General features: G+C 58.8%; 57 protein-coding genes and 2 pseudogenes (1 of these 59 running past the window's edge). 38 read left to right on the top strand and 21 right to left on the bottom strand.

Annotated elements, in window-relative coordinates; genetic code table 11:
- The 8 genes and pseudogenes from R6X40_RS30935 to R6X40_RS30900 all read left to right on the top strand — a co-directional run.
- Positions 1 to 389 carry the end of a thiamine pyrophosphate-dependent dehydrogenase E1 component subunit alpha gene (locus R6X40_RS30935; RefSeq protein ID WP_318418956.1) on the top strand. It extends 679 nt beyond the left edge of the window, so only the last 389 of its 1,068 coding nucleotides appear in the window; its start codon lies off the left edge, out of view; it ends in the stop codon at positions 387 to 389.
- Positions 389 to 1,363, top strand: coding sequence for a pyruvate dehydrogenase complex E1 component subunit beta (locus R6X40_RS30930; protein ID WP_318418955.1), 975 nt, complete (start codon positions 389 to 391; stop codon positions 1,361 to 1,363). Before R6X40_RS30935 ends, R6X40_RS30930 begins: the two co-directional genes overlap by 1 nt.
- 8 nt (positions 1,364 to 1,371) lie before the next feature.
- Positions 1,372 to 2,964 (top strand): acetoin dehydrogenase dihydrolipoyllysine-residue acetyltransferase subunit, encoded by a 1,593-nt coding sequence (locus R6X40_RS30925; RefSeq protein WP_318418953.1) that lies wholly within the window; start codon positions 1,372 to 1,374, stop codon positions 2,962 to 2,964.
- Between the two features lie 9 nt (positions 2,965 to 2,973).
- Positions 2,974 to 3,309, top strand: coding sequence for a carboxymuconolactone decarboxylase family protein (locus tag R6X40_RS30920; protein WP_318418952.1), 336 nt, complete (start codon positions 2,974 to 2,976; stop codon positions 3,307 to 3,309).
- Between the two features lie 49 nt (positions 3,310 to 3,358).
- On the top strand, positions 3,359 to 4,867 hold the full coding sequence (locus R6X40_RS30915) for an FGGY-family carbohydrate kinase (protein ID WP_318418950.1): 1,509 nt from the start codon (positions 3,359 to 3,361) through the stop codon (positions 4,865 to 4,867).
- Complete coding sequence (locus tag R6X40_RS30910; protein WP_318418949.1) at positions 4,864 to 5,637, top strand: 3-oxoacyl-ACP reductase FabG; 774 nt, start codon at positions 4,864 to 4,866, stop codon at positions 5,635 to 5,637. The genes R6X40_RS30915 and R6X40_RS30910 overlap by 4 nt, the downstream gene beginning before the upstream one ends.
- A gap of 17 nt (positions 5,638 to 5,654) precedes the next feature.
- Positions 5,655 to 6,410, top strand: coding sequence for an SDR family NAD(P)-dependent oxidoreductase (locus R6X40_RS30905; protein ID WP_318418948.1), 756 nt, complete (start codon positions 5,655 to 5,657; stop codon positions 6,408 to 6,410).
- 114 nt (positions 6,411 to 6,524) lie between these two features.
- A pseudogene (locus tag R6X40_RS30900) lies at positions 6,525 to 6,758 on the top strand (SDR family oxidoreductase); the annotation flags it as partial.
- A gap of 317 nt (positions 6,759 to 7,075) precedes the next feature.
- Here R6X40_RS30900 and R6X40_RS30895 read toward each other — a convergent pair.
- Positions 7,076 to 7,300: a helix-turn-helix transcriptional regulator gene (locus R6X40_RS30895; protein ID WP_318418974.1), complete on the bottom strand. Its 225-nt coding sequence runs from the start codon at positions 7,298 to 7,300 to the stop codon at positions 7,076 to 7,078.
- Positions 7,301 to 7,421: 121 nt separating this feature from the next.
- Here R6X40_RS30895 and R6X40_RS30890 point away from each other — a divergent pair.
- From R6X40_RS30890 to R6X40_RS30845, 10 genes and pseudogenes are all read left to right on the top strand, one after another.
- Positions 7,422 to 8,340: pseudogene (locus R6X40_RS30890) on the top strand (LysR substrate-binding domain-containing protein).
- A gap of 77 nt (positions 8,341 to 8,417) precedes the next feature.
- Positions 8,418 to 8,639 carry a hypothetical protein gene (locus tag R6X40_RS30885; RefSeq protein WP_318418946.1) on the top strand — a complete coding sequence of 74 codons (222 nt, stop codon included), beginning with the start codon at positions 8,418 to 8,420 and terminating at the stop codon, positions 8,637 to 8,639.
- A gap of 53 nt (positions 8,640 to 8,692) precedes the next feature.
- Positions 8,693 to 9,661 carry a DUF1403 family protein gene (locus R6X40_RS30880; RefSeq protein ID WP_318418944.1) on the top strand — a complete coding sequence of 323 codons (969 nt, stop codon included), beginning with the start codon at positions 8,693 to 8,695 and terminating at the stop codon, positions 9,659 to 9,661.
- A 2-nt stretch (positions 9,662 to 9,663) separates the two neighbouring features.
- A complete protein-coding gene (scpB, locus tag R6X40_RS30875; protein WP_318418942.1) occupies positions 9,664 to 10,362 on the top strand; it encodes an SMC-Scp complex subunit ScpB in 699 nt (232 codons plus the stop codon).
- Between the two features lie 100 nt (positions 10,363 to 10,462).
- Entirely contained in the window at positions 10,463 to 11,089 is a 627-nt protein-coding gene (locus tag R6X40_RS30870; protein WP_318418973.1) for a DUF922 domain-containing Zn-dependent protease, read from the top strand.
- 330 nt (positions 11,090 to 11,419) lie between these two features.
- On the top strand, positions 11,420 to 12,577 hold the full coding sequence (locus R6X40_RS30865) for a Gfo/Idh/MocA family oxidoreductase (protein WP_318418941.1): 1,158 nt from the start codon (positions 11,420 to 11,422) through the stop codon (positions 12,575 to 12,577).
- 10 nt (positions 12,578 to 12,587) lie between these two features.
- Entirely contained in the window at positions 12,588 to 13,475 is an 888-nt protein-coding gene (locus R6X40_RS30860) for a sugar ABC transporter permease (RefSeq protein WP_318418939.1), read from the top strand.
- Complete coding sequence (locus R6X40_RS30855; protein WP_318418938.1) at positions 13,472 to 14,332, top strand: carbohydrate ABC transporter permease; 861 nt, start codon at positions 13,472 to 13,474, stop codon at positions 14,330 to 14,332. Before R6X40_RS30860 ends, R6X40_RS30855 begins: the two co-directional genes overlap by 4 nt.
- A gap of 75 nt (positions 14,333 to 14,407) precedes the next feature.
- Positions 14,408 to 15,598 (top strand): ABC transporter substrate-binding protein, encoded by a 1,191-nt coding sequence (locus R6X40_RS30850; RefSeq protein WP_318418971.1) that lies wholly within the window; start codon positions 14,408 to 14,410, stop codon positions 15,596 to 15,598.
- A 111-nt stretch (positions 15,599 to 15,709) separates the two neighbouring features.
- Positions 15,710 to 16,843, top strand: a complete 1,134-nt coding sequence (locus R6X40_RS30845) for a sn-glycerol-3-phosphate ABC transporter ATP-binding protein UgpC (RefSeq protein WP_318418936.1) — start codon at positions 15,710 to 15,712, stop codon at positions 16,841 to 16,843.
- Between the two features lie 109 nt (positions 16,844 to 16,952).
- Here the strand turns inward: R6X40_RS30845 and R6X40_RS30840 are convergent, their stop codons facing one another.
- Together R6X40_RS30840 and R6X40_RS30835 are read right to left on the bottom strand one after the other, a co-directional pair.
- The gene (locus R6X40_RS30840; protein ID WP_318418934.1) at positions 16,953 to 18,428 is read right to left on the bottom strand and encodes a M81 family metallopeptidase; all 1,476 of its coding nucleotides are present in this window, start codon (positions 18,426 to 18,428) and stop codon (positions 16,953 to 16,955) included.
- 23 nt (positions 18,429 to 18,451) lie between these two features.
- Positions 18,452 to 18,943 carry a hypothetical protein gene (locus tag R6X40_RS30835; RefSeq protein WP_318418932.1) on the bottom strand — a complete coding sequence of 164 codons (492 nt, stop codon included), beginning with the start codon at positions 18,941 to 18,943 and terminating at the stop codon, positions 18,452 to 18,454.
- A gap of 114 nt (positions 18,944 to 19,057) precedes the next feature.
- Between R6X40_RS30835 and R6X40_RS30830 the strand changes: the two genes are divergently transcribed.
- From R6X40_RS30830 to R6X40_RS30805, 6 genes are all read left to right on the top strand, one after another.
- Entirely contained in the window at positions 19,058 to 19,447 is a 390-nt protein-coding gene (locus R6X40_RS30830; protein WP_318418931.1) for a RidA family protein, read from the top strand.
- Positions 19,448 to 19,569: 122 nt separating this feature from the next.
- Positions 19,570 to 20,433: a MurR/RpiR family transcriptional regulator gene (locus R6X40_RS30825; protein ID WP_318418929.1), complete on the top strand. Its 864-nt coding sequence runs from the start codon at positions 19,570 to 19,572 to the stop codon at positions 20,431 to 20,433.
- 27 nt (positions 20,434 to 20,460) lie between these two features.
- Positions 20,461 to 21,237, top strand: coding sequence for an SDR family oxidoreductase (locus R6X40_RS30820; protein WP_318418928.1), 777 nt, complete (start codon positions 20,461 to 20,463; stop codon positions 21,235 to 21,237).
- A 17-nt stretch (positions 21,238 to 21,254) separates the two neighbouring features.
- Positions 21,255 to 23,174 (top strand): beta-N-acetylhexosaminidase, encoded by a 1,920-nt coding sequence (locus R6X40_RS30815; RefSeq protein WP_318418926.1) that lies wholly within the window; start codon positions 21,255 to 21,257, stop codon positions 23,172 to 23,174.
- 23 nt (positions 23,175 to 23,197) lie between these two features.
- The gene (locus R6X40_RS30810; protein WP_318418924.1) at positions 23,198 to 24,634 is read left to right on the top strand and encodes a M81 family metallopeptidase; all 1,437 of its coding nucleotides are present in this window, start codon (positions 23,198 to 23,200) and stop codon (positions 24,632 to 24,634) included.
- A gap of 81 nt (positions 24,635 to 24,715) precedes the next feature.
- Entirely contained in the window at positions 24,716 to 25,924 is a 1,209-nt protein-coding gene (locus R6X40_RS30805) for an MFS transporter (protein WP_318418922.1), read from the top strand.
- 47 nt (positions 25,925 to 25,971) lie between these two features.
- Here the strand turns inward: R6X40_RS30805 and R6X40_RS30800 are convergent, their stop codons facing one another.
- The 3 genes from R6X40_RS30800 to R6X40_RS31740 form a co-directional block, all read right to left on the bottom strand.
- The gene (locus R6X40_RS30800; RefSeq protein ID WP_318418921.1) at positions 25,972 to 26,124 is read right to left on the bottom strand and encodes a hypothetical protein; all 153 of its coding nucleotides are present in this window, start codon (positions 26,122 to 26,124) and stop codon (positions 25,972 to 25,974) included.
- Between the two features lie 209 nt (positions 26,125 to 26,333).
- The gene (locus tag R6X40_RS30795; RefSeq protein WP_318418920.1) at positions 26,334 to 26,483 is read right to left on the bottom strand and encodes a hypothetical protein; all 150 of its coding nucleotides are present in this window, start codon (positions 26,481 to 26,483) and stop codon (positions 26,334 to 26,336) included.
- Between the two features lie 260 nt (positions 26,484 to 26,743).
- A complete protein-coding gene (locus R6X40_RS31740; protein ID WP_412178503.1) occupies positions 26,744 to 26,866 on the bottom strand; it encodes a Vps62-related protein in 123 nt (40 codons plus the stop codon).
- Between the two features lie 638 nt (positions 26,867 to 27,504).
- Here R6X40_RS31740 and R6X40_RS30790 point away from each other — a divergent pair.
- From R6X40_RS30790 to R6X40_RS30760, 7 genes are all read left to right on the top strand, one after another.
- Complete coding sequence (locus R6X40_RS30790; protein WP_318418969.1) at positions 27,505 to 28,410, top strand: LysR family transcriptional regulator; 906 nt, start codon at positions 27,505 to 27,507, stop codon at positions 28,408 to 28,410.
- A gap of 178 nt (positions 28,411 to 28,588) precedes the next feature.
- Positions 28,589 to 29,533 carry an ABC transporter permease gene (locus R6X40_RS30785; RefSeq protein WP_318418919.1) on the top strand — a complete coding sequence of 315 codons (945 nt, stop codon included), beginning with the start codon at positions 28,589 to 28,591 and terminating at the stop codon, positions 29,531 to 29,533.
- Positions 29,530 to 30,348 carry an ABC transporter permease gene (locus R6X40_RS30780; RefSeq protein WP_318418917.1) on the top strand — a complete coding sequence of 273 codons (819 nt, stop codon included), beginning with the start codon at positions 29,530 to 29,532 and terminating at the stop codon, positions 30,346 to 30,348. Before R6X40_RS30785 ends, R6X40_RS30780 begins: the two co-directional genes overlap by 4 nt.
- Positions 30,345 to 31,973: an ABC transporter ATP-binding protein gene (locus tag R6X40_RS30775; protein WP_318418915.1), complete on the top strand. Its 1,629-nt coding sequence runs from the start codon at positions 30,345 to 30,347 to the stop codon at positions 31,971 to 31,973. The genes R6X40_RS30780 and R6X40_RS30775 overlap by 4 nt, the downstream gene beginning before the upstream one ends.
- A gap of 1 nt (position 31,974) precedes the next feature.
- Complete coding sequence (locus tag R6X40_RS30770) at positions 31,975 to 32,838, top strand: serine hydrolase (protein ID WP_318418913.1); 864 nt, start codon at positions 31,975 to 31,977, stop codon at positions 32,836 to 32,838.
- Positions 32,839 to 32,862: 24 nt separating this feature from the next.
- The gene (locus R6X40_RS30765) at positions 32,863 to 34,407 is read left to right on the top strand and encodes an ABC transporter substrate-binding protein (protein WP_318418911.1); all 1,545 of its coding nucleotides are present in this window, start codon (positions 32,863 to 32,865) and stop codon (positions 34,405 to 34,407) included.
- Positions 34,408 to 34,575: 168 nt separating this feature from the next.
- The gene (locus R6X40_RS30760) at positions 34,576 to 35,970 is read left to right on the top strand and encodes a M20 family metallopeptidase (RefSeq protein ID WP_412178502.1); all 1,395 of its coding nucleotides are present in this window, start codon (positions 34,576 to 34,578) and stop codon (positions 35,968 to 35,970) included.
- Positions 35,971 to 35,991: 21 nt separating this feature from the next.
- Here R6X40_RS30760 and R6X40_RS30755 read toward each other — a convergent pair whose 3' ends face one another.
- Positions 35,992 to 36,540 (bottom strand): cupin domain-containing protein, encoded by a 549-nt coding sequence (locus tag R6X40_RS30755; RefSeq protein ID WP_318418907.1) that lies wholly within the window; start codon positions 36,538 to 36,540, stop codon positions 35,992 to 35,994.
- 144 nt (positions 36,541 to 36,684) lie between these two features.
- Between R6X40_RS30755 and R6X40_RS30750 the strand changes: the two genes are divergently transcribed.
- Both R6X40_RS30750 and R6X40_RS30745 read left to right on the top strand, forming a co-directional pair.
- A complete protein-coding gene (locus R6X40_RS30750) occupies positions 36,685 to 38,022 on the top strand; it encodes an aspartate aminotransferase family protein (RefSeq protein ID WP_318418905.1) in 1,338 nt (445 codons plus the stop codon).
- 70 nt (positions 38,023 to 38,092) lie between these two features.
- Positions 38,093 to 38,485 carry a GFA family protein gene (locus tag R6X40_RS30745; RefSeq protein ID WP_318418904.1) on the top strand — a complete coding sequence of 131 codons (393 nt, stop codon included), beginning with the start codon at positions 38,093 to 38,095 and terminating at the stop codon, positions 38,483 to 38,485.
- Positions 38,486 to 38,826: 341 nt separating this feature from the next.
- Here the strand turns inward: R6X40_RS30745 and R6X40_RS30740 are convergent, their stop codons facing one another.
- The 11 genes from R6X40_RS30740 to R6X40_RS30690 form a co-directional block, all read right to left on the bottom strand.
- Positions 38,827 to 40,101, bottom strand: coding sequence for a pilus assembly protein TadG-related protein (locus R6X40_RS30740; RefSeq protein WP_318418902.1), 1,275 nt, complete (start codon positions 40,099 to 40,101; stop codon positions 38,827 to 38,829).
- A 506-nt stretch (positions 40,102 to 40,607) separates the two neighbouring features.
- Positions 40,608 to 41,144: an OmpA family protein gene (locus tag R6X40_RS30735; RefSeq protein WP_318418901.1), complete on the bottom strand. Its 537-nt coding sequence runs from the start codon at positions 41,142 to 41,144 to the stop codon at positions 40,608 to 40,610.
- Positions 41,145 to 41,157: 13 nt separating this feature from the next.
- Positions 41,158 to 41,823: a L,D-transpeptidase gene (locus tag R6X40_RS30730; protein WP_318418900.1), complete on the bottom strand. Its 666-nt coding sequence runs from the start codon at positions 41,821 to 41,823 to the stop codon at positions 41,158 to 41,160.
- Positions 41,824 to 42,232: 409 nt separating this feature from the next.
- Complete coding sequence (locus tag R6X40_RS30725) at positions 42,233 to 42,496, bottom strand: hypothetical protein (protein ID WP_318418899.1); 264 nt, start codon at positions 42,494 to 42,496, stop codon at positions 42,233 to 42,235.
- 9 nt (positions 42,497 to 42,505) lie between these two features.
- Positions 42,506 to 43,201 carry a hypothetical protein gene (locus tag R6X40_RS30720; RefSeq protein WP_318418897.1) on the bottom strand — a complete coding sequence of 232 codons (696 nt, stop codon included), beginning with the start codon at positions 43,199 to 43,201 and terminating at the stop codon, positions 42,506 to 42,508.
- A 60-nt stretch (positions 43,202 to 43,261) separates the two neighbouring features.
- Positions 43,262 to 44,659 carry an APC family permease gene (locus tag R6X40_RS30715; RefSeq protein WP_318418896.1) on the bottom strand — a complete coding sequence of 466 codons (1,398 nt, stop codon included), beginning with the start codon at positions 44,657 to 44,659 and terminating at the stop codon, positions 43,262 to 43,264.
- A 10-nt stretch (positions 44,660 to 44,669) separates the two neighbouring features.
- Positions 44,670 to 44,837, bottom strand: coding sequence for a hypothetical protein (locus R6X40_RS30710; protein WP_318418976.1), 168 nt, complete (start codon positions 44,835 to 44,837; stop codon positions 44,670 to 44,672).
- An 11-nt stretch (positions 44,838 to 44,848) separates the two neighbouring features.
- Positions 44,849 to 45,232, bottom strand: coding sequence for a hypothetical protein (locus R6X40_RS30705; protein WP_318418895.1), 384 nt, complete (start codon positions 45,230 to 45,232; stop codon positions 44,849 to 44,851).
- Between the two features lie 9 nt (positions 45,233 to 45,241).
- Positions 45,242 to 45,553: a hypothetical protein gene (locus R6X40_RS30700; protein WP_318418893.1), complete on the bottom strand. Its 312-nt coding sequence runs from the start codon at positions 45,551 to 45,553 to the stop codon at positions 45,242 to 45,244.
- Between the two features lie 231 nt (positions 45,554 to 45,784).
- Positions 45,785 to 47,137 carry a glutamine synthetase family protein gene (locus R6X40_RS30695; protein ID WP_318418892.1) on the bottom strand — a complete coding sequence of 451 codons (1,353 nt, stop codon included), beginning with the start codon at positions 47,135 to 47,137 and terminating at the stop codon, positions 45,785 to 45,787.
- A gap of 152 nt (positions 47,138 to 47,289) precedes the next feature.
- Complete coding sequence (locus R6X40_RS30690; RefSeq protein WP_318418891.1) at positions 47,290 to 47,475, bottom strand: hypothetical protein; 186 nt, start codon at positions 47,473 to 47,475, stop codon at positions 47,290 to 47,292.
- A gap of 518 nt (positions 47,476 to 47,993) precedes the next feature.
- Between R6X40_RS30690 and R6X40_RS30685 the strand changes: the two genes are divergently transcribed.
- From R6X40_RS30685 to R6X40_RS30675, 3 genes are all read left to right on the top strand, one after another.
- Complete coding sequence (locus R6X40_RS30685; RefSeq protein WP_412178501.1) at positions 47,994 to 48,779, top strand: pseudouridine synthase; 786 nt, start codon at positions 47,994 to 47,996, stop codon at positions 48,777 to 48,779.
- Between the two features lie 571 nt (positions 48,780 to 49,350).
- Positions 49,351 to 49,539 carry a hypothetical protein gene (locus R6X40_RS30680; protein WP_318418889.1) on the top strand — a complete coding sequence of 63 codons (189 nt, stop codon included), beginning with the start codon at positions 49,351 to 49,353 and terminating at the stop codon, positions 49,537 to 49,539.
- 27 nt (positions 49,540 to 49,566) lie between these two features.
- The gene (locus tag R6X40_RS30675) at positions 49,567 to 50,187 is read left to right on the top strand and encodes an RBBP9/YdeN family alpha/beta hydrolase (protein WP_318418887.1); all 621 of its coding nucleotides are present in this window, start codon (positions 49,567 to 49,569) and stop codon (positions 50,185 to 50,187) included.
- A 670-nt stretch (positions 50,188 to 50,857) separates the two neighbouring features.
- Here R6X40_RS30675 and R6X40_RS30670 read toward each other — a convergent pair.
- On the bottom strand, positions 50,858 to 51,610 hold the full coding sequence (locus R6X40_RS30670) for a DUF6118 family protein (RefSeq protein WP_318418886.1): 753 nt from the start codon (positions 51,608 to 51,610) through the stop codon (positions 50,858 to 50,860).
- Positions 51,611 to 51,618: 8 nt separating this feature from the next.
- Positions 51,619 to 55,131, bottom strand: coding sequence for a Ti-type conjugative transfer relaxase TraA (gene traA / locus R6X40_RS30665; protein ID WP_318418885.1), 3,513 nt, complete (start codon positions 55,129 to 55,131; stop codon positions 51,619 to 51,621).
- Between the two features lie 288 nt (positions 55,132 to 55,419).
- On the opposite strand from traA, the gene R6X40_RS30660 reads away from it, so the two are divergent.
- Together R6X40_RS30660 and R6X40_RS30655 are read left to right on the top strand one after the other, a co-directional pair.
- Entirely contained in the window at positions 55,420 to 56,175 is a 756-nt protein-coding gene (locus tag R6X40_RS30660; RefSeq protein WP_318418884.1) for a YoaK family protein, read from the top strand.
- A 72-nt stretch (positions 56,176 to 56,247) separates the two neighbouring features.
- On the top strand, positions 56,248 to 56,565 hold the full coding sequence (locus R6X40_RS30655; RefSeq protein ID WP_318418882.1) for a mobilization protein: 318 nt from the start codon (positions 56,248 to 56,250) through the stop codon (positions 56,563 to 56,565).
- Positions 56,566 to 56,641: 76 nt separating this feature from the next.
- Here R6X40_RS30655 and R6X40_RS30650 read toward each other — a convergent pair.
- A partial coding sequence (locus R6X40_RS30650; protein WP_318418881.1) for a hypothetical protein occupies positions 56,642 to 57,104 on the bottom strand: 463 nt, incomplete at its 5' end.

The following is a 57,104-nucleotide window of genomic DNA, read 5'->3' as shown; positions in this document are numbered from 1 at the left end:
CCGTGCAATCTGCCGCCCGCTGGCTGGTGGACGACGCGCGCGGGGGCAAGCCCGGCTTTCTTTCCATCGACGTCTACCGTTTCTTCGGCCATGCTCGCATGGACAAAAGCCCCTACCGCCAGGAAGAGGAAGAGCTGGAGGGCCGGAAGAAGGATCCAGTGCGCTTTGCCCGCGACCGCCTGATCGAGACCGGTCTGGAAAAGGAAGCGTTTCTCGACGATCTCGACAAAGCCATCGCAGCCGAAATGGATGCCACCATCGACTTTTCCGTCGACTCCAAGGCGCCCCCGCTCAGCTCGATGTTCCGCGACGTCTATGCCGTCGGCGAGCCGGAACCGGAGCCCGTCAGAACCCGAATCGACCGCGTACTTGCCAGGGATGAAGCATAATGACCGCGATGACCTATAGAGACGCGCTGCGCAAGGCGCTGGACGATGCAATGATGGAAGACAAGTCCATTGTCGTTATCGGCGAGGAAGTCGGCCGGTATGGCGGCGCATATGGCGTGACCAAGGATCTCATCAAGATCCATGGAGCGGACCGGCTGATCGACACGCCTATTTCGGAGCCTGCCATCATCGGAGCAGCCGTCGGCGCGGCCATGACGGGCCTGCGTCCAGTGGCTGAGCTGATGTACATCGACTTTCTCGGCATGACCATGGACCAACTCGCAAACCAAGCGGCGAAAATCCGCTATATGTTCGGCGGCCAGACCGGAGTGCCGATGGTGCTGCGCACGCAGGGTGGCACGGGCCGGTCCGCCGGCGCTCAGCATTCCCAGAGCCTTGAGGCCTGGGTCATGCACACGCCGGGCCTGCGGCTCGCCATGCCGGCGACAGTGGCTGATGCCTATCATCTGCTGCGCCAGAGCCTGACCAAGCCCGATCCGGTCGTCTTCATCGAGCACAAGGCGCTCTACACCCGCAAGGAAGTCGTGGATCTCGACGCCGAGCCTCTGCCGTGGGGCAAGGCCGCAGTGCGCCGCGAAGGCAAGGATCTCGTCATCGTCACGTATTCGCGTCAGGTGCATTACGCGATGGAGGCAGCCGAATCTCTGTCAAAGAAAGGCATAGAGTTGACCGTGATTGACCTTCGCACGCTCAACCCGCTCGATTTCGACACTGTGCGCGAGCATGTCGAACGGGTAGGCAAGGCGATGGTAGTAACGGAAGCCGTCATGACATCCGGGGTTGCCGCGGAATTGTCAGCCCGCATCACGGAAGAATGCTTCGATTTCCTCGAACAGCCGGTCGTGCGCGTGGCGGGTGAGGATATCCCGATCTCCGTATCGCAGGACCTTGAAACCAACAGCGTTCCCACCGCCGCCCTGATCGCCAGCATTGCCGAGAGAATGGTGAGATGACTGAACGAATGCTAAAGATGCCTCGCCTCGGCGAGACCATGGATGAAGGAAAAGTCGTAGGCTGGCTCATCCAGCCCGGCGATGCCTTCAAACGTGGCGACCCGATCATCGAAATTGAGACCGACAAGACCATCGCCGAATTTCCAGCGCTTGGCGACGGCACGTTGCATGACATCATCGCCGTTGTCGGCGACACGGTGGAAGTCGGTCAGCCGCTCGCCCGCATCGATATTGGTATCGGCCCAGACTGGACCGCCGAAGATGGCGACATGCCTGCGGAAGAGCCAGCCGTTCCGGCTCAGGTCACGCTGACAGCTATGGTGGAAACCGATCTCGACATGCCGCGTCTCGGCGAGACGATGGAAGAGGGCCGCGTTTCCAAGTGGCTAAAAGCGCCGGGTGACAGCTTCGCACGCGGTGAAGCCATTATCGAGATCGAAACGGACAAAACCATTGCCGAATTCCCCGCATTGATGGAAGGAACGCTTGTCTCCATCCTGCGGGGCGACGGAGAAATGGTGGCGGTTGGCCAACCCATTGCCCGCATCGCAATTTCGGCATCGGATGCTCTGGACGTGAAAACTGCCGAGGCGGAAGCGCCTACTAAACCCTACTCCGCGCCACACGTGCAAACAGAAATCCAGGATCGCGCCGCCGCTACAGACGGACCTGTTCGCGCGACCCCCGTGGCTCGCCGTCTGGCGCGCCTGCATGGTGTGGATCTCCAGAGCGTTTCGGGCACCGGGCGTCGGGCGCGGGTGGAAAAGGCCGATGTGCTTGCCGCCCTTTCCGGCACGCCGCAAGCGAACGGCAAGGCGCCGGACGATGTGTTGTTTGCGGACCTGCCTCGCGGCCGCATGGCCTATCTGGACACGGGCAATTCGGCAGGCCGCACCGTTCTTCTGCTTCATGGATTTGCGGGCGACCGCACCACATGGGCAGCGGTTGCCTCCGGGCTGAAGCGCGCCGGACATCGCGTTCTCATTCCCGACCTGCCTGGTCATGGGCTGACGCAGATTGCGGCATCCGCCGCGGCCGATCTGTCAGCAGATCTCGCCGCATTTCTCCAGCGCGTCGCCCCGGCCGGGTCGTTCGATATCGTCGCGCATTCGCTCGGATGCGTGGCGGCCGTGGATTTCGCCGTGATGGTTCCGGATCGGGTGGACTCGCTGACGCTTCTCGCTCCGGCGGGTCTTGGACCAGAGATCGATGGCGACTTCGTCCGTGGCATGGCGCAGGCAACAGTGGCTGCGGAAGTGTCGCATCTCCTGCGGCGGCTGTCGGTCAATCCCGTCCAGCTATCGGATGGCGCGCTAACCGCCCTTGCAGCGGATCTGGCGAAGGGGGGCCTGGCAGCACTTGCCTCCGCTATTGCTGGTCCATCAGGACAAAAGGTTGACTGCATCTCCAAGCTTGAAAAGCTGGCGGCTAGCGTGGGAACACGCGTCATCTTCGGTCTGGAAGATCGCATCATCCCGTGGCGGCACGTGACATCCGTTTCGCCGCGTGTCGCCATCCATCTCCTGTCCCGCTCCGGCCACATGCCGCAATGGGACCAGCCGAAGGATGTTCTCGATATCCTTCTTTCTGAAAGAGCATGAGGTTAACAGATGAGCGCTGCAACGGACACTCTGAAAGAAACCCAGCGCCGCATTGGCACCTTTGCCAAGATCAGCCCAGAGCTGTTCGGCGGTTTTGCTCGCATCAGCAAGGTGGCTACGACGGCAGGTGCATTCTCTTCGGCGCAGCGAGAACTGATCGCAGTCGCCATTGCCGTGTCGAAAGGATGCGACGATTGCATCGTCTATCACGTTGATGCCGCCATGAAGCACGGGGCAACCGAGGCGGAGCTGGTGGAAGCGCTTGAGGTCGCTGTCGAAATGGGTGGTGGTCCGGCGGTGATGTATGGCGCAAAGGCGCTGGAAATCCTGCGGGGACTGCAATAACGGAGGAGGTCTGCTGCTCTGGAGGGATCGGCAGAGGAGGAGAACATAAATGGCCTACTTTCTGACGGCGGATGGCGGTACCGAGAGCCTTCGCGCCCGCATTTACGATCTGTCGGGCACCTGCCTCGGCAGCGTCGCCGTTCCCTATGAGACGAAGTTTTCAAGCGGCGCGCGCGCCGAGCAGAACCCCGAGGACTGGTGGAACGCTTTTGTGACCGCATCCTGTCAGGCTATCACCGAGAGCCGGGTGGATCCCAAAGCGATTGAATCGATCTGCCTTGCGACCACCAGCTGCACGGTGGTTGCGCTTGACCGCGACGGACGCGCGCTTCGCCCCGCCATCATCTGGATGGATGTGCGCGCCAATGCGGAGGCCGACGCGGTGCTGGCAACCGGCGATGGTGCCCTAATAACCAATGGCGGCGGCAAAGGGCCGGTTTCGGCCGAATGGATGATCCCGAAGGCCTTGTGGATTGCCCGCAACGAGCCGGAGATCTTCAAGGCGGCGCATACGATCTGCGAATATCAGGACTTCATGACGCTGCGGCTGACCGGCGAGCGTGCCGCCAGCCTTAACAACGTCGCGCTTCGCTGGCATTACCAGACGGATCGAGGCGGATGGGCGACATCGCTGGTCGAGGCGCTCGGCATACCCGAACTGATGCAGAAATGGCCACAGCGCGTGGTGGCTCCCGGCGAAGTGGTTGGCACGCTCACCGCCAGGGCGTCCGAAGCGCTGGGGCTTCGCGCGACGGTCAAGCTCGTGCAGGGCGGCGCGGATGCGCTGATCGGCATGATCGGTCTTGGCGTGGCGCGGCCGGGGCAGCTCGCGCTGATCACCGGCTCCTCTCATCTGCAATTCGGTGTTTCGGAGACTCCGCTCAACGCCCCCGGCATTTGGGGTAGCTATCCCGATTGCGTCTATCCAAAGCGATACATCGTCGAGGGCGGACAGACCTCCACGGGTTCGATAATCGCCTGGCTCGGGCGACTGATGAACGGCACGATGAATCTCGACGAACTGAACCGCAAAGCGGTGGCGCTGGAACCGGGCTGCGACGGGTTGATCGTGCAAGATCATTTCCAGGGCAATCGTACCCCCTATACCGATCCGCTGTCCCGCGGCGCCATTATCGGCCTGACGCTTGCGCATGAGCCGGCTCACATTTTCAGGGCCATCATGGAAGGGATCGGTTTCGGCACCCGCGCGATCCTCGACGCCATGGCGGAGGCGGGCTATAGCGGCCAGGAGATTACCGTCGGCGGCGGAGCTGGGGCATCGGATCTCTGGCTGCAGATCCATGCCGACACGGCGGGCCTGCCGGTTTGCGTGCCCGCATCCCGCGATGCGCCGTCTGTGGGTTCTGCCGTGCTGGCGGCCCATGGCGCCGGCCATTTCGCCACGATCGATGACGGGATCGCTTCGATGGTCAAACCCGGAAAGCGCATCGAGCCCCGCCCGCGCGAGACAGCGCTCTATAACGAGATCTACCAACAGTACCGGGCGCTCTATCCCGCCCTGAAATCCATTCGCGAGTTGAGGGGAACCACGGTATGACGGGAGACGCGGATTTCAGGCTGGACAGCAAAGTCGCGGTGGTAACGGGTGCTGCCCGTGGAATAGGCCGGGCGGTCGCCGAACGGTTGGCGGCCGCCGGTGCGCATGTGGTGATTGCCGACCGCGACGCGGCCGAAGCGGCTGTCGCAACGTCCGCAATCGAACAAGCGGGCGGCAAGGCGAGCGCCGTTTCGCTTGATGTCACGGATCGCGACCAGATCGCCGAGGTGGTCAAGCGTCTCTATGCGGCGCATGGCGGGATCGATATTCTCGTCAACAATGCGGGCATCGTTCGCAATGCGCCGGCCGCCGAGATGAGCCTCGACGACTGGAAATCCGTGATCGATATCGATTTGGGCGGGGTCTTTAATTGTTCGCAGGCCTTCGGCCGGCGCATGATTGCGGATGGAAGAGGCGCAATAGTCAATATTTCGTCCATCTGCGGCGAGGTGACGGTCTATCCGCAGCCACAGGTCTCTTACAATGCGGCGAAGGCGGGGGTGAACCTGCTGACCAAATCGCTGGCGGTGGAATGGGCCAAGCTGGGCGTGCGCGTGAACGCTGTCGCGCCCGGCTATGTCGGCACCGAACTGACGTTGCGGGGGCGCAGCAACGAGGAATGGTTTGGCACTTGGATGAGCATGACGCCGATGGGTCGCCTCGGCGAGCCGCGAGAAATCGCCAATGCCGTTCTATTTCTCGCTGCCGATGCATCAAGCTACATCACCGGCACGGTGCTGACGGTCGATGGCGGCTATACGGCCATGTAACCTGGAGGAATTGAAAAATGAGCGAACAGACGAGAACGGTGCTGGTCACCGGTGCAAGCCGCGGAATCGGCAAGGCCATCGCAGTGGGCATGGCCAAGCGTGGCTATGATGTGGCAATCAACGACATAGAGCGTCAGAAAGACGTACTTTCAGACGTCGCGCTGGAGATCGAGGCGCTAGGCCGCAAAGCGCTTGTGGTGTTCGCCGATGTCAGCAGCAAGGCTGATGTCAGCCGGATGGCGGATGAGATCGCTGCCGCCTTCGGCCATCTCGATGCCGTGGTCAACAATGCCGGCATTCTGATTTCCGGCGATGTCGAAGGCCTGAAAGAAGAATACTGGGACAGCGTCATGGACGTGAATGCCAAGGGCACCTTCCTTGTCATCCAGTCGGTCCTGCCGATGATGAAGGCCCGCAAATATGGCCGCATCGTCAACATCGCGTCTATCGGCGGCAAGCATGGTGCGCCGGAACAGGCGCATTACTCCGCCTCCAAGGCAGCAGTCATGGGGTTCACACGGGTTCTGGCGCAGGAGGTCGGTGGCGATGGCATTACAGCCAATTGTGTCTGCCCCGGCATCATCCTGACCGATATGGGGCGCGTCAATCTCGACGATCCGACTGTCCGGAAGGCTTGGCAGGACAAAACCGCCATGCGCCGGATAGGTGATCCGGAGGATGTGGTGGGCGCAGTCGCTTTCTTGGCATCAGATGATGCGGCGTTCATTACCGGACAAACACTTAATGTAGATGGTGGTATTGTGTTGAGTTAGTTGCGATGTCCTGATCCAAGTCGGCGAGTTAATACTCGTCCTGTCGATCGGTCTCAGTACTGAGTTTCAGCAAGATTTCCACCGCGTTTTCATTTCGCCTAGTACCCCCCACTCTACAGCGCAATCAAGGCAGCGGTCCGAAACTTGGTGCGTAGCGAGGCACCGGACCTACGAGGCACCGACATCCGCGCCAATGTGATGTCGCCTGGCCCGATTATGACGGAGCTGGCACTGGAAGTTCTCGGTGACGAAGGAATGAACACAATCGGAGCTACAACGGTACTCGCACGCATGGACGAGCCATCAGAGACTGGGGCCGTTGCTGCGGTCCTGGCATCTTCGGATTGAAGCTTTAAACTGGCGGCGAAGCCTTTCGATACAGGCCTGGCACAGGTCTGATAGCGAGCCGCAGGAAATCGTAAGGCTGTGCTCTACGTCGCGAGCCTCTTGCCAGAGGTGAGGGACAGCGTTCAGATGACACGGTCACGTACGCGCGACCTTGAAAGAGGTCGAGATCGCAGGGGGTTAGCTAGTCAGACGCCCTGCCGTTGGTTCAAATCCCATGAAGGCGTAGGAATTGGAGCAGCGGCTTTTAGGGATATCAATCTTTCGCAACAGCGATCGCTCCTCGATTATTTCACAAGCGCATTGCACTCTGTGCGATGTCAGTCTGCGGACAAATCGGACTTCACGATTAGCTCGTAGACCTCGACGCCGAGAGCAAGTGAAAGCTTGCCAACGACGTCAAGGCTTGGACTGTACACCGAACGCTCAAGCGAGCTGATATATGTGCGATCGAGCTCAGAACGATGCGCAAGCTCCTCTTGAGACATTCCCTTCGCTTGGCGAAGGCGCCTCAGATTTTTTGCAAATGTTTTGCGTAACTCCATTGATATAGGAAAAGTCGGTTGTAGAGTATTCCACCACGGAGTATTCTCTACATTCGGTTGTGCTGCCGACCATAACTTGGCCCAGGACCGACCCCTTTCGATAGGCAGGTGGACCGCGACCATGGAACTGCGCCAACTCACCTATTTCGTTGCGGTCGCCGAAGTGCTCCATTTTGGTCGGGCGGCAGCTCGGGTGCATATTGCCCAGCCGGCCCTCTCGACGCGGATCCAGGCGTTGGAGCGTGAACTAGGCGTGCAACTGTTCGTCCGAACGACCAGGCGGGTTGAGCTGACGGTGGCAGGCGAGACCTTTTATAACCGGCGTGTCCGGATCCTAAGCGAAATCGGCCTGAGCGCCGAGGCGACACGCTCCGTTGCCGGCAAGACGGCGCGGAAGATCAGGATTGGTACCATCTATCCGGCCACGATCGGCGTCCTGCCTGCATTCCTGTCAAAGATCGCCCGGAGGTATCCTGACGTTCAGCTGCAGATCCAGAGCGGCTCAACCAGCGATATCATTCGCAAACTGGAATCTGGCCAGATCAATCTCGGCTTCATCCGGCCGGTGGAAAATATCGGTAGCCTGCGCTTCTTCTCGATGGCCAGCGATGAGTACCTGCTGGCAGTCGCCAAGGACAGCCGGTTGGCCGATTTGGAGGAGATCGGCATCGAGGATCTTCGTGATCAGAAGATCATGTCGTTCTCGCGTCAGAACCTGTCCTATACCGAGCGCTATTTCGCCGAGATATTTGACGAGCCCGATCTTACCCGCAAAAGCGCCTACAGCTACGATGATACGTTTTCACTGATCTCCCTGGTATCGGCGGCTTTGGCATCGGCTTTGCGCCGCAATGGACCAGGGATTTCCCCAATCGCAATTTCGAGATTGGAAAGGTGGGGGTGCCGATTTCAGGATCGGCATGGGGGTTGCCTGGAATATGGAGGACCCGACCGCTACCCGGGACGACATTATCGATATTGCACGACCCTTGGTCAGGCCGCCCAGACCGTTGGCAACAGTGCATGCCGTAAGGGTTTGAAGCCCTGTGCCGCGGCGATACGTGTCAGGCAACATCCGGGGATCATCCAATAGCAATTCAGACACAAGGAGACATTGATGTCGCGCAATTCATTCCGGCGCAAGACACCGCAGTATATTAGGCCTCGATGCGCTGACACAGGTGATGCGGCCGATGGCGCAATCATTGACCAGGCGCTCGCCCTCTATGGCAGTGAAGCGGCGACCGCGATTGCCTATTGCGCGCTCGACGCCTGGTTCGAGGATGAGGAGGTCGAGTTTCATCGCTTCGCCGGATTGTTTCGCAGGCTTAGAAACTAGATCGCTCCAAACCGCCTTTCCACTGGTTAGAATCGCCCGTCTCCGATATCCTCATGCGGATGATTTCTAGCGCTTTACCAACACTTTCCATATCGGTCCCCCCGCCGGTCATACCCGGTTGGGTTTCAGCTCGTGGCGAGGCAAGCGATCTCAACGTGGCGTTCATGGCGGGAGCGGCTCTGAGTTCGCTGGATCATCTGGTTCGATCAGGACCTGTCTGGTCCGGTACTTGGCGACAGCGCCTCGGGCTGAAATGCGCAGTGGCTGCGGTGCGGCTGGTGCGGCGGACGGAGGATGAAGCGGCACTGCGCGATGCCGTATTGCTGCGTCCGCCTGGCGGCGACGCGGGACCGGCCGGCAACATTTTTTTGGCCTATAAGAAACTTTCAGCGCACACGATCCAGCCCTCCGAGCCGCTCGACAAAAAAATACTGCGCGATATTGCAGCTCTTTTCGCACTCAAATGGGACGATACGCTGGCCGAGTTCTCCCAGTTCGCCGCCGACTTTGCGCAGGACGGGCGGGCCGCACCTTTTGCAGTGGCCGAACTGGTGGCGACAGTGTGCAGCCTTCGTCCGGACGCGGAAATTCTCGGCTGGTGGCTGGGGGACTGGGTTTTGGCGAAAAAGCTAAACTGGCAAAAGCCAGTTCCACTTCTGATGGCACAGCGTTACGACCAGGCCTTCCGGATGGCAGGGGGAAGAGGGCGCATAAGGCCCGATGATGAGGCGTTTGCCCGATCCGTTTGCCTCGCTCTCGTTCAGGGGGCGCGTGAGGCATTGCGCCAAGCAGTCGAACTCAGTCGTCATGCCGAGCAGTTCCTCGCTGTGGCGCCAAAAGTGCGGACCAAGGGCGCAGAAGCAGTCATGCAGCAATTGCTAGCCGAGGATGCGCTGTCAGCTTCCACAACCGACGGCAATCTCTCTCGATGGGCTAGCCGCCGGTTGTTCGAGCGCCTCGAACTGCTCGGCGGTGTGCGCGAGCTGTCGGGACGCTCTACCTTCCGAATTTACGGTTTGTGACCATGTCTGGCGCGGATGTTGCGAAGGCTGGGGGGCGGAAAAAACGAGCGGCAGGGCAGGACGAGGTACTGTTCGACCGCGAGTTAGGTTCCCTACCCCCTGGGCTGCGCTGGCGTGAATGGATGAACCGCATCGAGGCGGTGATTTTCGCCTCTGCTACTCCAGTCGACCGCGCGACGCTTGCCCGTGTCGTTGGGCAGGACTGCAATATCGAGCTGATCATTGACGACATTCGCGAGGAATTGCGCGGGCGACCGTTTGACCTGGTGGCTGTCGCGGGTGGTTGGCACCACAGGACAAAGTCCGTCTATGCATCGGCGATCCGAGCATCTGGATCGGCGACCCAGCCGATGGCCGGCTTCAACCAGCAAGACGCCATGGTTCTGATTGCGATCGGCTATTATCAGCCCGTGACACGCAGCGAATTGTCGGCCATGTTCAGCAAGGAAGTCAGCCGCGATACGATTGCCGGCCTGCGTCAGGCAAAGCTCATAGCCTCGGGCCCACGCAGCCCGACGCCGGGCGCACCCTATACCTACGTGACGACACCCGAGTTCCTGTCGGCGTTCGGTTTCGACACACTGCGCGATCTGCCGGATATCGAAATGCTCGAGGACAGCGGCCTGCTCAACCGGAAAAGCGTGGCTGATCATGACGACACGATGGACCCGAGATCGACTGAAGACGATGAGGGTGACTGACCTGCACGTGCTCTTTCCATCGGAAGCAAAACCTGTTCACAATGAGCATCGACCAGCACACCGCCTCATCGTAGACGGACCTGCCAGTTGGTCACGAACGATGAAGCATCATTTTGAAAGAAGCCCCGTGAGCCCCGTCCGTTTCTTGAGTGTGTTGGCGGGTTGCGTAGCCCTGCTGCCGAACATTGCACAGGCAGACTGGCAGGCTGTGGAAAACGTGCAACCCTATTCCGTCGCCGGGAAGACAGGTGCCGAACTCTACGCCTCCATCGGCGAGCGCGGCCCAAAAGTTGGAAACGCCGGCCGCGCAATCGCTTTTACCAACTTCAAGCTGACCTGGACGCGGAAATACGAGCCGCAGGGCAATGCCTGTGTCCTGACGGTTGCCCGGCCCAAGCTGATCATAACCTATGTGCTGCCCAAGCCGGCGGAACGCCTGCCGCCCACTATTGCAAAAAGGTGGGATGCTTTCATTTCAGGCGTGCATCAGCACGAGTTGGTCCATGGTGAGCTCATCAAGGATATGGTGAAAAAGATAGAGGCCGTTTCCGTGGGGCTGACGGTAGCCGATGACCCAAAGTGCCAGAAGATCCGCACGGAACTGACGGCACGCCTCGGTGAACTGTCACGAGCCCAACGGCAGCAGAGCCGGGATTTCGACCAGGCCGAACTCAACAGTGGCGGCAATATCCACCAGCTTGTCCTTGCCTTGATCAACGGTCAATAATACCGGCGAAGCGTTGAAACCAAATCCCTGCAAAAGTGCACGCAAGGCAGCGTTCGTTCTACCTGCGGTGAAATTGCGGGCATTTTTGCAGCGATGGCAGGACGTGTGCTCCGCAAAAAAAGACTCTACTGCAACTTTCCCCGGATGGAGGCACCCAAGTGGTGCGTCCTTGATCGCCGTTTCCGCCGTTCTTTAGCGGTGCTGCAGGTAGCAATTTATGAAAATGAATTTCATAAAACCGGCAATTTTGCGGATTCCGGTTGACGGGTTTGAAATTCTGCCTCAGTCTGAGAAAATAAATTACGACAATAAACGGGGAATACCAGTAAAATGAGAGTGGGCATCATCGGGCTCGGATTCCGTCTGGGCTACCTGGGTTATGTTTTCAAAGCCATGGACGAACGCTTCGAGATCGCCGGTTATGTCGATCCGAACCCTGCCGGTCTGCCTGGCCTTTTGGAAAAAGGCGTCTCGGCCGGTATCGCCTATGCAACCCCCGAAGATCTAATTGCGAACGAGAAGCTCGATCTCCTGATGATCGGCTCGCCCAATCATATGCACCTCGATCATATTCGCATCGGCCTGGAATCCGGGCTGAAGGTTTTCAGCGAAAAACCGATCGTATCCACGGTCGAAGACAGCATCGAACTCGCCCGTTTGATGGCAAAATACGGCCATGAACGGCTGATGGTCGGTTTGGTGCTGCGTTATGCGCCAATGTACCGGGACCTTCGCGCCGCACAAGCTGCCGGCACGCTGGGCCAGATCGTATCAATCGAAGCGTCCGAGCATATCGAGCCCTATCATGGCGCCTTTTTCATGCGCGACTGGCGCCGTTACGAGCGCTATGCGGGCAGCTTCATGCTGGAAAAATGCTGCCACGATCTCGATCTCTACAATGGCATTGTCGGCGCACGGCCGGAGCGGGTCGCAAGCTTCGGCGGCCGCAAGAGCTTCACTCCTGAAAACGATCCGGCCCGCGAAGGCATCAACGATCTCGAACTTTTCCATCGCAAGCCGAGCGGCTGGATGGGATCTGACAAGGTATTCGACAGCGATGGCGACATCATCGACTATCAGGTGGCGATCGTCGAATACGCCAACGGCGTCGGCATGAATTTCCATACCAATTTGAACGTGCCCGACCAATTCCGCCGTTTCTGCATCATGGGTTCGCGCGGTATGGCAGAGGGTGATTTCATCCGGGGCTATTTCGACGTCCACGAGATGCTCACCGGCAAGAAAGTGGTCGAGAACAAATATGCGGCAACAGCACTGTCGCAGCATTACGGTGCCGACGAGCAGATGGCGACCGACATCATCGGCCATGTTCGCGATGGGCGGGCACTGCCAGTCTCGACGATCGATGCGCTAGAGGCGGGCATTCTGGCGCTGTCCATGGACGAGGCGCGCCGCAAGCGTACCGTCGTCGATCTACGGCCGGTCTGGGATCGCTTCGACGAGGCGCTCCATTCCGGCGCGGCTTAAGGAGCGCGCGATGAACGTTCAACGCAGCACTCTCATCTTTGCCTGGATCCTCCTGCTGCCGGCTGTTCTCTACGTCGTCGTGATTGTTGCCTATCCGCTTTTGGACACGTTCATCCTGTCGTTCACCGACGCATCGTTGAAAAAGACGACCAACTGGGTCGGTTGGATCAACTACGAGAAGATCTTCAACACCACCTTTGCCGAGGTCATCATTCGCACCTTCGTGTGGACCGTCTTCTCAGTCGCTCTCAAGATGATTATCGGGGTGTTCGGCGCCTGCATGCTGAACGCCGCCGTCCCTGGCAGGGCCTTGTTTCGCGTGTTGACCATGCCGCCATGGATCGTGCCGATCGCCATCGGCATCTTCATGTGGGGCTGGATGTATAACGGCCAGTTCGGCATGATTTCCGGTGTCTTGCAGAACTGGGGCATTATCGATGGTCCTATTGCCTTCCTCGCCCGTGGTTCGACCGCGTTCTGGGCGACGATCATCACCGACGTCTGGATTGGCGTGCCGCTGGTGACGCTCTATATGCTGGCAGCCATGCAGGCCGTGCCGCAGGACCTCTACGAGGCTGCATGGACCGATGGGGCCGGGCGCTTCTACCGCTTCCGTCGCATCACCCTGCCGCTGCTCATTCCCTCCCTGATCACCATGTCGATGCTGTCGCTGATCGCCACGTTCAATTCCTTCGACATCATCTGGATCCTGACCCAGGGCGGGCCGAACGGCGAAACGACAACGATGATCATCGATACCTACCGCACCGCGATCGGGTCGAAGAAATACGGCGAAGGTGCCGCCCGAGCCGTGCTGATCTGCATCTTCCTGTCGATCTTCTGCCTGGCTTATTTCCGGGTAACCAGCCGGCTTTCCGCGGGAGAATCCAATCGATGAGCACGCAACCCGCCATGATCAACCGCTATCGCTGGTATGAGTTCATCAGCATTTATATCGGTATCTTCATCTTCCTGACCTTCATTCTGGCACCGTTCGTCGAAGGCTTTCTGGTATCGCTGAAACCGCTCGGGCTGCTGTTTTCCTCGCCCTACAAGTTTTGGCCGGAAAATGGGTCGTTTACCGCTTATCGAACGATGTGGGTGAGTGTTCCTGGCTTCGCCCGCTATGTCTTCAACTCGTTCTTCATCTCGAGCATCGTCACCGCGATCGTCCTCGTGCTGGTGATACCGGCGTCCTATGCATTCGCCCGGTTCAAGTTTCGCGGCAGTGGCCTTTTGCTCGGCGCGTTTTTGGCGGTCAACATGTTTTCGGGCGCCGTTCTGCTCATCCCGCTGTTTCGCCTGATGCGTACATTCGGTATGCTGAACACGTATTTCTCCATGATCGTACCGGGGGTTGCTTTCCTCATTCCGTCGGCAATCTGGCTGTTGCGCACCTACATGACGCGCATTCCACGCGAGCTGGACGAGGCCGCTTTCGTCGATGGCGCCAGTCATCTTTATACACTGCGCCGGGTCATCCTCCCCATCGCCATGCCCGGCATCACCGTCGTAGCGATCACGACCTTCATCGGGGCCTACGCACAGCAATTCATCTTCGCGCTGACCTTCAACTCGAAGACCGAATACATGCCGTTGCCGGTTGGGCTGTTTGCCTATTTCGGACGGCAGGAAGTGATCTGGAACGAGTTGATGGCGGCGAGCTTCGTCGGCATCACCCCGGCCATGATCGTGATCTTCTTCCTACAGCGCTATCTCGTCAGCGGGCTGACCGCTGGCGCGGTGAAACAATAAAAGCAATCAACCACCAGAGAAACGGGAGCTTCAAACGTGACAATTCAACTCAAGACGGGGATTCTCGCCCTTGCCATGCTCGGCTCGACCGCGCTTGGCACTATGACCGCCCGCGCGGCTGACCAGGAAATCAGCTGGATTTATTGCGGCGACACGATGGACGCGGTTCACGAGAAATACATCAAGCAGTGGGAAGAAAAGAACCCCGGCTGGAAGGTGACACCTGAAGTTGTCGGCTGGGCGCAGTGCCAGGACAAGGCGACAACACTTGCCGTTGCCGGCACCCCGGTTGCCATGGCCTATGTCGGCTCGCGTACGTTGAAGGAATTCGCCCAGAACGATCTGATCGTTCCGGTGCCGATGACGGAAGACGAAAAGAAGAGCTATTATCCGCACATCGCCGACACCGTCACGTTCGACAATAACCAGTGGGGCGTTCCGGTCGCGTTTTCGACAAAGGCACTCTACTGGAACAAGGACCTGTTCAAGCAGGCAGGCCTTGACCCGGAAACACCACCGAAGACCTGGGCCGAAGAGATCGCCTTCGCCAAGCAGATCAAGGAAAAGACCGGCATTCCAGGTTATGGCCTGCCTGCCAAGACTTTTGACAACACCATGCATCAGTTCATGCATTGGGTTTACACCAATAATGGCAAGGTCATCGACGGCGACAAGATCGTCATCGACAGCCCGGAGGTTCTCGCGGCCCTTCAGGCCTATAAGGACATCACGCCTTATTCGGTCGAAGGTGCAACGGCCTACGAGCAGAACGAAATGCGAGCCATCTTCCTCGATGGCAAGGTCGGCATGCTGCAGTCGGGTTCCGGCGCCGCTGTCCGCCTCAAGGAGACCAAGGTCAACTGGGGCGTTGCTCCGTTGCCGCTCGGCCCATCTGCCAAGGGCGAAGGCACACTGCTGATCACCGATAGTCTTGCGATATTCAAGGGTTCCGGCGTTGAGGAGAAGGCAATCGAATTCGCGAAATTCATCACCTCCCCGGGTCCGCAGGGCGAGTATGAATTGCAGGGCAGTGCTGGCCTGACCCCGCTGCGTCCGTCGCCGTTGGTCGACGAATTCGTCAAGAAGGACCCCTATTGGAAGCCATTCATCGATGGCATCACCTATGGCGGCCCGGAGCCCCTTTTCACCGACTATAAGGGCTTCCAGAACGTCATCATCGAAATGGTCCAGGCCGTCGTGACCGACAAGGCTGAACCGGCCGCCGCGCTGAAGAAGGCGGCTGCCGACCTCGAGCAGTACAAGTAAGACCATCGGACCGCGCCCCCGCATGATTTCAGAGAAATTATGCGGGGGCGCGGTCCACTCCTTTCTGCTACGAACGGGCCACTTTTTTTGCCGGGGGCCGGAGACAGTTTCTTGGGACAGCTCAATCTCAACAAGGTTCAGAAATTCTACGGGACATTCGAGGTGCTGAAGAGCATCGAGCTGGAGGTCCGGAACGGCGAATTCGTCGTTTTCGTCGGCCCTTCCGGTTGCGGCAAATCGACATTGCTTCGGATGATCGCCGGTCTTGATGAGACCAGCACCGGCGATATCATGATCGACGGCAAGCGCGTCAATGACCTGCCGCCCGTCAAGCGCGGCATCGCCATGGTGTTCCAGAGCTATGCTCTCTATCCGCACATGACGGTGTTTGAGAACATCGCCTTTCCGCTGCGCGTCGAAAAGATGCCGGAAGACAAGCTGAAAGCCAAAGTGGAGAATGCAGCCCGTATTCTTCACCTCGACCAGCGCCTGCAGCAGAAACCCGGCTTATTGTCCGGCGGCCAGCGCCAGCGCGTCGCCATCGGCCGGGCGATCGTACGCGAACCGAAAATCTTCCTGTTTGACGAGCCGCTCTCAAACCTTGACGCAGCGCTGCGCGCCGATATGCGCATCGAGCTGGCCAAACTGCACAAGCAGTTGAAGGCGACGATGATCTACGTCACCCACGACCAGGTCGAGGCGATGACGATGGCAGACCGGATCGTCGTGCTCAATGCAGGCGAAATTTCCCAGACCGGAGCGCCGCTCGAGCTCTATCACAAGCCAGCCAACATGTTCGTCGCGGGCTTCATCGGCAATCCACGGATGAATATGCTGCCTGTCACCTGCAAGTCCGTCAGCGACGCCGGTGTCGAGATCGAATTCAGGGGACAATCAGCAACGATACCCGTCAACGGCCGGGCCGACCTCGTCGGCCAGCCGCTGACACTCGGTATTCGCCCGGAGCATATTCAGTTCGGCAAGGCTGATCTGGCGATGAGCTTGACACCATCGGTTATCGAACGGCTCGGAGCCCAGACTGTCGCTTATGCGTCGCTCGATGGCGAAAGCGAGAACTTCTGCGCAATGCTACCCGGCAGTGCGCCGATCCGGACCGACGAAACGGTATCGATCGGTATCGGGGCTGCAGATTGCCACCTGTTCGATGCTTCCGGCATCGCGCTGGAGCGCCGTGTGGAACTCACCGATATCGATGTCGGTCTTTTGAAAATCGCTGGCGGTTAACGCTGCTTCCATCTGCTAGACTTCGTGGAATGCAAAAGGGACGCTGATAACGCGTCCCTTTTGTCTATTTCGGTGTTTGAGGTTTGATGGGGGATTTCAATCGGCGAATTCACGCCACTCCCGTGTCCACCACATGCGGATCGTCCACCATCGGCCAAATATTCCGTGGTGCCCGGCGGTAAGGCGTACGGGCCGGATTGTTAGGATAGGGCGTTCCTGCCGAGCAATAGAGGATCTCTGACGCGATGCGCGCGAAGGATGCGTAGAAGTGATTGGTCGACTTGATCACCAGGACCTTTTTCGACGTCGGGTCGATGCCCATCACCGAGAATAGGCTCGGGTCGAAGCTTTGCGCCCGGGTCGAGTTCAGGATGATGTCTATGCCGTCGAGATGGATATGCGCGGCGTCTCCGAAGGGAGCGTAGCTCTCGCCGAAGCGCATTTCTGCGTTGCGCACCAGCTTGACGATCTTGACGATGCCATCGATCGGATTGCCGGTTCCCGGCGCCGATTTCGCACCGAAACGCAGCTGGATCTCGGCACCTTCACCGGCTGCCATGCAGATCTGCACCGCCATCGGGTCCCAGATCGTTCCGACCGCTGTATCCTTGACGCCTTGTGCCAGCAGTTCGGCCAGAAGCACCGTCGCATCCCCCGCCGTGCCACCACCGGGATTATCCCAGACGTCGGCGATCACCACCGGTCCGGCTGTTGCAGCCAGGGCCTGGGAAACGGCCTGCTTTTCGTCGATCTGCGGCATCATGAATGTGCCGCGCTTGGAGAACAGTTCGAGACCAAGTTCGCGGGCGAGGGTTGCAGCTTTTTCCGGTTTGCCATCGGTGACGACGAGCATTTTCGTGCCCATTTCCGGGACATCACCGGCCATGAAGCCGTGGATGACGGAAATGGACAGGATATCCGGGTCCTCGGCTTCCATCCGCATGATCTTGTCGACGAACGATCGCATCGGATCGCGCGACGTCGGGTAGACGTCGATCATCCGGCAATCGAACATTGACATGACCGGCTTGACGCGGCCCGCCAGCGTATCGAGCGCGATGCGCCATAGATCTTCGGCACGATCGACGAAATCCGTATGTGGAAATTCCTTAAAGTAGACGAAGAAATCCGCGGCCGCACAGCGCTTGGCCGTCAGGTGGCTGTGCGGGTCAAGTTCGGCGCAGACGAGAATATCTGGGCCCACAATCTCGCGGACACGCGCAAGGAAATCGCCCTCGGTATCCTCATAGCCATCGGCAACCATCGCGCCATGAAGACCAAGCACCACGGCATCCACCGGCAGCGCTGCGCGCAGCTGATCGAGAATTTCGTCACGCAACCCCTCATAGGTCAGACGATTGACCAGACCGGCTGGGTCGGCCCATGTGGCCGTACCTTCGATCAGATCGAAGCCCATTTCCGCAGCACGCCTACGGCCGACCGTGATCGGCGCTGAACAGAGCGTCGGTGTTACGGGATGCTCGCCAGGTGGAGCATAGAGCGACGCCTCGAAGGCGCGGCGATCGACGCAGATCGGTGAGAATGTATTGGTCTCTGTCGCCAGGACGGCGGTGAAAATGCGCAATGCCTTTGCCTCGTTCTTGCCGCTCAGGCCGCACCCATCGGATTGGGCAGATATCCCGTGAAACCGCTGATTTTCCAATGTCCCTGATACAGACGGCAGTAATACAATGTCTGCCACTTGAGAATATCGACGCTGCCATCAGACTTCTTCAGGCTGCCGTCGAACTTCTTGCGGACGAGTGCCATGTCGCCTTCGATCTCGATGTCTTCGAGCGTCGTGGTGGTGAAAATGGCGTTGCGGGTGTCCTCGGCAAAAGACTGCTGGGCAAAATCCTGTGCCTGGCGCAACCATTCGTCGCGGTAGGCCGTCAAGGATGGAAAAGCCAGGCGCCATTTGTCGGGGCTGATCTCGCGCTTGGCGTCGATGCCGATGAAGCCCTCCTGGACAAAATCGCCAGCGACTTTCGACCAGTCGGCAGCAAGAAAGGCATCAATATCGCGCTCGACCAGCATCTGCCAGATTGCGTGACGGGCGGTATCGGAAGAAGGGAAGGGATTGCGGAAGGGATCGCGCACGATTGCTCCGTGTACTGAAATTATTTTCATAAATGGCGTTTTTCTCTAGTCAAATTCCGCTTTCTATGGTCATTTGTCAACGGATCAAGAAAATAATTTGCAAGGACGGGACAAATGTCCATTACACGTTATGGCACCGGACAGACGGGCGCAGGCGGAAAGCCGCTGCCGTTTGCACGCGCGGTAGAGGCGAATGGCTGGCTGCATGTGTCGGGCCAGGTTGCAATGGAAAACGGCGAGATCATCGAAGGCGGCATCATTCCGCAGACGCACAAGACGATCGCAAATCTGCTGGCTATCCTCAAGGAAGCCAATTATGGGCCGGAGCATATTGTTCGCGTCGGCGTCTGGCTCGATGATCCCCGCGATTTCTGGACCTTCAATAAAATCTATCAGGATTATTTTGGCGAACATCCGCCAGCGCGGGCCTGTGTGCAGGCGTCGATGATGGTCGATTGCAAGGTCGAGATCGACTGCGTCGCCTATAAGGAAAAGACTTCCTAAGGTTCAGGCAATACGGGAACGGGTGGACATCAGGTGAGAATCGTGTGCCGGATCGCAGCATTGCCGCGGTTTCAGGAAGCCTCTCCAGGGCAGCCTGGCGATTTCATTGAAGGTACACTCTGATGGATATTTTCTCGACGCTTCAGGAAGAAAAAGGCAAGTTTTCGCAAGCAGAAAGCCGCATTGCCGAAATATTGCTGACCGATTTCGAATTTGCGGTGAATGCCTCGATCATCGAGCTGGCCGGCAAAGCCGATGTTTCCCCGCCGACCGTCACACGTTTCTGTCGCCGGCTCGGCTGCGACAGCTTTTCGGACTTCAAGGTACAACTGGCGCGCACTGCCTATGTCGGCATGCGTTACCTCAAGCCAGAGCCGAAGAGCCGCGAACCGGCCGACGTGGCGCAGGATATCGTCTCCAAAGCGCAGAATGCGCTGTTCATGCTGCATCGCAGCCTCGATCTCGCGGCCATCGAACAAGCGACGGAAAAGCTGGCCAGCGCCAATATGATCTATGCGTTCGGTTCCGGCGGCAACTCCTCGATGATCGCCAGCGAACTGCAGAACCGCCTGTTCCGTCTGGGGCTGCGCATCACGGCAAGCTCCGATCACAGCATGCAGATGATGATGGCCGCCGCTGCCCGGCCCGGCGACGTCGTCATCGGATCGTCGTTCTCGGGGCGCAATGCCGAACTGGTCCGGTCCTTCATGCTCGCCCGCGACCAGAAGGTCACGACAATCGCATTGACGCAGAGCGGTAGCCCGGTTGCCCGCGCAGCCGACATCACCGTACCGGTCGATCTGCCGGAAGGCACCAACATCTATCGCCCGACATCGACCCGCATCGCCTATGTCGCACTTCTCGATATCCTTGCCAGCCTTGTCGCCTACCAGATCCAGCCGCAGGCGACCGTGACGTTGCGGCGCATCAAGCAACAGCTTGTCGCTCATCGCGACGGCGACGACCGCCAGCTTCTCGGGGATTGATTGCATCATGTTCACAAGGGACCCGTCATGACTTCATCTGTCGCAATCGTAACGGGAGCCGCAGGCGACATTGGCCGGGCCATCGCCCGCCGCCTTGGCGAAGATCATGACGTTGTGCTGATGCCTGATCTGGATGGCGCAGCTGTCGAGAAAGCCGCGGCCGATCTTGGCAATCCCGGCAAATTCATTGCCATGGCTTGCGATATCACCGATGTCGCAAGTGTCGCCGCAATGGCGGCGCGGGCGGCGGAGCTTGGTACGGTTCGCACGCTGGTCAACAATGCCGGTGCTGCGCGCGCTGTCAGCCTGCAGGACACGACGCCGGAAATCTGGCGCATGGACAATGCCCTGAACCTTGAGGCCGCTTTCCTCTGCTTTCGCGCCGTCGAGGATGCGTTGAAGAAGAGCCAAGGCTCGCTGATCAACATCGCCTCGGTCAACGGCACCAATGTCTTCGGTCATCCCGCCTATAGCGCCGCCAAGGCCGGTCTCCTGCATCTGACCAAACTGATCGCCGTCGAATATGGCAAGTACGGCATTCGCGCCAACGCGGTCTCGCCCGGAACGGTGCGCACCCAGGCATGGGAAGTTCGCGCTGCCGCCAATCCGAATGTGTTCGAGGACGCACGCCGTTGGTATCCGCTGCAACGGATTGCCAATCCGGATGACGTGGCCAATGCCGTCGGCTTTCTCGCCAGCGCGCTCGCCGCAGCCATCACCGGTGTCTGCCTGCCGGTCGACTGCGGCCTGACGGCAGGGCAGGCGGAGCTCGCCCGCACCTTTTCCCAATCCGAAAACTATTAGACATCAGAGGAACAGACATGCAATCGGCGTCCTATCGTCTCGAAAGCGCGTGGCATCCGCAGGGTGGCCCGCATGGCCGCTTTGTTTTCAACCTGTTCAACCTGTCGGACACTGCCATTGAAGGCTTCACCATCATCTACACCTCGCTGACGCGGGTGATCGACAAGACGGCATGCGATAACGCCGTCTTCGTCAAGCGGAACGCCAACTATCATGAGTTTGCACCACCAGCAGGTTTTACGCTTGCACCCGGTGCCTCCTGGACCTTCACGGTCAGCGGCCTGCATCGCAAGGCCGTTCACTGCACCGATGGGGCCAAGTCCGCCTACCTGACGCTCGCCGATGGCCGCCATGTGCCGGTCGCCGTCTCTGACCTCCTACTGGAGGGCCGGACCAGCGAGCCGCCGCCAGTGCTCTTGCCGGAAGGCAAGCTCGACCTGCCGTTTGCACTGCAGCCGTGGCCGCACCAGATCGATGCGAAGCCCGGCGACACCTTTCCGGTTTGCCTCTATCCCGCCCCCGGCTCCTCCATGGAAGACCTCAAGGCGATCGATGCGGTGATTGGACTGTTCCACCGCCTGTTCGAAGCCGACCATGCCCCGCTCAGCCTGACGGCAAATAGCCAGGGCAGGGCGCTACATCTGGCGCTGGATACCAGTCTTGCGGCGGAAGGCTATGCACTGACGTTTTCGTCGGAGGCGGTCAGGCTCAGCTATGGCGGGGCCGCTGGCCGGCAGTACGCTTTGACATCGCTGGCGCAACTGCTGAATGGCGCCCGCCGCGAGCCGGGAAAATTCCGTTTTCCGGCATCCGGCACGATTTCGGATGAGCCACGCTACAGCTGGCGCGGTTGCCATCTCGATGTCTCCCGCCAATTTTATCCGGTCGCCGATCTGACGCGGCTGGTTGATATCCTCGCCTGGCTCAAGCTCAACATCTTCCATTGGCACCTGACCGACGATGAGGCCTGGCGGCTGGAGATCAAGGCCTATCCGGAGCTGACCACGGTTGGCGTCGTGCGAAGCCCGGATGGCCCACTCTTGCCGCAGCTCGGCAACGGGGTAGAGCCGGTCGGTGGGTTCTATAGCCAGGACGACGTTCGCACGCTCGTCGCGCACGCACTGACGCTGAATGTCGAGATCATCCCGGAGATCGATGTCCCCGGCCACAACTCGGCAACCCTCGTCGCACTGCGCGATCTGTCGGATGGCCAGGAGGCACCGGAGAGTTATCATTCGGTGCAGGGTTATCCGAACAACGCGCTCAACCCGGCCGTGCCGTTCACCTATGAGTTTCTGGGGAAAGTCTTCGATGAAATGATTGAGCTCTTCCCGTCCAGCTATATCCATATCGGCGGCGACGAAGTCGCGAATGGAGCCTGGCTTGCTTCACCGTTGGCCCGCAAGCTGATGGAGAAGGAAGGGATTCAAGGCACGTTCGAGCTGCAGTCCTATTTCCTGAAGCGGCTGAAGGAGATGCTGACCAAGCGCGGCAAAAAGCTGGCCGGCTGGAACGAGGTCGCCCATGGTGGTGGTGTTGATACTGCGGAAACATTGCTGATGGCTTGGGAGAAGCCCCAGGTGGGCATCGAGCTTGCCCGACAGGGCTACGACGTCGTGATGACGCCGGGGCAGGCCTATTATCTCGACATGGTGCAGGGTGAGGAATGGCAAGAGCCGGGCGCCAGCTGGGCCGGTACCGTGCCACCAGCTCATACCTACGGTTATGAAGCCGAAGGTGATTTCCCCGACGAGCTGAAAGATCGGATGAAGGGCGTGCAGGCCTGCATCTGGTGCGAGCACTATCTGTCGCGCAGCTATTTCAATCGTCTGGTCTTCCCGCGTCTTCCCGCAATTGCCGAAGCAGCGTGGACGCCGAAAAATGAAAAGAACTGGCTGCGCTTTGCGGCCATTGTCGGTCTTAGCCCGAAACTGTAACCGCTGATATCATGGGGAAAACAATGCGCATCGCCGTTGGTGGTATTCATACCGAATGCAGCACCTATTCGCCGGTCCTGATGGCCGTCGAGGATTTTCGCGTGCTGCGCGATGCTGGTCTACTCGGCGCCGAGTATTTCAATTTTCTCGATGCCGGCGGGATAGAACACGTACCGCTGCTGCATGCCCGGGCCGTGCCGGGCGGCCCGGTATCGCGTGTGGCGTACGATGCGTTCAAGGAGGAATTCCTTGCAAAGCTGAAAGCTGCCTTGCCGCTTGATGGTCTCTATCTGGCCATGCATGGCGCGATCAATGTCGAAGGCATGGACGACGCCGAGGGAGACTGGATTTCCGCGGCACGCACGGTCGTTGGGCCAGATTGCCCAATCGCGGCAAGCTATGATCTTCATGGCAATGTCAGCCAGAGGATCATCGATCAGCTCGATATCTTTGCGGCTTATCGCACCGCGCCGCATATCGATGTGCGCGAAACCATGGTGCGGGCATGGTCGATGCTGGTAGAGACACTGCGGACCGGTATTCGCCCCGGTGTCGCCTGGGCCAAGGTCCCGCTTCTGCTGCCCGGCGAATGCACCTCGACAGAGGATGAGCCAGCCAAGTCCATCTATCTCAGCCTTCCGGCATTCGATGCCCAGCCGGGAATTCTCGATGCCAACCTGATGATCGGCTATGTCTGGGCCGATGAGCCGCGGGCAACCGCGTGTGCCGTCGTGACAGGAACCGACAAGGCAAGCGCATCGAAGGCCGCCGAGGACATCGCGCAGCAATATTGGAATGCGCGTGAAAAATTTGGGTTTGGCCCGGTGACGGGACCGCTGGAAGAAATGCTGGATATTGCTGCAGCGACCGGGACGTCCCCGGTCATTCTCGCTGATTCCGCCGATAATCCGACCGGCGGCGGGGTCGGCGACCGTGCCGACGTGCTGCGAGCGCTGATTGCCCGGGATTGGCAGGGAGCACTTCTTGCCGGGATTACCGACCGCCCGGCCGTGGACGCCTGCTTCGCTGCGGGAGAGGGGGCTTCACTTGCCATTCGGATCGGCGGCAGTCTGGACCCGGCCAGTACTCCGGCCGATGTCACGGCCACTGTCTTGCGCCTCAACGACAGCAATGTTGCAGCAGACCGTCAGGCGGTCGTCAGCGTTGGCGGCATAACGATCGTGTTGGCCGCGCGCCGGCGTCCCTATCACAATCTCGAGGATTTCCGGCAGCTGGGGCTCGATCCCAAGGCTGTGCGGCTGCTGGTGGTCAAATCCGGCTATCTGTCGCCGGAACTGGCGCCGATCGCCAATCCGAACCTGATGGCGCTAACCGATGGCGTCGTCAATCAGGACATCGCCAATCTGGCGAGCCATCGCAGGGCGAGGCCAGTCTTTCCCTTCGACCGCGATTTCGACTATGCGCCAGCAGCAAAATTATCGGCGCGTTGGCAGGAATGACGCCAGTCTAGCGCACGCGGCCCATGCATTTTCGTCTGGAACCTCCGGACGGCCTTTGACCTCCTTTCCGGTGCATTCATCATGACATCCACGCTGTCGATCGCCTTCCGCCACCCTGTGGTCCGGCTGAGCATGATTGCGATCTTTATGTTCGGCTTCACCGGGGCTGCGACGGCACCGTATCAGTCGGTGATCGGCATCACCGAGCTAGGCTTGAGCAATGGCTTTTATTCCATCCTGATTTTCGCGGCGGCAGCCGTCAACGTCATCGTCAGCCTGTGGGTCGGCGTGCTCGCCGACCGGATCGGCAACTACCGGATCCTGCTGATGACCGTTATGTCGTTCGGCGTGTTCGGTTACGGGCTCGTTTATGCGGTGCCGGTTCCTGCCAGCTTCGTCTTCTGCACGCTGGTCATGTTGCCGGTCTATAATTCGATGACGTCTCTGCTATTCGCCAATGTCCGCGCCATTGCCAATGCAGAGGGCGGACGCGATGCGGCAGCAATCAATTCCGGCGTGCGTGCGGCGATCTCGGTTGCCTGGGTGCTGGTGCCAGGTCTCGTGGCTCTGGTTCTGGTCGGGCGCGGCAGCATGCTTCCAGCGTATTTGCTCGCCTGCCTGGGCTGTATCGTCAATCTGGCGCTGGTCTTCTTCAAATTGCCGGCCGCGAATGGTCCGCCACCCGCAAAAAGCCATCGCCATTCCTATCTCGCATCTTTCGGCGAAGTTCTCGCGCCAAGCGTCTTCGTCCGTCTGATGGCGATCTCGCTGATCACCTCGACCCTGCATGTCAACGCGGCAGTCCAGCCGCTGATCATTACCGGTGCCGCTGGCGGCACTTTGACGGATATCGGCGTGATCGTCGGTATCGTCGCGTTTCTCGAGGTCGTGTTCATCTTCGTTTGGGCTCGCATCCAGGTTCACATGCGCGCAGTGACGGCACTGGCAATCAGTGCGGGGCTTTATGCTGTTTACCTCACACTCCTGGGCCTCGCCTCCGCGCCATGGCATGTCTATGCCTTGACGCTGCTCAGCGCCTTTGCCGCCGCCGCCCTTATCAGCATTCCGATCACTTACATTCAAGATCTCATCGCCGATCGTCCGGGCCTGGGCAGTTCGCTCATCTCGGTGAACCTGTTTCTAAGCGGTGGGCTGAGCGCCATCCTGTTCGCAATCGGTACCCGTTTCAGCGATTATTCCGGCACCTCGATGCTCGGCGCGCTCGCCGGCACATGTGGTCTTGGCCTGATGCTTTATCTCGATGGCCGGGGCACGAAGGCCAAGTCCTGATCTCACGTGAGACGGGAAGCGGCGATGCCGCCGCCCGTCACATGTGATTACTGGCCGCGGACACGCAGCGGCTTGGTGCCCGCAGGCGCCGGGAATTGCCGGACGTAGAAGTCCGGGACATTATCATCCAGCACCAACGGTTCCGACACTTTGCCGTTATCGCGGCGGACACGCTGGAAGGCATGCCGTGGCGCCCACATTGCGGCGTCGTGATTGGCAGCGGTAACCAGTTTCGTGGTGATGCGGTGGCTGCGGAAACTGTCGATCTGGGTGGCACTTTGATAGCCGAACTTGTAGGAAAGCGTCCAATGATACCCGCCTTGACACCGCTCTCGTAGCCGACGCTAATCCCTACCTCGTGACTAAACGTGTCGATCTGCTGCTGGGAAACACCCGCTTCAACACTCCCTTAGATCTCGTGCGGCATTTTCAATCCATTGTCATCGAACGCGGCAAGTTCGAAATTGATCCAGCGCTCCAGAACATAGAAGGGCGAGTTTGCGACCTTCCATGCCACGTCGTAGTGCGCGTCGACGATCGCAGTAAACGGAAGCGTCACCTTCCGATCCCAAATCGAAGTTGATTCCTGTTCAGGTTTCGCCCGGCTTGGAAGCGACTGAACAGGCGGGGTGTAAGTCTATTCGGTTGGGGATTAAGTTTTAGACCTTTGGCGACTGCAGATGGCCTGTCGTGATTGCCGACACCAAAGAAAGTGTTCGGCGCAATCAGAATGTGTATTTCGCTGATGAAGCCGCCCATCGGCGAGACGGTCCAGGCGGTGAAATCGTCGTCAGAACCGGTGCCCGCGCCGTCCCAGATTCATTCATCGACGACACCATCTCCAACGAGATCGGAGCGCATGCACCCAACATCCTCCAGCGACGGTTTCCAGTGTGTCGTTAAAAATACATCGCCGAGTGCAGAATAGCCCTCAGGCGCAATAGGCCGCTAGCATGCGCCGTCTTCGTCTGCGACTGAGCCTGCATCGTCCCAGACCCACTCATAATCGATTGGCGACCGAACGCCACTGGGTCGTCTTCGATCGCAGCGGTAGATAAAGCCCGATGGCGATTGTTCGGACCATCATATCCCTTGACACCGATGCTGCCGAGAGACCGGAAGCCGTCGGCAGGGGCACGCGGTTTTTAGAAACCGAGATCGTAATCACCACCACTGCCGGCGTCATTCAAGCGATAATCAAAGAGATCGGTGAACATCAGCTTCAGTGATCCGAAGGCAACGGCTTGTGCCGTTGGCATCGCATACATAGTCCGTAATGACTGTGAAATTACACTATACATAACAGCCTCCGATAGAATCTTTACGTCTTGCATTGGTTGCGCACCCCACAAAACGACAACTTAAAACGTTCGTTTTGGGCCATTCACGAAGTTTCCTTTCCTTGTCCAAATGACAGAAATCTGCTTCGCCGATCTCGGTACTCGTTCGGCGATCTGTGTCCCGGCACATCATTCCCGCTTGCACCGTGGGTCAGACCGGGATGCCTTTTGCTTTTACGGCGTGCAGGCGGTACCCATCGAGATGGCAATATTAATTTCGTGACGAAGGGCAGGGGTATGATCAATTTTCGGCAACTCGAAGTGCTCAAGACCCTGCTCGCGACGGGATCGACGATCGCGACCGCCAAGAGCATGGGATTGAGCCAGTCCGGCGTCAGCCGTCTGCTCGCGCAACTGGAATCTGACCTATCGCTCAATCTGTTCGCCCGCGACAAAGGGCGGCTGATCCCGACGCCGGAAGCAAGCATTCTTGCCCGCGACGCCGAAAATATCCTGCTGGGTCTGAACCGCTTTTCCGGCCTCGCGGAAGACCTGCGCAGCGGCGCTGCAGGACCCGAGGTGGTCCGTATCGGTCTGCCGAGCAGCATGTGGGAGGATTTCGCTCCGGCGATGCTGATGGATTACACCCGGGAATTCCCCAGTGTCCGCATCGAGACCTTTTTCGAAACGACGACAGCTATCACCCGGCTGGTCGAACAGCGGGTGATCGACTTCGGCTTTCTGCGCTACGAGGGGGAGGTGGGGCCGGCCATCGAAATGGAGCCGGTGGCAAGTGGTGTCAGCGTCTGCGTCATCCCGGAAAACCATGTCTTGGCGGAACTCAAGGAAATCACCCCGAAGGATCTGCGTAATATCCCGCTGATCCTGATCGGCCGCCAACGGCCGACACGTATGCTGCTCGACCAGACATTCAAGCGGGCGGGGGTGAAGCAAAACGTCAAGATCGAGACCCACACCAACAGTTCGGCCTGCGCCTATGCCGCCCACGGTCTTGGCGTCGGCATCATCAGTAGCTTCTACGCCAATCTCTACCGGCATCTGCGAATCGTCCAACGGCCGTTCATCCCGGTCTCCACGCAGGAATTCGGCCTCGCAAAGCCCACAACCGTTCCGCCTTCCCTGGCTGCGCAAGCTTTGATGGATGCGCTGAAGCGCCAGATCGCACTATCGCAAGATCCGCGCTAAGCTATTTTGCCGTTTACGCTTTTCGAATATCTGGCACCGTGCAGGGCACTCGCCATCTGCATAGGTCTATGACAAAACCGCATAATATTGCGCATATTTGGCAAAACAATCATAGTTCCGTCACAAACAAGCCGGCCAACGGCAGCGATCCCGCATCCAATCGTGTTCAGGGGAACCGATGCTCAGATTTATTTTAAACCGCCTGTTCATGGCGTTGCCGACAGTCGTGATCGTTTCGATCACGGTGTTTGCGCTAATCCGCTTGATTCCAGGTGACCCGGCGGCATTGATGTTGGGCGACATGGCACAGCCGGAGCAGATCGCACAGATGCGTTCCGAACTCGGCCTCGACAAGTCGATGCCTGAGCAATTCCTGATTTGGAGCGGAAACGTCCTGACCGGCGATTTCGGCCGGTCGATCGTCAGCGACGAACCGGTGCTGAAACTCGTCGTCTCACATTTTGCGGTCAGTGCCCAGATCGTGCTGGTCGCCGTGCTTCTGGCCAGCCTGATTGCCGTACCGGCCGGCGTGATCGCCGCCTGGCGTCAGAACAGCCTGACCGACCTTGCCCTCGTTGGTACCGCGACTGTGCTTCTGTCGATCCCGACTTTCTGGCTCGGTCTTTTACTGCTTTTGTTTTTCGGCCTGAAGCTCGGCTGGCTGCCGGTGCTCGGCTACGTCTCGATCGGCGACAATCTCGTCGGCGGACTGCTCTATCTGGTGCTGCCGGTGATGACGCTGGTCATCCACGAAATGGGCGTGCTGATCCGCATGGCGCGCGCTTCGACGCTGGAAGTGCTCCGGCTCGATTACATCACCCATGCCCGGGCGAAAGGGCTGTCCGAAAGCGCCGTTCTCTGGAAGCACGCCTTCAAGAACGCCTTTGGACCGACATGGACGATGATCGGCCTGATCCTCGGCAACCTGCTCGGCGGCATTGCTGTCATCGAAACAGTCTTCACCATTCCGGGCCTTGGCCGCCTGATGGTCGATAGCATTTTCCAGCGTGATTACCCAGTCATCCAGGGCTGCCTGCTGTTCGTCGCCTTGTCCTATGTGCTCGTCAATCTGATCGTCGACCTGCTCTATCCCCTCTTCGATCCGCGCGTGGTGGCCGAATGAAAAACTATACATTCAACGGCCTTATCGGCAGCGTCCTGATTGCCCTTCTGCTGGCCGTCGCAGTCCTCGGCCTGTTCTGGACACCATTCGACCCGATGAAGCTCAGCTTCACCGCCCGCCTTGCCGCGCCGAGCGCGGAGCACTGGCTCGGAACCGACGAGTTCGGCCGCGATGTCCTGAGCCGCATCATGGTCGGCGCCCGCGCCAGTGTCTGGATCGGCGCCCTCACGGTCTCGCTTGCCGCGATTGCCGGCACGGCGATCGGTCTGGTCAGCGGCTATTCGCGGGGTTGGGTCGATGCCGTGATCATGGCTATCAACAATGCGCTTCTGGCTTTCCCCGGCATCCTCTTGGCGCTCGGCCTGCTCGCGGTCTTCGGGGCAAACCAGTACGGCATCATCTTCGCACTCGGCATCGCCTATACGCCGTCGATGGCACGTGTCGTTCGCGGCGCCGTGCTGTCGCTGCGCGAACGTGAATTCATCGAAGCTTCAAAGATCATGGGCAACAGCGAACTCTTCACGATGCTGCGCCATATCCTGCCGAATTGCCTGGCGCCGATCACCGTTCTTTCCACGTCGATGTTCGGCTGGGCGATCCTGTCAGAGAGTGCGCTGAGCTTCCTCGGTCTCGGCGTACCGCCACCGGCACCCACCTGGGGCAACATGCTGGCGGCCGGCCGGCCGTTCATCGAACAGGCCGTCTGGCTTGGCCTCTTCCCTGGTCTCTGCATCGCTCTGACGTTGCTCGGCATCAATCTTCTCGGCGACGCGCTCCGCGACAAACTCGATCCCCGCATGCGAGGTCTGAAATGACACAGGAAAGACTACTTAGCGTTCGCGATCTGTCGCTCGAGGTCGCACAACGCGGCGTCGAGGTCGTGAAGAAAGTCAGCTTCGACATCGATCCCGGCGAGATTTTCGGCATCGTCGGCGAAAGCGGTTCCGGCAAATCATTGGCGACACGCGCGATCATTTCGCTTCTTCCCCCCGCCATCAAGGTGACGGGCGGCAAGGTGACCTTCAAGGGGCGCGATGTCCTGTCGATGAGCGAAGCGGGGCTTCGTGAATTGCGCGGCGGCGAAATCGGACTGGTGTTCCAGGAGCCGATGACCTCGCTCAATCCGTCGATGACCATCGGCAAACAATTGGAAGAGGGGTTGACGCTCCATACCAACATGCCGGCGGCCATCCGGCGCGAACGCATCCTTGCCATGCTCCAGCGCGTCGGTATCCGCGATCCAGAAGGAGCCCTTTCGGCCTATCCGCACGAGTTTTCCGGCGGCATGCGCCAGCGTATCATGCTCGCCTCCGTCATGCTGTTGAAGCCAGCGCTGTTGATCGCCGACGAACCGACTACAGCGCTCGACGCAGTCATCCAGCGCGACGTGATGGAATTGATGGTCGAGCTGACCAAGGCGGAAGGCACGGCCGTTCTCCTGATCAGTCACGATCTGCCGATGGTGGCGCGTTATACCAGCCGTATCGTGGTGATGGAGAAGGGCTCGCTGGTCGAACAGGGAACGACCGAGCAGATCCTCGAAAAGCCGCAGCATCCCTATACGCGCAAGCTGCTTTCGTCGCTGCCGATCCGTGGTGAAGTCCGGACCATCGATACGGTCTCGGCGCCGATGATTTCGGCGCGCAACATCGTCGTCGATTATCCCGGCCGAAAATCCCTGTTCAAGAAGGGCGCGCCGAAACGGGCGCTGCATGGCGTCAGCGTCGATATCCACGCCGGCGAAGTGGTGGCGCTGGTGGGTGGATCCGGCTCGGGAAAGACAACGCTCGGCCGAACCATCGCGGGGCTGGTGAACCAGAGCGCTGGCGACATCCTCTTTCAAGGCCGTGAACGCTCGGCAGACTGGCGGGATTACCGGCTGAACTGCCAGATGGTTTTCCAGGATCCCTATTCCTCCCTCGATCCACGTATGACGATCCTTTCGCTGGTCGAGGAAGCCCTACGGTTGGTGCCGGATATCGACCGGGCTGCCAAGAAAAAGCGCGCCTATGAAACGCTGGAGGAGGTCGGGCTGGGCACCGAATACGCGCTGCGTTATCCGCACGAACTGTCCGGCGGCCAGCGCCAGCGCGTCGCGATCGCCCGGGCGATCGCCCGGCGGCCCAAATTCCTGATCGCCGATGAGCCGGTCTCCGCGCTCGATGTCACTGTACGGGCGCAAGTGCTGACGCTCTTTTCCGATTTGCAGAAGCGCTACGGCTTTTCGTGCCTGTTCATCAGCCACGACCTCGGTGTCGTCGAGCAGGTGGCCGATCGCGTCATCGTCATGCAGGACGGCCGCATCATCGAACAGGGCGACCGCAACACGATCTTCGACAAGCCGAAGGAGGCGTACACGCGGCGTCTTCTTTCGGCCATCCCCGCACTCGATCTCAACGAGACCGGCGGGGTCCAACTGAAATGGCGTCTGGAGGCCTGATATGAATACGATGACGACTTCGAGCAAGGTGGCCGAGCGGCTGAACGCGATCTGCGATGCGCAGATCTTCGTCACCCGCTATTGCGTTCGCAATCTTTTGACCGGCGAAACCTTTGGCCGTGGCGCCGACGAGGAAACGCCGTCCGCCAGCACGCGCAAAACATCGATCATGATGGCGGCGCTGAAGGCCGTCGGCGAAGGGCGTCTCGATCTCAACGAACAGATTGTCTACGAAGAGCGCTTTGCCGAAGAAGTGGCGAGCGGCATCTTCCGTTACCTCACGCCAGGTATCGTCATTTCGCTCCGCGATGCGATCACCGGCATGATGGTGCTGAGCGACAATGTGTGCACCAAGATGGTGTTCGAGCGGCTGACGCTGGAAGAGGTCGATCTCTACTGCAAATCGATCGGCATGGGCGGCACGCACCACCGTTTCCTTATCCCGCCGCTGGCGCTGTCGCCGGATCACGCGCTCGGCGCGGTAACGACGACGACGGCAAGCGATCAGGTCATGCTCCTGCAGACCATCCTCGATGCGCAGACCTCAAGTGCCGCCGCTGCCGCGCTGGGCTGCCCCACAGAGCTTTGCCAATATGCCCTGCAGACGCTGAAGAACCAGGTTCTGCGCTACGGCATTCATTCGCGCCTGCCATTCGAAACCAAGGTGGCAAGCAAGGGTGGACGTGGCAAGCGCGGCCGCATGGATGCCGGCGTTGTCTATCGCGAAGGGGCGCCGTTCTACATCATCGCCGCCTATACCGACCAGGTGCCTCAGGCGATGCCGGACGGCACGCCCGGATACACGATGTCGCTTGAAACCATCGGCAGGCTGTCGCGCGCCTGCTGGGATGAATTCCAGTCATAACCAATCAAAAAAGAGGGTAGAACAATGAAGACAATTCTCCTTGCCAGCACAATGCTGGTGGCACTCGCCGGTACCGCCACCGCCCGCGATATCGTCGTGGCGCAAAGCTCCGATCTGCGCAGCAGCAATCCTGGCGTCAACCGGGATGGCAACACTGACAGCATCATCCTTCATATGGTCGAAGGCTTGGTTGGTTACGCCAACAACGGCGAGGTCAAGCCGCTCCTGGCGGAAAGCGTTGACATGGCGCCGGATGGTCTGAGCTATACGTTCAAGCTGCGCGGTGACGTGAAGTTCCACAACGGCAAGGCTCTGACCGCCGAAGACGTCGTCTGGAACTGGAACCGCTACATGGATCCTTCGACCAAATGGACCTGCCTCAAGGATTTCGACGGCAATGGCGCCGCCCACGTCACCGGTATCAAGGCCACCGACGCCTCAACCGTGACAATGACGCTCGAAACTCCCTCAGCTGTTTTTCTCGGCCTGATGTCGCGCCCTGAATGCGGCTACACCGGCATCATCTCGCCAGATTCCGTTGCCGCCGACGGCACGTTCGACAAGCCGATCGGCACCGGCCCGTTCCAGTGGGACGAGTGGAAGAAGGGCGAATACGTTCACCTGACCAAGTATGACGGTTATGTCTCGCCAAAGAACGACGGCAAGCCGGATGGCGTCGTCGGATCGAAGCGGCCGCTGGTGGATGGCATCAAGTTCATGGTTATCCCCGATGCCTCGACGGTCAAGGCTGGCTTGCAGTCCGGCGTGCTGGATACGGCGGAGATCTCGCCGGATCTCATTCCGGAATTCAAGGACAGCGAAACCACCCAGCTGATCATTGCCCGCAACAACGGCAAGAACCTGTTCTACATCCAGACCCGCGATCCGGTGCTTAGCAAGCCGGCGATCCGCCGGGCGATGGCGCAGGCGCTCGATCTCGACCAGCTGGTTGCTGCCGCTTCGAACGGAACGGGCGAGGCGAACGGCTCGATGATCTCGTCGGATTCCGTCTATTACAGCGACGTGCAGAAGAAGCGCCTGCCGTATGATCTGGAAGCCGCGAAGAAGGAACTCGACGCCTCTGGATACAAGGGCGAGCCGATCAGCATCATCGCCAACAAGCGCGGCAACGTGCCAAGCTTCCCGGCAGCCGTCATGGCGCAGGCAATGTTGCAGCAAATCGGTCTCAACGTGCAGATCGAGGTGCTTGATTACGCAACGCAGGTCGATCGCCGCCGCTCGGGCAAGTACCAGATCATCTCGCAGTCTGTCACACCGCGTCTCGATCCTGCGCTGATGTACAGCTTCTATGTTGGCGACAAGGACAAGAACGCATCACTGATGTGGGACGATCCGAAGGCACGCGAACTGCTGAAAGCTGCCTATGCCGAGATCGACCCGAAAAAGCGTCAGGCGATCTTCGACGAGTTCCATGAACTTATGTTGCAGGAAATGCCGGGCATTTTTCTCTACGACATGGTCGATGTCTGGGGCGCAACCAAGGCGCTGAAGGGCCAGCCGGTCTGGCAGTCCAACGCCCGCCTCTGGGAAGTGTCTGTCGACGACTAAGCTCAGCGCGCCGCTTCGGCGATGCGTCAGTCTTCTCTTTCAATGTAAACCAAACCGGCGGGTTGCGATCCGCCGGGCCGGATTTTCGTCGCCAAAAAATGCGCGGATGTGAGGATACCAATGCCCGATAAACCCTCTCTTCTTTCCCTGACTGCTGCCATCGACGGTATGGCATCGAAATTTACCGCTCTCAGCGATCAGATCTGGGAATTTGCAGAGCTGAAATTCGATGAACACCGCTCCTCCGCATTGCTGATCGGGACGCTCGAGCAGAACGGCTTTTCCGTCCGGCGCAATATCGCCGGCATGGAAACGGCTTTCATTGGTGAGTTCGGCAACGGCAAACCTATCATCGCCTTCCTTGGCGAGTTCGATGCATTGGCCGGGATGAGCCAGGAAGCGGGCATCGATGCCCCCCAATCCTTGTCAGTTGATGGCACTGGCCATGGCTGCGGCCACAATCTGCTCGGGGCAGGCTCATTGCTCGCAGCGATTTCGCTTGCGCAGCACCTCAAGGCCGAAGGCCTGCCTGGCACGGTCCGTTATTATGGCTGCCCCGGAGAAGAGGGCGGGTCGGGCAAGACCTTCATGGTGCGCGCTGGTGCCTTCGCCGATGTCGATGCGGCACTGACGTGGCACCCCGCACCTTTCAATGGCGTGCGCTCCACCAACAATCTGGCCGTTCTCGAAACTTATTACCGGTTCAAGGGTGTGGCCGCCCATGCCGCCAACAGCGCTCATCTTGGCCGTTCCGCGCTCGATGCGGTCGAGTTGATGAATGTTGGCGTCAATTTCCTGCGCGAACACATGCCGCAGGATTGCCGTGTCCACTATGCTATCACCGATGCTGGCGGCCGGGCGGCCAATGTCGTGCAGGCCAAGGCCGAAGTGCTCTATCTGATCCGCGCGCCGGAAATGGCGCAAGCGCTGGCTCTTGCCGAGCGGGTCGGCAAGGTGGCGCAGGGGGCTGCCACCATGACGGAGACCGCGGTCGAGACCATCTTCGATACGGCCTCCACCAATCTGCTCCCCAATCTGACGCTTGAAAACGCCATCCATGATAATATGGTCGCAATCGGTCCCGTGCCGTTCGATGACGACGACATCGCCTTTGCACAAAAGATCCAGGCCACGCTTACGGATGAGGCGGTCAAAAGCAGCATTCGCCTCTATCAGATCAAGAACGACGTTTTCTCCAACGACAAGATCGACGGCTCGACAGCGCTGCACATGGGCTTGCGCGCCTTTGAGGGCCAGTCACATTTCCGTGCCGGTTCGACCGATGTCGGCGACGTTAGCCGGGTAACACCGACGGCGCAGTGCTGGGCACCCGCCTGGGCGATCGGCACCAACCCGCACACATGGCAGGTCGTCGCGCAGGGCCGAAGCCCGGCCGCACACAAGGCCATGGTGCATGCGGCAAAGGTGCTTGCCGCCACCGGCCTCGATCTGGTGATGTCGGAGGAACTTCGTTTTGAGGCGAGGGCCGAGTGGGAGGACAAGATGGACGGCCAGCCCTATGTCTGCCCGATCCCGGAAGACATCAAACCGGGACAGCACTGAGCCAACAGTCGCGTCCGCCGGTCAGAACGTTGGTGGCGTGCAGGCGCTGATGATTTCGCACGCCACCGGGCCGACACAGCGGAACCGGTGGGGGCGGCGGCTCTCGAAATAGTAGGCATCGCCCGGTCCAAGAATCCGTCGTTCGTCATCGACGGTCACCTCCAGCCGCCCCGACAGGACGATCCCGCCTTCCTCGCCGTCATGCACCAGCGGCACTTTCCCGGTGTCGGCACCGGGCTGGTAACATTCCTTGAGAATCTGCAGGCTCCGCCCGAACAGATTGTCGCCGATCTGGCGGTAGGAGATCGGTCCCTTGCCGATTTCAACCAGTTCGTCGGCCCCATAAAAGGCCTTTTTCGGACGATCTGGCTCGAAAGCAAAAAACTCCGCAAGGCCGATAGGGATGCCGTCGAGGATACGCTTCAGTGCACCGACGGATGGATTGGAGGAGTTGGATTCGATCAGCGAAATCGTCGAATTTGTCACGCCCGCCCGCTTGGCCAGTTCCCGCTGCGACAGATTGTTGAGAAGGCGCAGATGGCGCAATCGGTTTCCGATATCCACCGACATGGGCAATTCCTCTGTTTTGCATGTTCGAAATATCGAAACTATTACAATTCGTGGACAGTGTTTTCAATGGCTTATAGCTGAGCAGAAAAGGACTTGTTTCGGAATTTGAAATCAGGCGTCATCGCGGCCTGACAGGAGGTCGCCATGAACCAGCACAGCAAACCAAACACCCCGGGACTCGACAGCTACTGGATGCCGTTTACGGCCAACCGGCAATTCAAGGCGGCGCCACGCCTGCTCGCCTCGGCAGAAGGCATGCACTATACCAGCGTCGATGGTCGAAAGATCCTCGACGGGACGGCAGGCCTCTGGTGCGTCAATGCCGGCCACGGCCGCCGCCAGATCGCGTCGGCGGTCGAGCGTCAGCTGTTGACACTAGACTTCGCGCCATCTTTCCAGATGGGCCACCCGATTGCTTTTGATTTCGCCGAGCGGCTGGCAGAGATCGCGCCGGGTGGAGCGGATGGAAAACTCGACCGTGTCTTCTTTACAGGCTCAGGCTCCGAATCCGTCGACACCGCCCTCAAGATCGCCGTCGCATACCAGCGATCGATCGGGCAGGGGACTCGCACACGCCTGATTGGCCGTGAACGCGGCTATCACGGCGTCGGTTTCGGCGGCATTTCCGTTGGCGGCCTCGTCAACAACCGCCGGGTCTTTCCGCAGCTTCCCGGCACCGACCATCTGCGCCACACCCATGACCTTTCGAAGAATGCCTTCGTCAAAGGCCAACCGGAGTACGGTGCCGAACTGGCCGACGATCTTGAAAGACTGGTCGGCCTGCATGGCGCTGAAACCATCGCGGCCTGTATCGTCGAACCCGTCGCCGGCTCGACCGGTGTGCTGATCCCACCGAAGGGCTATCTCGAACGGTTGCGCAAGATTTGCTCCACCCACGGCATCCTGTTGATCTTCGACGAAGTGATCACCGGTTTCGGCCGCCTCGGCGCACCGTTTGCTACCGACTATTTCGGCGTGACGCCCGATCTCGTCACCACGGCAAAAGGCCTGACCAACGGCGCGATCCCGATGGGCGCGGTGTTTGCCAGCCGCAAGGTCCACGATGCCCTGATGCACGGCCCGGCGGGCCAGATCGAACTGTTCCACGGCTACACCTATTCCGGCCACCCGGCAGCTTGCGCCGCCGGCATCGCGACGCTCGACATCTACCGGGACGAGAACCTATTGACCCGGGCGGCCGACCTCCAGGACCATTGGCATGAAGCAATGCACGCGCTGAAGGGTCTGCCGCATGTGGCCGATATCCGCACCATCGGCCTGATCGCTGGCGTTGAGCTGTCTTCCCGCGACGGCGCTCCCGGTGCACGCGCTTACGATGTCTTCGTCGATTGCTTCGAGCGCGGCCTGCTGATCCGCGTTACCGGTGACATCATCGCCTTCTCGCCGCCGCTGATCGCCGAGAAATCCCATATCGATGACATCGTCTCGATGCTCGGCGATGCTTTGAAGCGGGTGCAATAACCCGCATGCTTGAGGCGCCCGGCAGTTCGTCGTAGATATGCCGGGCGTTTGATTTTGAAGGAGACAGGGCATGGACCGGTTCACCGGCGGTTGCCTGTGCGGTAGCGTCCGATTTGTGGCATCCGGCACCCCATACCGGGTCGGCCTTTGTCACTGCCTCGACTGCCGCAAGCATCATGGAGCCCTTTTTCACGCCTCGGCGATATTCCCGCAGGATGCGGTAACGATCGAGGGAGAAACCAGCAGCTATGCCGGACGGTTTTTCTGTCCCGGCTGCGGCTCGCCCGTCTTCGCACGCTCCGCTGACGAGATCGAAGTGAACCTCGGATCTCTGGATAGCCCTGACCAGCTGATGCCGACCTACGAACTCTGGACAGATCGCCGCGAAGCGTGGTTGCCTCCGTTTCCGCAGATGAGACGATACGACCGCGATCGAGACGCCGAGAGCCGCTTTGAGGGGTAGGTCGCAGAACGCCAACTGTTTCTTGCGGCGTCTCTAGAGGCGTGAAGTCTGGGCCACCCAATGAAGAAAAAGGGAAGAGATTAATGGCACTAATTCGCCAGATAACGTCTGCGTAAAATGAATGGGCGTGGCTCGATGGATGGAGAGTAAAGGCAGCGGACTGACTGGTCACGTAAACTCACTCGGATAAAGTTCGGGGGACAAGAGACCGAGGCAGATCGCGCTCGTCAGCGGTGTTGCCAGCGAGCGCAGAAAAGGTTCGCTGGCAACGGAAGCCGGCACTTTCAGCACACCCAGAAGCACCACAAATTCAACCGGGCGCGGACGGCGCCAAACCGAAACTACAGCACGAGTCGCACGCCGCCTCCGCCGGAAAGTCCGGTCGGGACAAAAGCGCCGCCAGCTTGCGTCGGCTTTTTGAAGTGCGCCGTACCCGATACATAGAGGTTCAACACTTTGGTGATCAGCGCCGTATAGCTCGATTCCGTATTGAGGCTACCGCTGACATTCCAGTCGATCACCGCATATGGCAGGTAGATTGCGCCATTGTAAAAACTGCCAGCGGATGTGTTTATGCGAAACTGCACGTTGTCCTCCTTCGCTTTGCGCCCCTGGAACATGAGGATACCGGCATGCGGACCGATGGTTGGTGCCGATACCTGCAGGATCGCAGCTCCGTTGAGCATCAATGGCGATTGTGCATCTTCGAAATAGAACAGCACGTCCTTGCCTATCACCTTGGCAGATGTGTTCAACGTCAGGGGCCCCCCTCGAAAGGTGTATATTCCAGGCTTCAGCGTGACGTCGTCGCTCGCATTCAGTGTCAATCCGCCGCAATAGATCCCTGGATCAATCGACGTTTTTCCCTGACTGTTGATCGTTTTCAGGCCGTTGGACGTACACGCCGCCGTTCGCGCGACTGGCTCTGCCATGCCGGCCAGAGGATCGGGAACAACAGGAGAGCCATCCACAGGCAGCGGTGAAATCACTTTGCCAACGACTTTGGACCTGCCGTTGACAGCGATCGACGATGCACAGAACTTGCCTTGGTTCTCCATGTAGAACGCACGTTGCATATGTGCTGAATTCACCTGGAAACCGCATTCATTGGTCACGGAGTTCGCGTTGATGATCCTCAAAGCATCGGCCTTGCTCGGGTCAAGGATCAAGACGCAGGCGGAGCTCCCCGGTGCTCTAACGGCTTTCGCAACGACCGAAACCGGTATCGTTTTGAACCCGAACATATGCATGATGGCGGTTGGATAATCTTCTTCGACCGCTACCGCCACGGCGTCGCGATCGACTGTGACTTGGTGTTCCCAGCTAGGAGCTTCCCCAACTGCCGTGACGGTGCTGCTGTCGAGGTGTGCGTCAAGAAGCCCATACGCGACGGTTTTCTCCCCTCCGGCGCCTCCTGCTGCTGCTGCCAACGCCGCCGAATGGGCGGCATCCTGCATGGCGGCTTTGCGATGGTGGACGGCTGCAAAGTCGATAGCTACGCCAACAGCTATCAGGAGCGGTATCATCACCAGCGCCGCCAGAAGTCCAAAATTGCCGGATCGGCAACGTAACCAAGCTAATGCACAGCGTGTGATCGGGAAACCCAAGATAGTCATGTCGTATTCTCTGTAATGATGTGAAGGCCACACCATCACATCAGGGCCATGAATCTTTCTAACCATTTAATTCCGAATGGAAATTTACGGTATACTATCCCAGATTGCATGCGCCCAGGTGTGATAACGGCAAAGAACAACCGCACTGCTGTGTGGCTTTACAGACCCTACCAATTTTCCCGGGGGAGGGCAGGTTAGGAGCTTTGAGAAAATCAAACTTTGGGTCATTTGGATATTAGCATGGCAACACCGTCATCGTTTTGACGATAGCAGCTTATGGGCATTGCTATGAATGGGCGCCGGGTGGGAGCCAGGTTTCGCCTCGTGCCACACATGAAGCCAATATGACATTGGCAGCATCACCCTTGCACTGACATGAAATCATAGAATTTTCGACTGGGAGGCAGTTTGAAAATGAGGAAGATCAGGCGCTCCCGACAGTCCATTTGAAATCAGGAGAACGCGTTCGCGTTTTATTGTCTGCAACTGTGATAGGCGGCCTATTGTCAGAGCGCGTCGCGCTGGGTGCGCAGATTAGCGACGACACGGCGGTTCTGCACCTTGCACGAACGCTCTGTGCAGTCGCGAACTTCGCGTTCGTTGCCATAGCCCTTGGCCCACATACGCTGGGCATCCACACCCTTCGAAGCCAGATAAGCCATCGTCGCATCGGCGCGCTTTTGCGACAGTGCCTCCATTTTGGACGCGGATCCAGAATCGTCAGCAAACCCCTGCAGCTTGACCTGCCAACGGGGATTGCTGTTGAGCCAGGCCGCCTGGTTATCCAGCGTTGCCTTGGCGACGGAATCAAGTGCTGCCGAGTCTTGCGTAAAATAGACCCGACGGCCGACATTGAGGATAAAGTCCTCTTCGCTGCCAGCCGAGACGGTTTCGAAACCGGGCGCGGGATCGTTGGTCTGGCCCGTCATCGCTACCGCGGCAGGTTCTTCGACGGAGGCGATATCGGTGGTGTTGCAGGCAGCGAGCAACAGGAGCATTGCCGCGGCTAAAAGGTACCGCGTGTATCCGATCTTAGCAGGCATCAAGGGGAATTCCTCATTCGACCGGGGTAACTTCACTGACCTGCGGCGCTTGGTCGGCAATGTGCGGCAGAACCTGAACCGCAGTGCCAATGGGACAACGCTGATAAAGGTCGATGGCGTCTTCGTTGAACATGCGGATACAGCCGCTGGACGCGTCCTTGCCGATACTGCCCGGTTCCAGCGTGCCGTGAAAGCGGTAGCCGGTATCGACGCCGTCGCGATGCAGGTACATGGCGCGGGGGCCGAGCGGGTTCTTCGGTGAGCCTCCGTCGACGAATTCAGGCAGCTCTGGATGGCGCTTGCGCATGTCGGACGGTGGTGTCCAGCGCGGCCACAGTGATTTCTGGTCGATCGTCGCGCGGCCAAACCACTTGAAGCCATCGCGGCCGACGCCGACGCCGTAGCGTATGGCCGTCTTGTTCTCCATGATCACGTAGAGAAAATGATGCCTCGTATCGACAACAACGGTGCCGATCGGCTCAGTGCTGAAATATTTGACGACCTGGCGGCGCCATTGTTTGTCGATCCTGGCAAAATTGGTCGTCCGGAACGTTACGCCGTTATCGATGGCTGTCCCGGCAAAATAAGACGCCGCTGCCGCAAACACCGGTTTATGGAACGTGCCAGCGCCAAGTAACGCCAAGCCACCAAGCAATATATCCCTACGGGTCGACTCCATCGGCAATATCCCCCAAAGCCAATCAGCGAAGTGCCAGTAAATCAGATTTTTAAATTGCTACAATAGAAAACTCTTGGGGATCGATTCTTTCGCCAATCTTTTGAAATACCTCTTTCCGCGTTGAGCCCACAGCGCCTAGGGCGGCGGCCACGACAGAGGGCGTCCGAAGAAGCCCAAGCGAGCATCGCATTCAAGGTGTTTCTCGATGTCCGACATCGGCCTCCTCCAATAATGTTACAGCGGTTGGAGTGATGGCTGCTTCATAGGCGGAAAGCATGTGGATGAAAGCACATTGTATCAACCGTGGCGGCGTGGGTGGACCCTTTAGACCGGCAACACGAGTTTCGGCCGTGGTGCGATCAAACCGGATAGCAAGAGGTCTCCGTACGGGGCGCGACTAGGTCCTCGTCTAGACTTCGGGTCTGATCAAAAACCGGACCCGTGCCCGGCGATAGGCGTCCGGGATCGAGAGTGCCCAAATGAACAATCCGCCCGCATGCCGCCCGAGAAAGGACTGTTCCGGCGTGGTGGTCATGTAGGTCAGGAATGAAAACAACAGGACGAACAGTGCGAATGCCAGCCCACGGCGTGCCTCGCCGATCGCGACGTGACCAGCACCGGGCAGCACGATCGACAAAAGGAGAACGAAGTAAGGATTTACCGGTTTCGACACGCGCAACCTTCAAGCAACTTGCAAGACAGCTAGCCTGTCTGCTTCAGAGTAAATCGTACTCAGGTCTGCCGCCAGCGCAATGGCCTGAGCGATTGTTGCGGCCGGAATCGTCTCGAGCGAAAACCGCGCCTGCCGCAGAAACATGTGCGCCGCACGTTCACCTTGCGATGCCTGATAGATTAGCCGGTTTGCCTTAGAGGTCATCACCGCCTCCTTCACCTTTTGATCGGCAAACAGAAGCTGGAAATGCCGGCCGGCGATCGCCGCCTGTTCAGCGGTCGCGCGTCCGTCGCCCCGCATCAGCAACGACATGCCCATTTCGGGCGGTTTCATCCACTCCGGAAAGCCGTGAACCAGCGAATAATATTCTGAACCGGTCGGACGGGCGAGCGCGCCAAGCGACGGACGGTCGCGCGCATCGCTTTCGAACAACGTCACCTTCAGCCAGAGTTGCGGCAAACGGCGTGTCACCATCGTATCGGCGATCAGCTCAACCCGCACGTGACGGCCGTCTTCGATCAGCCCGGTGACGACGGGAAACTGATCTGGCGCAACGCTGATGCCGGGTTCGCTGAGCAGCGCATGGGCTTCATCGAGCAAGCGGCCGCGCTGTCGCATCGCCTCATGATGTGCACGTATGGCGGCGCGAATGAACCAGACGACGGCCAGCAAGGCAAAGGCGCTGAGCAGGTGGTATATCGTCAACCCTGGTCCCTCCAAGCAGTGGACCCGCAGCCGTTGATCCGGCTGCGGGTTAAGTTCAGATCAATACCCTTCCGGCCGCGGCCAGGGCATGGTGAACTGATCGCCCCGGCGCACGAACCGGTAACGCCGGAAGTGGAACCACAGCGATGCGATAATATAGAAACTCACCATCGCGATGAGCTGTGTCCCGTAGCCCAGGAACACGGCAACATAGGCCGTGGCGCAGAGGATCAGGAGTACGATCGTCGGCAAGGGGTGCATCGGATGCACATAACCGCGCTTGATCGTGTCGAGCGGCCATTTCCTGCGGAACATCACCATGTTGAAGGTCATAAACGTATAGCCCAGTAACCCGGACAGGATCGAGAATGTCACGACCTGGTCCAGCGGTGCGCCGAGTGCGAAGATCAAGGCGATCGGCACGAGGAAGATGATTGAGCGGTAAGGCGTGCGATAGACCGGGTGCACCGCACCGAACCAGATCGGCAGGTAGCGGTCACGGCCCATCGAAAACCAGGCCCGCGAGGCATCGTTGATACAGCCGTTTGCAGACGCAAGTGTCGAAAACATCGTGCCGATGAACAGCAGAACCATCAAGCCGCGATTGCCGGTGACACGGGCCGCATCAAACAGCGGCGTTCCGGCCTGACCGAGATATTCCCAAGGGATAAGCCCAGAGCAGACATACCAGGTCATGGTCGCGGCAATCAGCAGCGTCATGATACCAGCCATGGTGCCATAGGGCAGCGACCGGGCAGGCGAGCGCACTTCCTCGGCCGCCTGGCAGGTGCCCTCGATGCCGAGATAATACCAGAGACCGAAGTGCAGGGATGCGAGAATGCCGATCCAGCCATATGGCATGGGATCGGTGGTCACCGCCGAGAAATCGAGCGGAACGCTAGACACGCCAAACTGCACCGACAGGAACAGGGCAATGATGGCCATGAACGCGACCGCTGTGATCACGAGGTTGAAGGTCAGTGTTGCCAGCACGCCGCGATAATTCAGCCATGCCAGGAACATCACGCAGAGAACGATGAACGGTTGCTGGTGCAGGCCCGTATGGCCTTGCATGCCGGCCACCGTGTCGAGCAGGAAGCCGATGGTGATGGCGTTGGCGGCCTCGAGCATTGTATAGGCCATGACGAGGAACAGCCCGACATTGAAGGCCATCAGCGGACCGACAATGTGTTTGGCCTGTGCATATTGGCCACCGGCTGCGGCAACGGTTGATGTTACCTCGGAATCGATCATTGCCACGCAGGTATAAAGCAGGCCGGCCACCCAGCAGGCGATCAAGCCAGCAATCATGCCGCCTTTGCCAACGGCGAAATTCCATCCCATATATTCGCCGACGAGAACGATGCCGACGCCGAGTGCCCAGATATGAGCGGGTCCAAGGACACGCAGAAGCTGCAGCCGCTCAGGCTGGCCGACGGCGGTTTTGGTGTCTACCATGTCTTGCCCCTCACAGTGTGTGACGTTCGGCTGCCGCTTCGATCTCGCCTTCGCGGGATGATGTCAGCAGGTCGTTGTCATAGGTGGTGTCGATGCGCACCATGTCGGACAGCATCAAAAAGGCGAAGACCGCCGAAAGGGCCCAGGCCGCGTATTCCAGAACAGTCCAGATATCCATTGGTGCCCCCACTATTTCTTCTTGGCGCCGAAGCGTTCAGCGATGACGTCGCGATATTCCCTGTCCGACAGCCGCACGACCAGAACGAAATATCCGATCACCAGGATTGCCATGACCACGAGGGCTATCCAGCTGAACGAATAGTCGAAACGGGCGGTAATGATGTCGTTGGCCGCCGCCGGATCAGTGACGCCAAGCGCGGCCCACTGCTGCTGCTCGGTGGCATTCTGGCCGAGCGCCTCCCACGTCGGGTTGGCGATGGGCGCGGGCGTCTTGGCCGCACCTGCGAGGCCAAGATAGAGTGGAAGATAGAGCGCCCCGACTGTCAGAACCAAGAGGGTGATGACGTCGAAAATCTGCCCGGCGAAGCTTTGTTTCGGTGGTTTATAAGCCATGATTTCCTCCTAACGCTTGCGGCGGCGCATCTCGTCGAGATGTTTGAGGTCGAGCCCGTAAATGAAATGCTTGTCTTCCTGGTAGTGCTTGAGCATGGCAAGAATGGCCGCAGTATTAAATACCAGAACCAAGCCACAAGCGGTTGTCAGGATGATACGGATGGCAGGCACGGAGATGTAGGGCCATATCGTCACCAGTGCGAACACCATCGTGCACCACAGCACCGTTATGAAGACAATCAGGCCTGCCCTGTCGCGTGAGTGCATCCGGTCAATGCGGGTCGCAAGGTGCGCGTCGGCACCTGCCTCGTGGATTATCATGCGTTCCTCCCAGAATACGCTTTCAAGTCCAATATTGCCTTAAAGGCAAATTATTTTCCTCCAACGAATATTGCGCTCCGGCCATTTGGTCAAGCCAGGCGTGCGCCAAAATGCCGCATTTGCTAAAAAAGAGGGCAATAAAGGACGCGCCAGCCACCATCGTCACCGGCGGTCGGGATTCTCGTTTCGGCAAATCAAGATTGGCTATTTCAGCCCGGAGATCTCTCCGAATTAAACGCTGTGCAGATAGCTTGCATATTCCAGGTCGGAAATATCGCGGTTGAACACGGCGAGTTCCTGGCGTTTACAAGTGGAAAACATCTCAATGAGTTTCGGCTGGAAAATCCGTTTGACGATCTCGCTTTGCTCGAACAGATCGAGTGCGGCCGGCCATGTGGTAGGAAGGGACTTCGCGTCGCTGGCGTAGGTATTGCCAGCCGTTGGCATTGGTGGTTCGGCATGCCGGTTGATCCCGTCAATTGCCGCCCCCAGAATGGCCGCGATCACGAGATAAGGATTGGCATCAATACCCGCGACGCGGTGTTCGATCCGGCGGGCAACGGCGGGACCGCCGGGAATGCGGATTGCAGCTGTCCGGTTTTCATAACCCCAGGCCGCTGTGGTAGGCGCCAGGCTATCCGGGCAGAGCCTGCGAAACGAGTTCAGGTGCGGCGCAAACAAAGCGGTGCAATCGGGCATCGCATCGATCAGGCCGGCCACTGCCTGCCGCATCAAATCCGTGCCTTCCGGACCGCCATTGTCGAAGACATTGCGGCCTTGCGCATCCACGATGCTGAAATGCACATGCAGCCCGCTGCCGGAATGTGCGGGGTACGGCTTGGCCATGAACGTCGCGGCGAACCCGTGCTTGCGTGCCATGTTGCGAACGATCTGCTTGAAGAAGACGGTATCGTCGGCCACCTTCAGCGCATCGGGACCATGCACTAAGTTGAACTCGAACTGGCTCGGCCCACTCTCCGACGTTGCGGCATCGACAGCGACACCGCATGCAGCGGCCATCGCGTAGACATCATCGAGGAAAGGGCCAACCTCGGCCAGTTCCTCCAGCGAGTAGATGGTATCCTTGGCATCCGCATGGCCAACCGGCATCTGCGTCAACGGCTTGGCTCGCGGCGATTTGGGGTCAATCAGATAGAATTCGACTTCTGTCGCAACGACAGGGGTCAGTCGAACCGCCCGAAACTTGTCGAGGATATGTGCCAACGTCCGGCGCGGATCGCCGAAAAACGGCTCGCCGGTTTCCGCGCGCATCCACATCGGCACGAACTGCGCCTGCGTTGCGGACCAGGCCAACGGAATCGGTCCGCGCTCCGTCGGTTCACAAATGCCGTCCAGATCGCCCTGGTCCAGCGTCAGCGAATTTGCAAAGACATCCGTCCCCCAGATATCGACTCCGATGGAGGACATCGGCATACGGATACCGCTCTTCAAAATCTTGTCGAGCGATGCTGCCTCGACGCGTTTGCCGCGAAAGCAGCCGTTGAGATCGCAGGTCGCGGCCAGAACGTAGGCGCTGCGCACTGGGTCTTGTCCAGCCAATAGCCCCTTGATTTCGTTGGTCATGATGTACTCCCTCAGGGCTTTGGCGACGCATGGATTTCATTGCAATTTCTGACGGCTGACATTACGTGCCGTCGCTGAACGGGCAGCGCGTCCCCAACCTTACTGGCATCGGGAAAATGTCCGGCGCGACGAAAAGTGCTCCATCGCACACGTCATGCCACGTTTACCCCGGTTTGCGGGAAATTGTTGTCTTTGCAGAGCAGCAGCCCACCGGCAAACATGGTCTCAAGCATGGTAGCGGTCGATATTAGACGGGGCATCTGCAGTGCTTTGCTCTTAGGCGTTGCTTCCGGTTCGTTGAGAGCGATCGGGATGCTCGCAAAGGTATCGATAAGCATCAGATTGGCAAGCCGTTTTCCTCATGTCCAATGCCATTTTTGGATTCCAGATCCACCAGTAGAAACAGGCGATTGCGATGACATCGGGAACTTCAATCGTCACACCAACGGGAGAATGGCGCGCAATAGGTTTAAGAATGCACGACATGCCGGCCCCACCGGAGCAGTCAGCACCTTGATCCGATCACTGCAGGTGAAGATCGCCGCTGATTGGATAAAGCGCCGCAGGCTGTCCGGCTTGACTTCGAACCGGGTTTGGTTCAACGCAACGGCATGATGTCGAGTATCGTGATCCACCTTCGGCGAGAGTCTAAACTCTCGAAAACCGGCAATTAGCCCGAACGTTGAAGAAGCCCTGGCTTGACGTTCGGGAAGGCCAGGTTTCTAACATGATCACTCGACCGCCATTGCGCACCCCGTTGCAGGTCTCCGGGAATTCGATACCCACCCACGTTTGACCTCCGCGCTGCCTGGTTGATTGGCGCCGTAATTGCAAACCATGCGGGTATATCGGCGCAATTCAGGCAGCAAAGCTTCCGGAATACTTCGACTTGGCTAAACAGGCATCCGACAACGGCGCGCGCGCAACCATCTGCCGCGCGCTTTCCAAACTTGGCTATTGCTCCCGCACACAAGCCGAAAAGCTCGTCGCCGAACGGCGCGTCACACTCGGCGGGCGGGTGGTTACCAATATCTTGGCCTGGGCTGACGTTCATACGGACACGATAGCGGTTGATGGCGTTCGTCTTGTTGCGCAATCCAGCGTCTATCTCATGCTCAACAAACCACGTGGCATGGTCACCACGAGGATCGATCCGGAAGGACGCCCGACGGTCTTCGACTGCCTCGAGCACATGGATAATCCTTTCCTTTCCCCCGTTGGCCGTCTGGACAAGGCAAGCGAAGGATTGCTGCTGTTCACCAATGATACGGTGCTCGCCCAGCGTCTGCTCGACCCGGTCACCAATGTCGGCAAGATTTATCATGTTCAGGTCAAGGGTGCGCCGACTAACGATATGGTTGCCCATATGCGTTGCGGCGTGTGCGAGGGCGGCGAAATGCTCAAGGCTTCAGCCGTCAAGATTCTGCGTTCGGGAGACAGAAACACCTGGCTTGAGGTCGAGTTGAGGGAGGGGCGTTACCGGCAAATCCGTAGAATGCTCAAAGGGCTGGATATGGAATGCCTCCGGCTGGTCCGGGTCGCGATTGATGATATCAAGCTGGGGGATCTGGCGAAGGGTACGGCCCGCACTCTTGATCGGCATGAGGTCGAGATACTGCGGCGGCGGACGAAGACCGGGTAAGCCACCCAAACTACAATCCGCAATGCGCCAGCCGCCCTGACCTCAACCTGGGAATTCTTCAAAATCACCTCAGAAAAAAGGGCCTCCAGTAAACGGAGACCCTGAGTTTTGAAGGATCAACCTCCAGAGGGAACGGTTGAAGCGATGGACCGGGAGGAGAGGCCATCGGAAGCTTCAACCACCGTCAATATGCTCAATTCAGCGGCAGAGAACAACGAATGACGTCCTACAATCTCCCCAAAATTAGATGTTTTGCCCAAAGCCCAATGCCAACCCGCATTTTTGTACCCACCGGAAAAAGCGCCTCCTACCGCTTGTTCACATGAGCGGTGGAGAAAATGTCCACGGGTAGCGGCCCTGGTCAAGTTTTGATGCGCGCCGCGTGCTGGAAAGGTGAAACCGTATTTCGCGTCGAGTTTTTTTCATCTCCTCAATGACCAACAGCCGCGAATTTCCGCAATCGCCGCTGCGAATAATCTGCAGTTTCTTTTGTCTATTAAATTTATGGATAATAATACTCACTCTGCCCTGATCGACAGGTCATGGCATTTCGCGTTGCAGATGTGAGGACATGATGAGCCTGCTGAGACATTTTGACCGCCTTCAAGCCATGAGGGACAAATTGGAAACAAAGCTCGATCTAGACGACGCGGGCTTTTCGGGAATGGGCTACAGGGCACGGTGCGATCTGCGCGAGCGCATATCCGAGATTTCACAGGAGATCTCGGAACTGGAGCGGGCGCGCTATTTCCAAAGCTGACGGCGTTAAATGGTGAGGAGTAACCAAATGACACCCACCCTGATCTTACCTGGATTAAACGGGTCTAACGACGGACATTGGCAGCGGTTCTGGCTGCAGGACAATGCGGAAAGCCGTTTGGTCGAGCAGGATGACTGGAAATCGCCAAGGGTTGAAGCCTGGACAAACCGTCTTGAAGAGGTGCTTGTTCAGCAAGGGCCAGCTTACATCGTGGCCCACAGTCTTGGGTGCCTGCTGGCTGCAAAATGCGCCGATAGGCCATCGGCTAAGTTGATCAAAGGTGCTTTGCTGGTTGCGCCCTGTGATTTGTCCACCACGGAAAATCTTCATCCAGGCGCAATCCATTTTGGCCGGATGCCGACCCGCGTTCTTCCCTTTCCAACAATCACCGTTGGAAGCTTGAACGACATCTATATGCCGTTGGAAAGCCTGTCGCTCTACGGCCGCCTCTGGAAAACCCAGGTCAGAAACATCGGGCCAGCCGGTCACATAAATATCGAAAGCGGTTTCGGCCGGTGGACGGGGGGCTACGAATTGTTGACCCTGCTGAAAATGAATGCAAAGGCGAACAGAAATTACGCCCAGCCTCAGGCACAAGGCGTTGAGGTTTTGGCGGCACGAGCGATCAAGACCAGCACTTCCCGCTAAGAAAACAATCGCAAGCTTGTTTGCCCCATATTTGGGAGATGCGTCAGTCGGTGGCCCATTCCGCGAGTTCCAACAGCGCGGCTCGCTTCGACGCCGCACCTGACGCAATAATGGTTATGCGGCACACCGTAGCGGGCAACAAAAGCTGAAAACCTGCGAAAGTACCCCTGCAACAGCAGGATCGGCGCCCAGATACGGATTGGCGATCCAGGCACGGATGGGCCGGGATAGGGCCTATGAAAAACGCTGCAAGCGAACCCGAACACCTCCGAGATGCGCTCGCCTAGCTGCCGCAACCTTTCGACCTGCTATATCTCGCCCTCCCACATCATCGCGGGCGCGAACAGACGACTTTCTCAAGGACGCTTAGGAGCCTGGGTCAACCACACCATGTCTCCCGCGTCCGCTGAAACAGTCTCGCCCAATCCAAAACAAGGAGACCAGCTATGCCTGATAAAACGCCGCGTGCGCGCCGTATGGCACCTATTAGAACATCCGCAGGGCTGTTGATCCACACCCGGAATGAGCGGAACAGCCGGAAGACAACGGATCAGCGCTTTGCCACGGCTGCGCGATCACATTTCCTGCGAGCGCAAAAATGAATAGGCCGATGAAGGTGCAAGAATGTTCTTTGGAATCGCTGCATACACGAACCCTCGACAAACTTACGCTACCGCACTGGCGCAGGTACGGTGATCGTGCATTTGTAATCCTTGCTGGCCTCGGTGGCAGCTTTAAGGCAGGTCGCCACCTGCGCCTTGTTCGCTTCGATCAGTTGATCAGCCGACACCACCCGGGACCAAGACTCCGGACTATCGAACGCCATGAGGTCCATGCCTGCACGCCACGGCGATTTCGCCATGACGAAGCTTGCGACACGCGGTGCGGCGGAAAACGGCAATAGGCTCGGCAGGAACAAGGTCGCAAGAATGCCAGCGGCCCCGCCGACTAAACCGATAACCAAGAGCCATTGATTTTGTGTTCGGCGCTCGCGGGCGCTTGTCATCTGTCCTGCTAATTCACGCGCCAGCTGCTGGAAATCCCGGCTCTCGTTCTGAAGCTGGTGTGCGGCCGTCTTCACGAGGCTCTCGCCACTGTGCTCAAGCGCGCGAGCGTAATGTGCGGGTCCATTTTTGAGGATGGGTGATTTCCCGAGAGCTTCGAGATGCTGCGCGATCACGACTTGGTTCTGGGCGAGCTGCGCGAGGTCTTCGCCATAATCGATCGGCTGCTGGACTTTCTCTTGAGCGTCCAAGGCCGCTTCGACGCCTTTCCGGATCGTCGTCATTTCCCGCACGAGATCATCGGAGATGTCCTCAACCGTTCGACGGAGTGCCTCGAACGCCTGTGCCGGATCGCCAGGCGCATGCTCCTGGCTGTCGATGCCTCCCCGCTCGAATGGCCCTGTGTCGTCATCCGTCATGCCTGCTCCTATCGTTCAAGCTCCTGCCTGCGCCCGCGCGTAAGCTGCTGTTCCATCTGCTGGGTGATCTTGTGATCACGCTTAAGGGAGCCGATCCCGAGTTCCTGCGCTCGGTTGAGAACGATGGTTTCGACCTGTGGATCCCGCTCTATCGCACCCGCCACCTGACGCAATTGCCCCTCGACCTTGCCCCGCGCCTCGTCATGCTCCCAGCCGGCAAGCTCCTTGCGTTCGCCCTGTAATTCCTGCCAGCGATTGATCAGCCGATCGGCCCTGACATTCGGGTCGGCTTGCAAGGCACGCTCCCGGTCCATGCCAGCGACAAGCTGGCCCACACGCTCGCGGCCAGAAAGCTCGTTCACGGCGCGATCAGTCTGCGGATCGTGCTGGATGGCCGATATCATCAGACGGGACGCGCCCGGCCGCTGCTGATCGAGCCCAAGGCTCGCCTGTCGCAATTCAGATTTCTGAGCTTCCAGAACCGGCAATCCTTGGCGATCATGTCGTTCGACCGCACTCAAGGCCCGGGCGAACCGATCGACGGACTGCTCGAATCCCGACATCGGCCGCAAGCTCTCATCCCTCTCCGCCCGCAGCAGTCGCGATACATCGCCGCGGTCCCGCGTGAAACCACGATCCGCATTGAGCCTCAATCCGTCGAACATCCGCCGCTTGGGAGGTTCCGTCGTCTGTGGCTGATTCCGGGGCCTGTCGGCTTGATACTGAGCCGGGGCTACCTTGGGTGGTGCGCCGCGCCGAAGTTTCAGGCCGGCGAACGGGCTGGGTCGCTGTGTCTGCGGTTGCTTGCGAGCAGTATTATCCTCGCGTTCCTGCCCGCGAGTTGCTGCAAGAGTAATCTCGCTGCATATCCCAGGTTGCTCGGCCATCCCCCTTCGTTCGGCAAATCGGCGTTCGCCTAAATCACGTGTATAGTCCAGCGTGGTTTCCTTGACGCCCGACCGGCTGAGACGCTCTTCCAACTGCTTGAACGCCAGCTCGTCGGCGCTGTGGACCTTCCAAGAGTTCCGCTCGACCGTCTGACCGTCAGGAAGCCGCACAGTTTCCGATCCGCCATGCTCAAGCCCTATCTTCGCCCCGATCTCGGGCTTGGCCTCCGACATCGCCCGTTTGATGTCCACGCCCCAGGTTGTATGCTTTTCACCCTTGTCGTTTTCCAGCGTCACGAAATAGCTGTCGCGATTTCCGGGCGTGTTTTCATAGGGGGCTGTTCCGTGCTCGACCAATCGGCCTGCCTTGCGGTCGCTGAACTCTTCAGCGCTGGCATAGAGCTCGACGCCGTCGCGATGACGGGTCATGGCGACATAGGTCAAATGCCGGTCCATCGAGCCCGACGCCATGACGAATGCATGGTCCACCGTCGAGCCTTGGTTCTTGTGGATCGTCGTTGCGTAGCCATGGTCAAAACTTTGATAATCTTTGACCGATACCGTCACCTCGCGGGCGTCTACGCCAGCACTCTTTCCGTTGAGCCGAACCTGTATTGCATCCGGCTCGACGGACAGCACCTCTCCCAACGTGCCATTCTTAACGTCAAGGCCGCGATCGTTCTGCAGGAAGACGAAGCGGTCACCAGGCGCGAACGCCCGTTTGCCATCATTGGTCTGGAAGAGTACCTCGCCACCTTCTTCGCCACGCCCCAGCTGATTACTGTCCTGCAGTGTCGATCTGATCTCGTCATTGAGGGCGCGAACATCGACACGACGATGTGCCATCGCCACCCGGCTTCCCTCCGGACGCGCGTCAAGATCGGCAAGGTAATCCCGCACGATTTCGGCGCGCGCGCCGTCGCGTGTCTCGGCGAATCTGATGTCGCCATGCTCTCGATAGGCGGCCAGGCCCTCTGCCGTTGTATGGGTCGCAAACGATACCGACGCCTCGCGCTGCCAGTCCGCACGCTGCCTGCGTATTTCGGACAATTCGGCGTGGCCGATCTGCTCGGCGATGGCCCGGAATGGTGCACCGGCGCCGATCGCCTGTAGCTGCTCATGATCGCCAACGAGGACAATCTTCGCACCGGTCCTCTCCGCCTCCCCAATGAACCGCGCAAGTTGCCGGCTTCCGACCATGCCAGCTTCATCGATGACGAACACATCGCGACGGCCAAGTTGATGACGATCAGACCTGCGGTCGGCGCCCGACTGCCAACGATATTCCCAAGATGCCAATGTCCGTGAGGCAATACCGGAAGACTCTTCCAGTCCCTCGGCGGCCTTTCCTGACAAAGCCGCTCCGTGCACCGTGTAGCCTTGGCGCTCCCATGCCTCGCGCGCAGCGGCGAGCATCGTGCTCTTGCCAGCGCCGGCGTAACCGACGACAGCCGCGATCCGCTCTGGCCCGGTGATGTACTCGATCGCCTGGCGCTGCTCACGTGACAACGCAGCCGAACGATCCCCGGCGCTTGACCGGATCGCCTTGTCCTGCTTTTCTATCGAACGAACGACATGATGCCGATCAACGCCATGGCTCCGCGCATGTTTCATGACCTCAGCACGGTCAGCCATGGCGCTTTCGATCCCCACCATTTCGCGGGTAGAATACCGCGCAAGCTCGATCACGCCCATCTCGGGGTTCGCCCGCTCCGCCTGTAATTCGACCAGCGCCTTCGATGCCATCACAGCCGCAAACGCATTCTGGAATGCCTGCGCATCGTCGTTGATGTAGCGATGCAGCGTCCGTGCGACATCGTGGCGATCGAACACGCTCTTCTCACCGGTAATGATTGTTAAAACCTCTTCCGGCTTTTCCCGGATCAGGTCGGCATTGCGCCTTGCAGCCTCGTCATCCAGCCGCGTGCGCGACACTTCCCCGCCCTGCCGGTCGATCTGTGTGGCATGCACACCCATATGTCCGGTTGGCTCTATCTCAAGACCGCGCTCCGAATGCGAACGATGATCGATCCGGATTTCCAGACCCGCCCGCGCCAGGTGCTCGTTGGCCATGTGCTCGAACGATTGCCGGATATCGCGGATCTGCATCTGTGAAGTTGGGAGCCCCTCGGGCAACAGCTCCTTGTTGGCGCGCTCGATATGGGTCTTCGCCCCAAGGCCCTCCGGTCCCACCGTTCGCGTCGTCATCAACACATGCGCATGATAATTACGAACGTCCCCCTCGACATGAGGATGATGCACAGCGAAATCCACCGCCGTGCCATAGCGATCCGCAAGGCCTTGAGCGAACTCCCGCGCCAATCCAATCCGCTGCTGCGACGACAGTTCATGCGGCAGGGCAATTTCGAATTCGCGAGCGACACGGGCGTCCTTGCGGTTTTCCGCAAACTCCGCCGCATTCCACAAAGCGGAACGGTCCTTCGCCCATTCAGCCGACACGCCGTCCGGAAGCACGATCTCGGCATGCTCGACGCCCTGCTTGTCGCGAAAGTCGTGCACCAGGCCGTCGCGCTCATTGGTCAGCTTTTCCGCAGCTCGATAGGCCGCAGCAGCCACAGCACTTCGGCCGGAACCGCGCGCGACAGGCTTCATGCTCAAATGATAGATCGCCATTCGATCTATCTCCCCTCCCGATCTCCGATCGACGCATCTGGGTTGCGCAGCAACCCGTAAGTGCGCCCTTGTAACCTCTAACGCTCCGCTCCTTCGGCCACGATTTGGCGCTCTCGGTCAGCCCCAACGAAACAATTTCATCGGTGGAGTTTGCCAACTTGAAGCAGATATTTCAAGGCAAGATAACTTGGGATTGCATTTTTTGGGTTGAGGCTTGCTCGCAATCAGATATTCTATGGGGCATATCCACGCCGTTGATGATTTGGAACTCCCGAGGAACAACATCGTATGCTGGTGCAGCAGGGAACCGCTCGAAACCCACGCATAGATCTTAATCTAGTCTGCACGCTTGCGGGAATTGCCGGCGCGCTCCCTGCATCAGCCTTTTATTCAGTCGGCTTCTTCTCTGCCAACATGACATGCAATGTCTCCATTCTCTCTGACCATATCGCTATCGGCCAATGGCTCTCCGGGTTGTTCTATTTCACCATTGCTGTCGCATTCATCATTGGCGCGAGTCTTTCGACACTGTTGATCAATGCCGGACGGCGACGAAACATCCAAGGCATCTACGCTTACAACATTCTGGGCGAAGCCATTCTACTGGCGTTGCTGGCGATCGCCGATCTTTGCATGCTGGGTACCTGGCGCGTATCTGTGGTGGTTCTAGGTCTTGCTTTCCTGATGGGATTACAAAACGCGGTCGTGACGCGGATCTCCGGCGCGCGCGCTCGCACCGCCCACGTCTCCGGCATGGCGACCGATATCGGCATTAAACTGGGGATCGCTTTCGACATTCTGAGCGGCCGTGCTCGCGAAACTGATGCTGTATTCAATCTCTCAAAATTGCGCCTGCACTTTTACACCATTGCTGCGTTCCTGCTCAGCGGCATTCTCGGCGTCCTCCTCTATCAGGCCATCACCGGCTGGCTTCTGATCGTCGCGTCAATGCTTCTGTTCTTCATCGCCATGATGGGGATCTCAAGCGCACGCCGCACTTTCTGGCCGTGTGGTGGAGCCCGCTCCTATGTCGAACTCCGATGACCCGACCCCTGGCCTGTAATCTCTGTCACCGAAATATTCGCTAACCCCGAATGGAAGAAAGGTACATAGACCATGCCACGCAAATCCATCGAGGAACGTCTGGCGCAGATCGAGGTGCAGCGCAAAACTCTGAAAGCGCGGCTTGGTCAACAGGATCGCAAGGACGATACCCGCCGCAAGGTTTTGTTGGGTGCACTTGTCCTGCATCGACTGGAGAACTCTAACGACGCCGACTTCACGCGACGTCTCAGCGATTGGCTGTGTGCAGAACTGCCAGGCTTTCTGACGCGGGATGGAGATAAAGCGCTCTTCGACGAGATCCTCAATGCGCCCACAGTGGATCCGCACGCACGACGCAGTCAAGGACCGACAAATCTGCACGACAGATAATTGCGCGGAGCTTGGTCGAAAGCCGCGAAAACGGAAACATTAAATCAATGTATCGGCGGCCCGGATTTGCTGGTGTTCAGAAATTGCCCGAGTTGGGAAAGTATCTCGCACACACCATCAGGTAGGAGCGTAAGGCGGTCGGTCTTTCCCGCGAAACGTTTGGCGGCATGCTTGGAATCGCGGAAAAAGTCTTTGGACGCTTCAGATCAGGGACGTGCCGGCAGAAGTTTTGCCGGGCCTGATCGACATCAGTTTTTGCCTGACACCCAAACTGGCAAACAGACGCACCAACTAGAGCGTGAGGACGACAAATAATGAGGATCACCAGGGCATTTTCGGCGATGTTTAAACGTGGCTCGGAAATCTTCGCAGCCAGGATAAGTGGAATTTGCGTCTGAGTTCGGCTTAGAAACCGAGAACAGGAGGTGGCATGATAAGACGACCGCGCCGGAATCACAGCCCGGCTTTCAAGATCCCATGGGGAGTGAACAGCGGCCGAAGCTCTGGCAAAGTGAGGCTGCAATAACGCACTCACTCCA

It is taken from the genome of Rhizobium sp. PL01 (assembly GCF_033447125.1).
Taxonomy (GTDB): Bacteria; Pseudomonadota; Alphaproteobacteria; order Rhizobiales; family Rhizobiaceae; genus Pararhizobium.
Note: the sequence above shows the minus strand (reverse complement) of the source record. Positions and strands in the feature narration are given on the sequence as shown.

Coding starts and splice junctions, on each gene's coding strand:
- R6X40_RS30930 (WP_318418955.1), top strand. CDS start 389: ATGACCGCGATGACCTATAGAGACGCGCTGCGCAAGGCGCTGGACGAT.
- R6X40_RS30925 (WP_318418953.1), top strand. CDS start 1,372: ATGCTAAAGATGCCTCGCCTCGGCGAGACCATGGATGAAGGAAAAGTC.
- R6X40_RS30920 (WP_318418952.1), top strand. CDS start 2,974: ATGAGCGCTGCAACGGACACTCTGAAAGAAACCCAGCGCCGCATTGGC.
- R6X40_RS30915 (WP_318418950.1), top strand. CDS start 3,359: ATGGCCTACTTTCTGACGGCGGATGGCGGTACCGAGAGCCTTCGCGCC.
- R6X40_RS30910 (WP_318418949.1), top strand. CDS start 4,864: ATGACGGGAGACGCGGATTTCAGGCTGGACAGCAAAGTCGCGGTGGTA.
- R6X40_RS30905 (WP_318418948.1), top strand. CDS start 5,655: ATGAGCGAACAGACGAGAACGGTGCTGGTCACCGGTGCAAGCCGCGGA.
- R6X40_RS30895 (WP_318418974.1), bottom strand. CDS start 7,300: ATGGAGTTACGCAAAACATTTGCAAAAAATCTGAGGCGCCTTCGCCAA.
- R6X40_RS30885 (WP_318418946.1), top strand. CDS start 8,418: ATGTCGCGCAATTCATTCCGGCGCAAGACACCGCAGTATATTAGGCCT.
- R6X40_RS30880 (WP_318418944.1), top strand. CDS start 8,693: ATGCGGATGATTTCTAGCGCTTTACCAACACTTTCCATATCGGTCCCC.
- scpB (WP_318418942.1), top strand. CDS start 9,664: ATGTCTGGCGCGGATGTTGCGAAGGCTGGGGGGCGGAAAAAACGAGCG.
- R6X40_RS30870 (WP_318418973.1), top strand. CDS start 10,463: ATGAAGCATCATTTTGAAAGAAGCCCCGTGAGCCCCGTCCGTTTCTTG.
- R6X40_RS30865 (WP_318418941.1), top strand. CDS start 11,420: ATGAGAGTGGGCATCATCGGGCTCGGATTCCGTCTGGGCTACCTGGGT.
- R6X40_RS30860 (WP_318418939.1), top strand. CDS start 12,588: ATGAACGTTCAACGCAGCACTCTCATCTTTGCCTGGATCCTCCTGCTG.
- R6X40_RS30855 (WP_318418938.1), top strand. CDS start 13,472: ATGAGCACGCAACCCGCCATGATCAACCGCTATCGCTGGTATGAGTTC.
- R6X40_RS30850 (WP_318418971.1), top strand. CDS start 14,408: ATGCTCGGCTCGACCGCGCTTGGCACTATGACCGCCCGCGCGGCTGAC.
- R6X40_RS30830 (WP_318418931.1), top strand. CDS start 19,058: ATGTCCATTACACGTTATGGCACCGGACAGACGGGCGCAGGCGGAAAG.
- R6X40_RS30825 (WP_318418929.1), top strand. CDS start 19,570: ATGGATATTTTCTCGACGCTTCAGGAAGAAAAAGGCAAGTTTTCGCAA.
- R6X40_RS30820 (WP_318418928.1), top strand. CDS start 20,461: ATGACTTCATCTGTCGCAATCGTAACGGGAGCCGCAGGCGACATTGGC.
- R6X40_RS30815 (WP_318418926.1), top strand. CDS start 21,255: ATGCAATCGGCGTCCTATCGTCTCGAAAGCGCGTGGCATCCGCAGGGT.
- R6X40_RS30810 (WP_318418924.1), top strand. CDS start 23,198: ATGCGCATCGCCGTTGGTGGTATTCATACCGAATGCAGCACCTATTCG.
- R6X40_RS30805 (WP_318418922.1), top strand. CDS start 24,716: ATGACATCCACGCTGTCGATCGCCTTCCGCCACCCTGTGGTCCGGCTG.
- R6X40_RS30800 (WP_318418921.1), bottom strand. CDS start 26,124: ATGTGGGCGCCACGGCATGCCTTCCAGCGTGTCCGCCGCGATAACGGC.
- R6X40_RS30785 (WP_318418919.1), top strand. CDS start 28,589: ATGCTCAGATTTATTTTAAACCGCCTGTTCATGGCGTTGCCGACAGTC.
- R6X40_RS30780 (WP_318418917.1), top strand. CDS start 29,530: ATGAAAAACTATACATTCAACGGCCTTATCGGCAGCGTCCTGATTGCC.
- R6X40_RS30775 (WP_318418915.1), top strand. CDS start 30,345: ATGACACAGGAAAGACTACTTAGCGTTCGCGATCTGTCGCTCGAGGTC.
- R6X40_RS30770 (WP_318418913.1), top strand. CDS start 31,975: ATGAATACGATGACGACTTCGAGCAAGGTGGCCGAGCGGCTGAACGCG.
- R6X40_RS30765 (WP_318418911.1), top strand. CDS start 32,863: ATGAAGACAATTCTCCTTGCCAGCACAATGCTGGTGGCACTCGCCGGT.
- R6X40_RS30760 (WP_412178502.1), top strand. CDS start 34,576: ATGGCATCGAAATTTACCGCTCTCAGCGATCAGATCTGGGAATTTGCA.
- R6X40_RS30755 (WP_318418907.1), bottom strand. CDS start 36,540: ATGTCGGTGGATATCGGAAACCGATTGCGCCATCTGCGCCTTCTCAAC.
- R6X40_RS30750 (WP_318418905.1), top strand. CDS start 36,685: ATGAACCAGCACAGCAAACCAAACACCCCGGGACTCGACAGCTACTGG.
- R6X40_RS30745 (WP_318418904.1), top strand. CDS start 38,093: ATGGACCGGTTCACCGGCGGTTGCCTGTGCGGTAGCGTCCGATTTGTG.
- R6X40_RS30740 (WP_318418902.1), bottom strand. CDS start 40,101: ATGACTATCTTGGGTTTCCCGATCACACGCTGTGCATTAGCTTGGTTA.
- R6X40_RS30735 (WP_318418901.1), bottom strand. CDS start 41,144: ATGCCTGCTAAGATCGGATACACGCGGTACCTTTTAGCCGCGGCAATG.
- R6X40_RS30730 (WP_318418900.1), bottom strand. CDS start 41,823: ATGGAGTCGACCCGTAGGGATATATTGCTTGGTGGCTTGGCGTTACTT.
- R6X40_RS30715 (WP_318418896.1), bottom strand. CDS start 44,659: ATGGTAGACACCAAAACCGCCGTCGGCCAGCCTGAGCGGCTGCAGCTT.
- R6X40_RS30710 (WP_318418976.1), bottom strand. CDS start 44,837: ATGGATATCTGGACTGTTCTGGAATACGCGGCCTGGGCCCTTTCGGCG.
- R6X40_RS30705 (WP_318418895.1), bottom strand. CDS start 45,232: ATGGCTTATAAACCACCGAAACAAAGCTTCGCCGGGCAGATTTTCGAC.
- R6X40_RS30700 (WP_318418893.1), bottom strand. CDS start 45,553: ATGATAATCCACGAGGCAGGTGCCGACGCGCACCTTGCGACCCGCATT.
- R6X40_RS30695 (WP_318418892.1), bottom strand. CDS start 47,137: ATGACCAACGAAATCAAGGGGCTATTGGCTGGACAAGACCCAGTGCGC.
- R6X40_RS30690 (WP_318418891.1), bottom strand. CDS start 47,475: ATGCTTATCGATACCTTTGCGAGCATCCCGATCGCTCTCAACGAACCG.
- R6X40_RS30680 (WP_318418889.1), top strand. CDS start 49,351: ATGATGAGCCTGCTGAGACATTTTGACCGCCTTCAAGCCATGAGGGAC.
- R6X40_RS30675 (WP_318418887.1), top strand. CDS start 49,567: ATGACACCCACCCTGATCTTACCTGGATTAAACGGGTCTAACGACGGA.
- R6X40_RS30670 (WP_318418886.1), bottom strand. CDS start 51,610: ATGACGGATGACGACACAGGGCCATTCGAGCGGGGAGGCATCGACAGC.
- traA (WP_318418885.1), bottom strand. CDS start 55,131: ATGGCGATCTATCATTTGAGCATGAAGCCTGTCGCGCGCGGTTCCGGC.
- R6X40_RS30660 (WP_318418884.1), top strand. CDS start 55,420: ATGCTGGTGCAGCAGGGAACCGCTCGAAACCCACGCATAGATCTTAAT.
- R6X40_RS30655 (WP_318418882.1), top strand. CDS start 56,248: ATGCCACGCAAATCCATCGAGGAACGTCTGGCGCAGATCGAGGTGCAG.